This window comes from Rubripirellula tenax (assembly GCF_007860125.1).
Taxonomy (GTDB): domain Bacteria; phylum Planctomycetota; class Planctomycetia; order Pirellulales; family Pirellulaceae; genus Rubripirellula; species Rubripirellula tenax.
Genome location: NZ_SJPW01000008.1, coordinates 57,672 through 115,342 on the forward strand (window position 1 = coordinate 57,672; position 57,671 = coordinate 115,342).

Sequence of the window (57,671 nt, forward strand, 5' to 3'; positions counted from 1 at the left end):
TGAAGCACCAAGAACAATACGAAATCGATCCCGGCCGGATCGTGGTCTTTGGCGATTCCGCGGGTGGACAGATTGCCCAGATGTTGACGTATGCATCGGCCGACGAGTTTCCTGGTGATCAGGAACTTGCTGCCTACGATGTTCGACCCCTTGCCGGAATATCGTGGTACGGCCCGTCGGACTTCACGGATGTCAATCTTTTCAAAACGGATCTCTCGGACAAAACCCCCGATCGTTTCGGCGCTCGGATTGCCGGCGACGAAGCCAGTTACGCAACAGAGCCGCAGGCCTTTGAGGAGATGAGTCCGTATTTTTGGATTGAAAAAGACAGTCCACCTCTGCTGATGTTGCAAGGCGATACGGATGCGACGATCCCCTTGCCACATGCGATCCATTTGAAAGAAAAGGCTGACCGCATCGGTGCCAATGTCGAAATGACGATCGTGAAAAACGCTGGCCACAATTGGCGGAAGGCCGGCGGAGATCCAGATCCGGGTTTGGAATCGATTCAACACATGACAACGGAATATGCACGGCGGCAGGTCAAGAATTTTGGAAAGCACCAATAGCGTGATGAGAAACGTCTTGAACCGAATCGTGAGCTTTCTGTTCGCACTGATGACTGTTTGTGCATGCATTGGCGATGCAACGGCGGATGAATTGCACGCCGCTGATTTCTTTGTGTCGCCTCAAGGGTCGGACGCGTGGTCGGGAACGCTATCGAAACCCGACTCATCGGGAAACGATGGTCCCTTCGCGACTCTCGGGAGGGCACGTGACGCGGTTCGACAATTGGTGAAGCGGCCAATGGCCGACGTGGTCGTACTGGTTCGCGGAGGAACCTACCAATTGACGAAGACGGTCGTGTTTGGAATCCAGGACTCTGGGCAAGGCGACTCGACCATCACCTATGCCGCCTATCCTGGCGAAACCCCGGTATTCAGTTCGGGGCAGGAGATCAAAGGTTGGACGAAGGTGACGGCGAAGTTGGCTGGTCTACCCGACGAAGCACAGGGGAACGTTTGGGAAGCGAACATATCGGATCGATTCCTCACGCTCTACGATGATGAAGGGATGCTGCCTCGGTCGCAGTCCGAACGTTTCGTTCCGTTGAAGAGTAGCACTGCCCGTGAGCTCCATTTTCCAAAGGGCAAGTTAAAGAACTGGTCCAATGTCGAAGATGTTGAGATTTTGGTCCGCCCGACGCGCGACTGGATGATGAATGTCCTGCCGATCGAGTCGGTGGACGAAGAAGCGGGGATCGCTCGCACCTCCGTTGATGCAACGTATGGGATGGTTAAACACGGTTGCTGGGTCGAGAATGTTTTAGAAGAGCTCGACGCACCCGGTGAATGGGCGCTCAATACGAAGGAAGGGAAGGTCTATCTTTGGCGACGAGGGAACTCGGCCGTGGTTGCGCCGAAACTCTTCGAGCTGATTCGCGTCGAAGGCACGATCGACAAACAGGGCCCCAGCGACGTTCCCGTCCGCAACCTCCGGTTTCGTGGCTTCACGTTCAAGCATGGTGAAAGATACACGCTTGCCGAGGATGACGCGGGATTGCAGCACGACTGGGATATGCTGGACAAAGACAACGCGCTCGTTCGACTGCGAGGTGCCGAAAAGTGCGCGATCGAGCAGTGTCACTTTCTTCACAGCGGAAGCGGCGCGATCCGCGTGGATTTGCATGGAATAGAAAACGAAATTTCCGGCAACCATATCGAACACATGGGCGGTGGTGGCATTCTTCTTTGCGGATACGGCCCCGGCACAAAGGACGTGAATAGAAAAAACTTCGTCTACAACAACCACATCCATCATGTCGGACAAATCTATTGGCACTCGCCAGGGATCTTTCTCTGGCAAAGCGGCGCAAATCGTGTCGCCAACAACCTCATCCATCACACCAACTACACGGGACTGATCGTATCGGGTTGCGTCATCCGCTTTTTTGCGATGCCGGATATGCGTGAACAGGTCCGCGCCATCCGGCGACATGAAGTCGGTGAACTGCCGACCGACTTGGGGCCGGGTGATGTGGACGCCTACCTGCACAGCCGCAACAATCTGATCGAAAACAACGAAATCCATCACGCAATGGAAAAGCTGGGTGACGGAAACGGGATCTACATTCGTGGAGCCGGATCCGGCAACGTGATTCGCCGGAACTATGTCCATCACTTGGTTGCCGCGACGCAAAAGCAAGGCGCGATCCGGACCGACGGCGGTCAGATGGATACCCTGATTGCGGAAAACCTGATCTACAAATGCATGTCGCAAGGCATGACGTTGAAGCTGAACAACCGCTTCGAAAACAACATCATCGCCGACGTGATTGCCCCCCGAGGCATCTACCTAAAAATCGTCGAGGGTCCGATGAATGGGGCAAGTAACAAACGAAACATCTTCTACTCGTCGCTGGCCGACTGCACCTTCATCACTGAACCGGGCTCCGGAAAAGGAAAGGTAGGCGAGGATACTCGGGGGCGCGTGACTGCGCGGATGCAAGACATCGATTCGGATCGAAACCTGTATTTTTGCAAAGCAGACCCCAGCCTTGGCGAAGACACGCTGGAGAAACTGCAACGTGACGGCGTCGACATCAACGGCCGGTCGGTCGATCCGATGTTCGTCGATCCGGACAATGGTGACTTTCGATTGAAGCCGGGTTCGCCCGCACTGGAAATCGGGATTGTCCCAATCGACGTTTCCAAAATTGGACTGCGAACTAAACAAACTGTGACTACGAAAGTGAATCCCGTTCCAACGACGGTTCCCGCACTCGATGACAAGTAGACCGTGGAGGGGGCCCCAACGACCTTGATCCGATGAACTTCCGATCAAGGATGGTCGTGCTTGTGCTCGCTAGCCTCCCCGCCGCGCACATCCCACACGCACTGATCCACAAGGACGCGAAAACCCCACATGGGTGCTGACTTTGGAGTAAGAACTCTGTTTCAAGCCTCGGAACTTGGCTCGGATACCGCAACAAGAGCAGTGATGCCCAGCAAAAAGATTGAGATGAAAGACACAGCACACGTTTTAAAAGGCGGCATGGTAAAATGAATGCTCTACGACGAGCGGTCGCATTGGCGATCGCGATCACACTTGTCATTTCGATTTCCAAATTCGCGACTGCAAATGATGACGACAAACCGCATGTGGTTCTTGTTGTCGGCACGTTGCACTATTCGCCGGAATTGACGATGCCTGCCTTCGCCAAGGAATTGGAGCGTTTCGGGTTTCGCACGACCGTGGTGATGGGAGACGGCAATCCAGAGAAGAAGACGGAAAACGTTCTGCCCGGTATCGAAGCTTTGGCCGACGCTGACCTGGCAATCTTTTTCGTGCGTTTTTTGAAGCTGCCCGACAACGAGTGGCAGCCGATTGAAGACTATTTCAAGTCCGGCAAACCCGTCATTGGGCTTCGGACTGCAAGTCATTCGTTCAAGTATCCCAACGGCCATCGACGGTTCTCGTGGAACGACGATTTCGGACGTCGGGTTTTGGGCACTCCCTACATCGTGCATCAGACGAGTGAGACGCGAATCAGCGTCATCGAGGAAGCGTTGCAGCACCCCATCATGACAAACGTCAAAGAAAAGAACTGGGTGTCGCCGGGGACACTCTATCTAACTCGTCTTCAAGACGGCTGCGTCCCCTTGGTGACCGGATCCGGCGACGGCAAAGCACGCACATTGAAGAAAGCGTTTGGGACGATCGAAGTGAAACCACATGAATCGGACGTCGTCGCCTGGGCGTGGGAGAATGAGTGGGGCAGTAAAGTGTTTGGAACGTCGTTCGGGCATCCTGGTGATTTCGGTGAGGAATCTTTTGTGCGAATGTTGGTCAACGCGGTCCATTGGTCCGTCGATCGTCCGCTGCCAAGTGCCGCCGAGAAGGTTTCGACGTGGAAGATTGAACGCGCTGACAAGTAGGAATCCACGAATGAATAACATCTTCCTCAGCACCGCGTTGATCATCGGTTGTCTCACCGCGCCAACGACGATTGCGGATTCGCCAGTCCGGCCTGGTGATCGGATCGCCATCATCGGCAATACCTTCGCCGATCAACTTCGGATTCACGGGTATTTAGAGGCGATGCTCTTGCAGCACTCTCGCGAGAATCCCGTTTCGATTCGCAACCTCGGATGGGGCGGCGATATGTTGGCTGCACGCGATCGACCGACGGGTTTCCCGACCGAAGAATCGACCCTGATGGCACACAAGACGGATGTGATCATCGCCTGCTTCGGAATGGGAGAATCGTTTGCCGGCGAGAAGGGACTCGATGATTTCACAAATCAGCTCAAGACGCTGATCGCCTCGCATGCCGGCAAGACGTACAACGGCAAATCAGAAGTGCGATTGATTTTGGTGTCACCCATTGCGTGCGAAGATATGGGAAAGCTGACGCCGGGACGGGACGAGCGGAATCGAGATTTGGCATCGTACACTCGAGCGATGCAAGATGTAGCGACAGATGCCGATGTCCCCTTTGTCAATCTGCTTGATGTGTCGCGTTATCTGATGGATGAACCGAAGGGACCGCAACTGACCACCAACGGGATTCACCTCAATGCCTTTGGGTACTGGGCGATCAGCCATACGTTCTTCGATCAATTGAGATCCGACGATCGTTTCTCAGGTCGTCAGTCTTGGCTGCTACGAATAGATGCGGCGACGAAGGCGAGTGATGGACGCGGCGTTGACATCTCGGAACTGGCAACCGGGCCGTCGGGTCTCAGCTTTCAGGTCACAGAGAAGTCCGCACCAACACTGCGTCCCCCAATCGACCAACAGTTGCCTCCACAACTTGAATTCGTTCGAGACACGCTGGTCGTCGAAAACCTCAAGCCTGGGAAATACCAGTTGACCGTTGATGGGGAGCTTGTCGCAACGGCCACCGCGGAAGCTTGGGCAGCGGGATTGGCGATTGATGATTCACCCGTTCACAAAGCGGCCGAGGCGTTTCACGCAGTCGTAAACGATAAGAACCTGCAGTTCACCTATAGCTGGAAGGCACTGAACCAGGTTCACATTGTCGGCGAGCGCCGCAAGTCTCCGAGTGGCAAGAATCTGCCTGCGGAGGTGATTGAGTTCAACCGACTTGCAAACGAACTTGACTCTTCGCTTGGTAAACCGATCGAACTTAAGACGCGGCGATGGCGAGTCTCTCTCACTTCGCAGTAAACACGCCGGGAAACGACGTGCATGGCAAGAATCGCATCTTGAAATTGACGATAACACTTATGAATCAAAGACTTCACGCTTTCAATGGGATCGGCTTGTTGCTGATTGGATTCTCGCTTGCGCAAACGACCTCTGCCGATGATGTTGGAGGCATCAAAATAGCGAACCTTCAAGGCGCCGACGTGGCGTTGATGGACAATCACGATCCGGATTCGCAGTTGGAAAATTTCGACCTGCTGCCGGGGTACCAGGCTAACCTTTTCGCCGCCGACCCGATGTTCGCCAACCCGGTTCATATGCACTGGGACTCGGCGGGACGGCTGTGGGTCGCTTGCTCGTGGGCTTACCCACAGCTCAAGCCCGGCGAAGTTGCCAACGACAAGATCGTCATCCTGGAAGACACTGATGATGACGGAGTCGCCGACAAGTCGACTGTTTTCGCGGAGGGTCTCTATCTGCCAACGGGCATCGAACTGGCCAACGGGGGTTGTTATGTCGGGCAATCACCTGACATCTTTTTCCTCAAAGATACCGACGGGGACGACGTTGCGGATGTGAAGGAGCTGGTGCTGACCGGCTTTGGTATCGAGGACAGTCACCATTCCATCAGTGCTTGGCGTCGCGGTCCGGGCGGCTGGCTCTACTTTCAGGAAGGAATCTTTCTGCACGCTCAAGTGGAAACGCAATATGGAGTCTTGCGGAATTTCAACGGTGGCGTTTATCAGTTCAATCCTCGCACGCAGGAACTGCGAATGTTCTGCCGAGGGACGGGTGGCAATCCCTGGGGACACGTGTTCGATCGTTGGGGACAGTCCTTCATGGTGAACAATCCCCGAATCATGTATCTGTCGCCGGCGACCGGGAACAGCGGCGAAGCGGTTCGGGTCAAGCCTCTCATCAGCACCGAGAAACAATGCGGCGGTGACTTGGCGACGGGGACTCATGTGGGAGATGACATTCGTGGACAGTTGCTGACGGGGCGGTTCAAGAGCCGCACGGTCGTTCGCTATGAGTTTATCGAGGACGGTGCCGGCTTCCGCGCCAACGTGCTCGAGCCACTGATTAGTTCCAGACACCCGAACTTTCGTCCGGTCGATGTGAAGACCGGACCGGATGGAGCGGTTTATGTGGCCGACTGGTACAACTCCATCATCAACCATGCGCAACATGACTTCCGCGATCCGCGTCGCGATCACGAGCATGGTAGGATCTGGCGGATCACTCACAAGGAACGACCGCTTGCCAAGAAGCCGCAGCTTGTGGGTGTGTCGATCGACGCACTGATTGAACACCTCAAGAGCCCGGAAGCCTGGACTCGACATCAAGCACGCAAAGAGTTGAGCGAACGGGAACCGGACAGAGTTCTGGCCGCACTTGAAAACTGGGTCGCGTCGCTCGATACCGATGCGCCAGACTACGATCATTATCTCGTCGAAGCGATGTGGGCTTGCCAAAACGTCGAGCGCGTCAGCGAGGACATCCTGACGCGAGTGATGGCGGCAAAGGACGGCCATGCCCGCAGCGCCGGCGCACGAATCATTCGGTATTGGCACGACCAGCTATCCGATCCGGTCGGCATGATCGCTCGAGCGTCTGCCGATCCGTTCCCTCGCACGCGGATGGAAGCCGTCCTTTCCGCGGGATATATCCCGAGTGCGGAATTGTTCGCCGCAGCGCTGCACTCTTTGGATCATCCCGGCGACGCGACGCTAGACCAGGCACTGCCTCAGACGACAAAGGCATTGGAACAGTACTGGCGCCCCGCGCTGGAGGCCGGGACTTTGCAGTTCGCGAAACCGTCTCATCGTGAGTTCGCCGAACAGGGCGCGGGGATCGGCCTGGAACGTCGCCTGGCGGAATTCTTGAAAAAGAAATCGCCAACAGAAATCGACATCGCAACCATCCGAACTCAATTAATTCAAGTCGGCACGGACGCCGAAGTACGGACGATCGTTGCCGCCGTTAGCAAGGGCGAAGGGCTTGAGTCACCGGCGGCCACAATCGCGATGCTTGAGACGCTACAGCAAATGGCTAGACCAGATTCACCGAGGTCTCTTCAACGCAGCTTGAAGGATCTGAAGCAGCTGGTCGGTCATAAGAACGATACGATTGCGGTTCTCGCGGCGAGCAATCTTGGCGTCTGGGGAATGGCTGGGGCCGATGAACTTGCCGCTCTACAGGGCGATTCCGTTGGTGCGGCGGTCAAGCAAGCTCTTGCTGTGGCGCTCGCCACAACTAGCGGCGCAAGCTATGAACAAGCACTCGCAAAACTTGCGGCTCAAGGTGACCTGGAAACTCGCTACGCCGCCGCCGCAGGACTGGCTCAAGCCAATCTGAATCAAGGCGTCAAAGCGGCAGCCAGATTATTGCGCGAAGACCCGCAGGGTTCCGATCCAGTTCCCCTTGTCCAATCTCTTTTGCAGCATCACAAGGGCGGACGACTGCTGGGCGATCAGCTTCACAAAGATCAGATACACCCTGCGGTGATGGTGAGTGTCAGTGGGTTTCATCGCGACACCGGAATGCTTCCCGATTCTCTTGCCGACATGTTCCGACCGTCGATGGCAAATAAGTCTCTGAGTGCCGATTTGTTGGAAGAGGACATCGATGCGCTCTCCACGGATGTTGAGAAGCTTGGAGACCCGGCGCGAGGCGAGATGATCTATCGCCGCAACAGCGTCGCCTGCACACGATGCCATGCGATCGGTCCGGCCGGTCCGGAGATTGGTCCGAATCTGGTAGCGGTTGGAGCCGCGGCGAAGACGAAGTACTTCGTTCAGTCGATCCTTGAACCGAATGCGGCGATCGCAGAACACTACGAGACCCGGACGTTTCTGCTCGCCAGTGGCAAAATCCGTACGGGCATCGTGACGTTTCGAAACGAAAAGGAAGTTCTTGTCAGTGACTCGTCGCAAATCGGAAAAGAGATCAGAATCGATGTGGAGGATATTGAAGCGGAAAAATCTGCAAAGTCACTGATGCCGACGGGACTTGCGGACCAACTGCAAGACCGCGGCGAGTTTCTCGACCTCGTCAAATTCATCTCCGTGTTGGGCAAGCCAGGCGAATACAAGAACGACGAGCGCCCCGTCATTCGCAAATGGCGAGTGATCGCGGCCTCGGAAAGCGACGATGTGCCGGCCGACAGTGCCCAATGGCTGCCCGCCTACAGCAAAGTCAGCGGAGAGTTGCCTCCCGAGAATTTCCCCACCGGCGAATCAGCGTTCGTCCGCGGATTCGTCGATGTACTAGCGGCCGGTATGGCTCGACTGGAGATAAACTCGATCGACGGTTTGACGCTTTGGTTGGATGGCAAACACGTCAATGACGTCGCCGCTCCGATCAGGCTAGAGAAAGGACGCCGCACGTTGACATTCGGCTTCAATCCAGAACAACGGCAAAGGGGACTGCGCGTCGAGCTAAAATCGATGGATGGCGAGGTCAAGTTGCAACCGGAAGGTGGGCTCTAAGAATCTCTTGGCGTCGTTTGCTGCGATGAAAAGAACGCGACGGCAATCGAAAGCTTACCGACGCGGAAAAGCGTTCTATGAAGAAGAAACAGGTTCATCACGAGCGAAACGGAACGAGAACCATGAGACAGAGAATGATCAACGCGTTGCGGCTGGTGTCCGTGATCGCCGGTCTGGCTACTCTCATTCCCGGGATGCTCCATGCGCAGCCGGCCGGGCCGGGCGATTGGTCGAAGGTGCGTCTATTCGGACATGCCTTTCGCAATGACGATTACACACCCGAACAGTACGATTTCATCCGGGATCACTTCGCAATTTTCACGATCGAAAAGCGGCATGCAAAGAACGTTTACGGCGCGACCAGCACTGAAAAGGCAGCGGCCGAAACTGCAAAGAAACTGCTAAAGAAAAACCCCGACATACGCGTGCTATTCTACTGGAGCACCAACACAGCCTACAGTCGGTACTATACCACCGTCCGAGATGTGGTTGCACAGCACCCGGACTGGGTCCAGGAAGTGCGTGACGGAACCGTTCGCTGGACCTATCCCAACGACACCGCCCGAAACTGGTGGGCCAACATGGCCGATCAGTTGGTCATGGACAGCGACTTGAACGGCGTCTTCGGCGACGGCGCGCCGGGAGCCAACGCGCGTGGTCAATTAAAAAGTGTCGAAAGTTGCCTGAAGCGGCTATCCAGTTTCGTCATCTATAATGGCTACCGCGTTCAGTCCTCAACCAAGTGCGCAGCTGGGGCAAGTACACTCGCAAATGCAGACGGCGTTTTCTGCGAAGCCTTCTTTCGATCTTCGGTAGAGACCGCTGATGAAGGCGTAAAGCTGATGGACGAGCTTTTAGCCATTCCCTCTGACAAATACATCCTTTGCCGCGGAGCCGGGGACGGCGACTTTGGAACCACGCACGACTTTACACTCGCGTGCTACTTGATCATCGCCAACGACTATTCGTTTTATAGTTGGGGCGGCGTTAACAACTCCTACGCCGCCGACGATTCACTGATGTACTGGTCCAATGACTTTGATCAAGAGATCGGCAAACCCTTGGGCAAGGCCACCAAAGACGGCTACGCATACCATAGGGAATTCGAGCATTGCCGCGTCGATGTAAACTTGGAAACAAAAACCTCGTCCATCTTTTGGAACCCGGTAGATCGCAAAACCACTCCGTGAAAAGTTGGAATCGAAAAGTACGCTTACCGGGAAAAGCAAACATGAACACGCAGCCTCGATCCTTCTGGTTTTCGCGTATTCTTCAATGGATTCTCACGTTGATGGTTTTTGCCCTGCCGGGCGAAGGTTTTGCTATGGACATCTTTGTGTCCGTCGACGGGCATGCCCAGGCCGATGGCAGTCTGGCGAAACCCTATGGATCGATAGTTGATGCGGTGGAGGCCGTTCGATCTATGCGTCGGGGCGGTTACGATGAACCGGTGGTGATCGCGCTGCGTGAGGGACGTCATCCTTTGAATCAAACCCTGGTTCTTGGCCACGGTGACGGTTCGCCATCGGTGGCGGACGATGCGACGTTACCGCAGCATGGCGCTGGCGACACGACGCGTCCCGCGTTTTTAACCTTCGCTGCGTATCGGGGAGAAAACCCCATTGTCAGTGCGGGTGCGGCGATTTCCGGATGGAAACGTTTGGATGCGGCGCCATCAACTCTCCCAGCGATGGCGAACGGCAAAGTTTGGGTAGCCGACATGCCCCCTGGGATGGACCGGTTCTATACTCTGTACGACAACCATGGTCGCTTAAGGCGGGCCCGAAACTCTGGATTTGCATACGCCAAACCGGGTGATAAACGAACGCTTCATTTCCCAAGCGGTGCTTTGAAGAACTGGGACAACTTAGCGGACGTCGAGATTCACCTGCGGCCAGGTCGAGCGTGGGTGACCAACATGCTTCCGCTTGCCTCCGTCGATGAAGCCGCTGGTGTCGCCAAGACGTCGGTTTCGGCAACGTATGACATGTCACCTTTGCCCGGGTACCTGCACAATCCCGACGATTCAACCGTGTGGATTGAGAATGTTTTGGAAGCCTTGGACGAGCCCGGCGAATGGGTGCTCAACACAAAGACGCGTCAGATCTATTTGTGGCCCTCAGATCCTGCCACAGACGGATCACCACGTGGGATCTTGGCTCCGACGACAACCGAATTGATCCGTGTCGAAGGGATCGTCGACTACGACGGCCCTACCGATACTCCGGTTCAAAGCATTGCTTTTTCGGGGCTAACTTTTTCGCATGCAGACCGTTGGGCTTGGAAAAGTGATCAAGATCGCTTGGGTTGGGGAATGCAGCACGATTGGGACATGTTCGATCGACCCACGGCGCTCGTCCGTTTTCGCGGCGCGGAAGACTGCCGAGTATCGGACTGTCGCTTTCTCCATTCCGGTGGAACAGGATTGCGAATGGACCTGCACGCTCAACGGAACCTCATTGCTGATTGCGAATTTGCACACTTGGGTGAAGCCGGAATCTTGCTGGCGGGATACGGTCCGGGGACGAAAGATGTCAACCATCACAACGAGATTGTGAACAACCACATCCACCATTTCAGTGAAATCACTTGGCACTCACCTGGCTTGTGGGCGTGGCAAAGCGGCCACAATCGAATGGTCCATAACGAACTGCACCACAGTGGCTATGCCGCGGTGCTGATCACCACTCGAGTCACTCCGGATCGAAGTTTGAATGGCGAAGGCGGCAGGACAGTGCGTCTGCACGAGATCAAGCAAGCGGATAAAAACCGAGCACGAGGTGGCTACGAAAGTTGGCGTCGTCGCGAAAAGTACAACCATGCCCGCCACAACCTCTTTGAATCGAACGAGATTTCACATTCCGTTCAATTGCTCTCCGATGGAAATGCCATTTATGTTTCCGGAACGGGCACGGGAAACATCATTCGATACAACTTTATCCACGACAATCTGGCACCTTCGCTTCCGGCAGCCATCCGCTGCGACGACGACCAACATGAGACGCTGATCTATGGAAACGTTCTGTATCACAACGCGGGTTTTGCAGCCGGAATCGCCTCGAAGGGAGTCAACGACATCATCAATAACTTCATCGTGGACCCGGTCGTCGTACCGCGCTGGGGTTACGTCAGCTTCGAGTGGGTGCCGGTTCCGGGATCGAAAGTTCATCACAACATCATCATGTCGCATCCTGACGGCGGACACATCTACGCGGAAAGGCCGCGAGGCGACGGCCCACCGCCCCGACTCGTGGACACGGACATGGACATGAATCTCTACTTTCACCCAACCGACCCGCACTGGGCAGACGATCACCTACAGAAAATGGTTGCGGTCGGCAAAGAGAAAAGCAGCCGCTTTGGCGACCCAATGCTGATAGATCCTGCGGGAGGAAATTTTGGCTTTCGACAAGAAAGCGTTGCTCCAGGCTTGGGGATCGAATCACTGGACGTTTCAAAGATGGGGCGTCAAAAAAGAGAACCTTGACGAACATTGATCGAAGCCGAACTAGATCGACTCCGCGAGAGAAACCGATTCCGCAACTTACCTTCGCGTTGCGATGGGGCCGACATCAACTTTTTGTGGGTCGTTCCCTCAACGGAACACACCCGTGATTTGCTCTGGACTTCGATTGAAGTTGCGTGTTGCAAGCCTCGCGCCGGTGTATGATGGAATGTACGACTGGAAGCACGCGATGCAGTAACGCAATCCATTGCAGTTCTGACGCGATCGATCAGTGAATCGGTTCAAAACGAACCGTCAAAAGCGTGCATCTCAGATCGTCAGCAACGGAAACGGTGCTCAACGCGACAAAAATCGCTGCTTGGCGAATGGCATTCTCGCAGGCGGCGGTCCAAACTGGCTCACGCGATGACCGACTCTAAACAACCACGCGAATCAATCGTTGCATTGTCCCCTGGATTCCCAGAGTGGTTACGTGATTCCTTTGTCGAAGAACTGCCGCTATACGTGATCCTGAAGGACCTGGAAGGAAAATTCACTTACGTCAACAAACAAACAGCTCGATTGTTAGACCTTCCGATCCAAGACATCATTGGCAAGACTGATTTTGATTTGTTTGCGGCAGAGCTGGCCCAGAAGTTTTGGGATGATGACCGCGACGTGATCCGGACAGGTCTCGCCGTCGAGCACATTGAGCACAACTGCACGACTCCGGTCAGTCGACTCGTCAAAGTACGCAAGACGCCGATCCGTACCGAAGACGGCAAGATCATCGGAATCGAAGTCGTGTTTTGGGACGTGACCGCGCATCAAGAAGCCGAAGCCAATCTGGAACAAGAACGCTTCCTGCTTCAATCGCTTTTAAACAACTTGCCCGACTTCATCTATTTCAAGGACTTGCAAAGTCGCTTTCTTCGCGTCAGCCAAGCGCACGCCCAGCGACTCGGATTGTCGGACGCTGCCGAAGCGGTTGGCACAACCGACAGTGACTACTTTCCCGAAGAGTACGCAGAAGCCGCTCGGACGGACGAGTTGCAACTGATCCGGTCGGGTCAGGATGTAATCGGACGTGAGGAACATGCCGTTTGGCCCGACGGCAGCGAAACCTGGGTGGCAACGAGCAAGCTTCCGCTTCGTAATGAAGACGGTCGAATCGTCGGAACGTTCGGTATCTCACGTGATATCACGGAACTCAAGGCAGCGGTCGAGGCGATCGAACGTGCAAAGCAAGTAGCGGAGGCGGCAAGCCGCGCGAAGAGCGAATTCGTCGCCAATTTGAGCCATGAAATTCGCACACCGATGAATGCAATCATCGGAATGGCAGATCTTTTGGTCAACGGTGGTCTTGACCAAGTCCGTTCCGAACAAGCCAAAACCATTCTCGAATCGGGTGAATGTCTGCTTGCCCTGCTCAACGAGATTCTCGATTTCTCGCGTATCGAATCCGGACGCCTGGAACTGGATCCGATACAGGGTGACGTGCGAGAGCTAGTCAACGGCGTGGTTCGTATGCTTGCAGTTCGAGTGAATGAGAAGTCGATTGAAATCACGTCTCACGTCACTCCCGAGACGCCTCGCTATGTCGTAGCAGATTTCGTTCGTTTGCGCCAAATCCTCATCAATCTCGTTGGCAATGCAATCAAGTTCACTGCACAGGGTTCCGTTTCCCTTCGCGTCGAGCTCGTGAAACAGAATGATAGAGACGTCACGCTGCGATTTTCCGTTTCGGATACAGGAATAGGAATTCCGAGCGAGAAGCTGGAAGTGATATTTGAGGAATTCGAGCAAGCAGACAAATCGACGACTCGGCGTTACGGCGGGACCGGACTTGGACTTGCCATCTCCTCGCGCCTTGTCAAATTGATGGGTGGAACGGTCCAGGTTGAAAGCCAAGCGGGGCAAGGCAGTACGTTCTCCTTCTCGCTATCGTTTCCTGTCGCCGACGATGCAGAAGTGAAGGACGCCGATGCAGAAACGCGGGCGGCCGCCGATTCGTCGCATGCCCCACTGCGTATCCTGGTGGCCGAAGACGGTGCCACCAATCAATTGGTCGCGAAGATGATGCTTACCCGTCGCGGTCACACGGTCGTGATCGCAAACGATGGCCGTGAAGCACTGGACCTCTCCGCCGATTCGGAATTCGACGCGATTTTGATGGATCTCGAGATGCCTGAGATGGATGGGCTAGAGGCGACCCGACAGATTCGCGATCGCGAACGCGGCACCGGTTTACACATTCCGATTATCGCCATGACCGCGCACGCAATGGAAACCGACGTGCAACGTTGTCTCGATGCCGGCATGGACGCCTACATCGCAAAACCCATTCGACAGAACACGGTGATCGACACGATCGAGCGTCTGGTTGACCCGTGAGAAACACAAAGACGTTACGTCCTGTTCACAACACGGCTTCGTTGAAACCCATTTCGAGTATGAATTTGAATATGCAAAAATACGTCCTTGGACTCGTTCTATCCCTCGGGCTCTCTTCCGCTTGCGCTGCCGATCAACCGAATATTGTCTACATACTTGCCGACGACCTCGGTTACGGCGATGTGCAGTGCCTAAATCCAGAGCGAGGCAAAATCGAGACGCCAAGAATGGATCGATTGGCCGCGCAGGGAATGGTGTTCACCGATGCCCATTCCAGTTCAGCGGTCTGCACGCCGACCCGCTATGGCATCCTAACCGGGCGCTACAATTGGCGGACGCACCTGCAAACTTTTGTGCTCTTGGGCTATAGCAAGCCGTTGATTGACAGACGTCGCGTCACAATCGCGGATTATTTGAAATCGCAGGGCTATAACACGGCCGCAATCGGGAAGTGGCATCTGGGATTGGACCTGCCCACCAGCGATGGAATGCCTGCGGAGGCGAGCGGATCGAATGTCGATTGGAATGGCATCATTGCCGACAGCCCGATCCATCATGGCTTCGACTACTTTTACGGTATCTCGGCATCGCTGGACATGCCGCCGTATATCTACATTGAAAATGACCGCTTTGTCGGTGAGTGTACGGTTCAGAAGAGCTTTTGGAAAAACCGAATGGGGTTCGCCCACGCGGACTTCGAGGCCGTAGATGTGTTGCCGGAAATTGGGCGAAAGACAACTGATTATATTGCGCGGCAAAAAGCCGACAATCCGTTCTTTGTTTATGTTCCGCTCACGTCGCCTCACTCACCCATTTCGGTTGCCGCCCAGTGGCAGGGGAAAAGTGGGATGGGGGAATATGGTGACTTCGTCATGCAGACCGACCATGTGATCGGTGAAATTGCTGATGCAATCGATGCCGCCGGGCTTGCTAAGAACACCATCTTTGTAGTCACGAGTGATAACGGATGTTCGGCGAATCCCTCGGGAGCAGATGCCCTTCAAGCGAAGGGGCACTTTTCCAGCGCCCAGTATCGGGGTTTTAAATCTGACCTTTGGGAAGGCGGACACCGCGTACCGTTTATCGTTCGCTGGCCGAACGTGGTTGAACCAGGAACGCAGAGCGATCAGACGATCTGCCTGACCGACCTGATGGCGACCTGTTCGGATATCGTTGGCGTTGACTATCCACAAACCGAGGGCGTAGACAGCGTCAGTTTTCTACCGGCCTTGAAAGGAATGTCGATCTCATCCACTCGAAATGGCGTTGTTCACCATTCGATCAGTGGACATTTCTCTTATCGTCAGGGGAAGTGGAAGCTTTTGCTCGCGAAGGCATCCGGGGGCTGGAGTTCTCCGAGAGAGAATCAAGCGGCTAAACTGGACGCGCCGGTCGCCCAGTTGTACGACATGGAAAACGATCCCGAAGAAACGAACAACCTGTATGCGAGCCGTCCGGAAGTTGGGGCGCGTTTGCTTGAGCTACTGGAGGCTGACGTTGCGCGAGGGCGCAGCACCGAGGGAGCATCTGAGAGCAACGACGTGGATCAGATCAAGCTTTGGAAATCGGGAGCGAAGTAGCGACCGAGCATTAGGTGACGCAGCCGGTATTGCCGAGGCCATTATCCAAAGCGTCAGTTGATGATCCATCGGTATTTATTGATCGGCGTACCGGATCTGCAACTGCTTGATAACGACTTCGCCGAAGGACTCGGCTTTGTCGCCCTTCTTTTCACTGGATTGAGTGTAACAACCCGCCTTGAAGTAACAGCCGTCCGTGGAATGTTTCCAGTTCATCGCCTGTTTGCCGTTGTACCAGACGCTAATGTTCCCTTGGCCGGCCTGGATCTTTAGATCGAACATCGTTCCGAGCTTGTATTTGCGATCAAGCATGACTTCTTCCGACTTGTTCCGCTCGACAAAAAGCTTCTCACCCTCCAGGCGAACCATCAACACGTCGTCTTCCGCGTCGTGAATCTGTGCGCACACCACGTGCTTCTTGACGGGTGGCGTTTTCGTGATCTTTAGCTTGAGTGTCATTTCGTGAGTTCCCGCATCGCCGGAACTCCACTCCGCCCGTTCGCCTTCGCCGTTCTTCATTTCTCGCAATTCGCAGCGTGGATAGCTGGATCCCTTGGTCGTCGCACCTCCGCATGTCGCCCGAAATACGACGCCGTCGCCGTCTGGATCAACGAAGAATAGCCGATCATTCACATAGGTTTGCAGTTCCTCCCCATCGATTTCATCTGCCTTGCCACTCTTCTGCTGGTCGGTCGGCAAAGTCAATTTGAAATGCGATAGATCCAAAACGCTGGCCGGAACCTGCGCGTAGAGATCGGTATGCGACAAACCTTGAAACGAAAGGAATGATAGTGTTAGCAACAGGAAAAATCGCATGCTGAGAGACTTTCGTTGAAGTTGTTTTGAGTGCGTTATGGGGCATTGTGGGACTGATCTTTTCAAACTCTCTGTTTGACGGAAACAGAAACGTCACGCTTGTGAACTCATCGCTCTTTCGCTTCTGTTCGCGGCTCTTTCGACTGCACCAGAACCGTTCCGTTCGCCGTTAGGTTCGTGGCTTCGCGAACCGCGAACTTTGAAATCTCTGCACCTTCCTTACGAATCCAAGCAAACGTGGCGTCGGTTTCAAAATCTTGAAAAATCGCTGGAGCGTTCGTAGGTTGCACCAGGAACGTGTCGGTCGTGTTTCCGTCCTGAACGGTTACCACCATCTGAACGCCGTTCTTGACGGATGAAACCTGCGGACCGCTGGCTCCTTTCGCCGATGGAACGAGCACTTGAAGAAAGACTTGTTGCGTTCCAGTTCCCGTCGTCTTGGTATACGGGAACTCAGCGTAGTCACCCTTCAGATACGTGAGTTCGCCCATGTCGTTTTCGATCTGGAAGTCTTCAGCCGAACCATAGGTCCACGCATGCAGACGCGAGGCCGGACCATACGTATCGTCTTGATAGTTCCAGACTCGATAGTTTCCGTCACCTTCCAATTGACCGCGACCGCCATGCAGCAATGCGGCAGCTTCGGCCGCGACCGGCGAACTGACGATGTCAGCGACAACAAAATACGACTCGCCGGGAAACGCAATCGCGCGACGCAACTTGCCGCCCGACGCGTAGGGTGCCTCTTTCTCTTCAAAGTCGAAGAACGAAGTGTCGATACGGTAGCGCGAAACCGGGGTAACGTTTTCAACAACGTCGACTGGCGGTTTGCCTTTGAGTGTGACCACGTTGTGGGCGACCGCTTGGTTGTACCAATCGGTGCGGGCGCCGTCGGAGTAACTGCCGCGGCTGTAGCCGGCATCCGAGGCCATCATCTGATTTTCGGCGGTGATGCTAAAGCTGAGGTGTTCGTAATGATGATGGTTGTCGGCCTCGGCGACACCCTGGAATAGCAGATACCGTCCGGCCGGATCGCTGGTGGTCCAAGTGTTACGAAACATGCTTTGCCCGCCATCAAGGAAAACCGTGGGCGATACATCTGGCGGTGTGGATTTGATCGATGGATCGTAAGTCAGATACTCGTCGAGCTCGAGCGAGTAGTCCCAACTGGCGCCCGTCCAATTGAAACCGGTCTCTTTCAAGCTGATGTCGAACGGCTTCATGTCGGTCGTATTCCAGGCCCACATCATGACTTCGGCAAGCGGTGCCGAGCTGTGCAGGAACGTGGAGCTGTCTTTGTACATCGACGCCGCCATGTGCGCCGGGAACGGCCGAATGTAGGCGTCTTCGACGTTTGGCAACCAGCCCATGTTGTTGCGGACCGCCACGCCCCATTCCATCAGCGGCTGGAACTCTTTGAATTGGTTGACGCCCGAGACGTTGTTGTAGTGGACCATGAAGGGCAGAAAGTTGGTCCAGCTGAAGATCATGTAGTGAGAGCCTTCGCGGTAGATGCCGTCGCCGCTGAAGAAATAGCGTGTGTTGTCGTTGCTTGCCGCCAACGCGACGCCAAGCCAATTGTGCGCGTCCTTTTCTTCACAGAGAGTGAGCGCCCCGGTGCCGAGACCCCAGGCCGGTTTGGACAAGTGATTGTGCGGGCGATCTGCCCATTCGTAGATATTCTCACCCATCCAACTGGCTTGCTTGATCAACCGATCGCGGATCGCTTGATCTTGCTGCGCGCTCAGGAACGGCTGCACCCAGTCGTACGCAGACGCGTAGTTCTGCAACCACGATCCGAGATAGATTTCGTCGGTCGGTCCACTCTTTACCTTCGGATCCAGCATGTAGATTGGACCGTCGTAGGCGCGCTCAAGTGTGGCGACGGTGCGATCGATCCATTTCTGTTTCTGGGTTTCACCCTCGGTCATCCAGATCATGAAGCCGGCGTACTTGGCGATCTGAGACATGAATCCATAGTACTGGTGGATCGTATTCTTCTCGTCATCCGCCGACGGTTCCGGTTGAAGTTCCATCGTCAGGTATTCGCTCTGCGCGACCTGTTTCCAGAGTCGCGCGGCCTGTTCGTCCTGATCCTTCTTAGCTCGCATTGCCCCCACATCTTCGGCGCGGAACCAAAGCGACGGATGCGTCTCTTTGGCCGGCAGCTTGGGAACCGAATCGCAAGTGAAACCATTGTAGGTTTGATAGTTTGCTTTTTCTTCGGCGTGTGCCGTGACGACCGTTAGCAAGCAGGCGACAAATATGAGCGTCTTCATTCGCAGGTGACTCTTAGGTTAGTTTTAGAAGTCGATCTCGAAACAAATTCATCAAACAACTTGGCCGGAGTGGCCTTGCTGCGAGCAAAGCGTCGTTGGAAGTTCAGACGACGCTAAATGCGATCATCGCATCAGCGGAAACACCAAGTTTTCGCGTCGAACGTCCCGTTGATCCTGAGGCAGTGTTTCCATCATTTGCCGATAGCCTCGGCCGGGGTAAGCTCGGTCGCCCATCAAAAGGACGGGAAATAAGTCCATCCGGTCGGCTTCGTCAATTGACGGATACGGCCACAACACGCTGGGATCGGCATAAGGGACCAAGAAGTCGAGGCCAAGCCGCAATCGCGAATCACTGGCATTCCAAACGTCGACGCCGACCTCTTGGGCAAGATTCGCAACGACGAACAAGGCATGCAGGTTGTAATTGCTGTAGAACAGCGGACGTGTGCGGGCCAGCTCTTCCGGCATGGAACCGTCGGGCTTGATTTGCGGAAGAATGCGATTTTGAACGACTGCATTCGCAATCTTCTTGGCTCCATCCCGATTGCCACAATACAGGGCAAAGTACATGGCCTGCGCATCGTAAAACGTGCCGTGATTGTTCTCCGAGGCTGCCTCGGCCAGCGCCAACTCATCGGTCGTCAACCAGTGAAAGTAATCACCAGCCCAAGTTTTCAACCCGTCCCGCTCATCATCGCTTAGCGCCGACGAGCCAGCAATCAGATGTGATCCTTCCAAGGCTCGAGCCATCATGCGACCATCCAGGACGCCGGACTTGCTGCCGCCAGCATGTCCGGGTCGCCACTGGGCATAATCCATGTTGGGATTCATGCGGGTTTCTGGATCCAGGAACCAAACGCGAAGCAACTCGGCTGCTTTCTCTGCGTATGCTTGTTTGCCAGTCAAGAAATAGGCCAGTCCTAGCGTCTCGGTGTGCATGCCCAAGGCTTCGATTCTAGGTCGGTCGGACTCCGCAGGACTCTGGCTATCCGGATTGGTTTCGCCGTCGCGTTGGATATAGGGCAACCCGTCCGCTTTTTTGGGATCCGGCCACCAGTATCGGCCGTAGCTGGCATAGTCGTGAGGGTCGCCGCTGGGTGGAATCTTTCGTTTGTCGGTCACTGAATAGGGACCACCCTTCAGTGCTTTGTCCGCTTCCGCAATCAGTACATCCAACGCCGATTTCAGTTCCGGATCACCTTTCTCGATTCGCAGTTTTGTTTTCGCCAGCATCTCGCCATCCATCAGGACGGGCGTCACAATGCCGTCGTCGCCAGTTGCCGTCGAACCATTGGCGGCAAGAGCAAATCCCGCGACGCAAAAGGCAACCAGCGTTGTCTGATACCAAAGACCGACATTTTTGAATGACCTCATGCGCAATAAACTCCACCGTTGATGTCGAGCGTTGATCCGGTAACAAAACCGTCGAATTGCTCGGCCAAGAAGACTGCTGCATGAGCGACGTCGTTGGCCGTTCCCGCCCGCCCGAGCGGAATTTGCGCGATAGTGGCGTCGGCTGATGCCTTCGTCGTATGGGTGTTATGAAAACTGGTGTCCAGAATCAGTCCCGGTGCCAGCGCGTTGACGCGGACGCCGCTGGGGCCAAGTTCGCCCGACAATGCGCGAGTCATCGTGAGTACCGCGCCTTTGGCGGTCGAGTAGATCAGCGACCCGGAATGCCCACCCTTGCGACCCGCCAGCGAAGCGAGATTGACGACGCTCGCGCCGTTCGCTTTTCGCAATGCAGGTGCGGCGAACCTTGTGACATTCATCATCGATGTCACGTTCACGTCAATGACCGTCTGCCAGAAGTCCATGTCGACTTCGTCAAGCAATCGGCGCTCCACTAGCGAGCCGGCGTTATTGACAAGAATCTCGAGTCCGCCCATTGCGTCGACTGCCTGATCAACCATCTGCTTGGCTTGAGCTGGATCGGTCAGGTCGGCTTGAAAAGCCTTTACCCGTTCGCCGAATTCCGCTTTAAGCCCGTTCGCGGCTTCGGCTGACGAAAAGTAATGCACCGCGACGATGCAACCTTCGGCCAACAGTGCGCGACTGATCGCCATTCCGATTCCCTGAACGCCAGCGGTAACCAGCGCACGTTTTCCGTCTAGCTTGTTGCTCATGTTGAAACTTTCTTTATACGGTTGTGCTATTTCATGAATCGTTCTTGGACTTCGATGCTCGGTAGAGCAGGAAGCCAACGCCGCCGATCAGGCCGCCGCAAAACAGGAAGGCGATACGCCCACTTGGCAGATTCGGCACCAACGCCATCAGTCCGACAAAGCCGCCATAGATGAAGCAGAGAACCGCTAACGTCCTCGATTGAACTTCATCCTTGGCTTCGCCAACTTCTTTTTGAAAGTCGATCGGCGTGCGCATCGCGACGAAGAACTTGTCCACGCGTTCAACGTGTTCCCGACTGGACGTTTTGTTGAACAGCGATGTGAACAAAAACCAACCGCTGCATATCACGGCGTTGGCGAAGATGCCGAAGAAGTAATAGTAGTCATTCAGCTCTCGTGAACTCATTTCGCTGTCAAAGCTGCACATCTCACCGAACCAGACCGGGTCGATGAAGTTCTTGATTGCCAACGACACGGTCAATCCGATCACCACGGTACTCCAGCCTGACCAAGGCGGCGTGTTCTTGATGATCATGCCCCACACCAGCGGAATGACATAGGGAATCGCAATCAGACCGCTGAACAGCAGCATCGCGTTGAACAGGTCCAAGTCTTCGAGTTTGCTGATGTAGATCGCAATGAAGATGATCATTACACCAAACAGTCCCGAAACGATCTGTCCAACGACCATCAGTTGTTTTGATGAAGTGTTGGGTCGGACGCGCTGGTAAAAACATCGGACGAAGATGCCTGCGTTGCGATTGAGCCCGCTGTCCATGGACGAAATGGTCGCCGCGAACAAACCGCACACGAGCAGCCCCATCATTCCAACGGGCAGCACCTTCATCGCCGCAAAGATGTACGATGCTTCGGCAGGGTTCTTCAACGTCGGGAAATCGACCGACAAATCAGGGCTAAGTACGCGTGCGGCCATCGGCGGAATGAACCAAATCAGCGGCCCGACAAGCATCAGCACCGATGCAAGCAGTGCTGCTTTACGCGCCTGGTTTTCATTCTTGACGCCGAGGTATCGGTACGAGTCTTGCATATTATTGAGGATCAAGAATTGCTTCAGGAACGTAGCGATGATCCAAAACCAGATGATCTGGGGTCGGGCGGCTTGCGTCCAATGGAAGTGATGGCTCGGCACCTTCTCAATCAATCCCGAAACGCCACCGATATCAGCATGACCCAGCACCATGACTGCGGTGACGATGGACACGGCCATCAAAATCAACAACTGCACGAAGTCGCCTGCGACGATGGCCCAAGAACCGCCCGCCACCGACAACACAATGACCACGATCCCAACCACCCAAATCGTTTGCGTCATATCAAACCCGAACACGGCAGCCGCAAAAACGGCCAACCCGTTCAACCAGATGGCCGCGTAGACCAGGCTCATCGGAATCTGCAACCACGTAAAGACTTGCTCGTTCACCGGTCCGAAACGCTCGCGAACCGACTCGATCGGCGAAACGATTCGCATGCGGCGGAACCGCGGCGCGAACCAAACATAGTTGATGAAAAAACCGACTGCATTGGCGAAGAAAATCAACGCAACCAGCGCCCCGTCCTCATAGGCTTTGCTGGCGGCACCGGTAAAGGTCCACGCGCTAAACTGAGTCATGAAGGCTGATCCACCGACCATCCACCAAAGCATCTGTCCGCCGCCACGGAAGTAGTCGCTGTCGTCCTTGCTGTAATGTTTGAAGATCGGTCCAAGCGCCAACATGAACAGAAAGAAGAACGCGATTACCACATAGTCATAGACGGTCAGCATGAGCGTTTCCTAACGTGTTGATCGCACAGGCGGTTGAGCCAGCAAGAAGGTCCATTCATCGTCGCGAGTCGTCGCGGACGGAATCCAATCCCACTGGGCGGCCGCACCCGGCAACAGCCAGGTTTCACCGGCAGCAATCGGTTCACCATTGAGTTGCCCCGACCCCGCCAGCATGATCAATACCATCGGTTCATCGCCTCCGAAATCGGCTGGACCGTTGCCGGAAAGACGCCGTAGTCGGAAAAACTCTTGGTGCTTTGAATCAATGATCCGTTCGTCGGTGAACGCATCGGATGTCTTCAAAACATGCGGCGATTGGATGAACGAGTCCCCGAGAGATTCGAGCGGATGTTCGCTGTAGTCGAAAACCGAAAGCACATCTTCCAGTTCCAGGCCCATGAATCGTGCGTTGTGTTCTAGCACGTGTCCGCCTGCACTGAACTCACATCGTACGACCCAGTCGGTCGGCTCCTGCAGTTCGATCATGAAGATTCCTTCACCGATCGCGTGCGGCGTGCCCGATGGCACCATCAGACAGTCGCCCGGCTTCACCGGAATTCTCTCAAAGCAGGCGCGCATGCCGCCAAGATCTTGGTCGCGCACCATCTGGGCCCACTTCTGCTGAGTCGGCGGATATTGGAACCCAATGTATACGTAGGCGTCTTGTTCGCGAACCGACAAAATGTACCAGCACTCGGTCTTACCCGCGTTGCCGCCGAAACGTTGCTTCACATATTCGCGATTGGGGTGTGCCTGCAAATGCAATCGGACTCCGGCATCGAGCAGTTTGATCAAAACGCCGATCTGTCCAGGCTCGTCGACCGGCGGCACCTGTTTTCCCCAGAACCATTCCGGTTGCCCCGCGATCAGATCGGTCAGCGCGATGTCGCGTCCATCCACGATCAGGTGCGAAATACCCTCGTCAGCGCGCTGTTGGTTGTCGCCGTTTCGCGCCCGAGAAGTGGACGCGAGCCAGTCCTCGGGGAAATGGTCGTCGACGGCGGGTGATTCGTTGCGGAAAGCGCGCAAACGGGATCCACCCAGGTAGCTGCGCCACGCGTAATTCGAAGTCAGCCGAAGCGGTGAATGGATCAACGGCCACCTCCCACATCAACCCGTCGCACGACCTCGACACGTTTTCGAACTTGCAACAGCCGATCCAAACCGAATCCCGGTAGAGCAAACGTCGGCTGCGGAATCTTGAAATTCATTTTGCGATTTCGCCAAGGACCATGAACGACACAGCAACGCCAAAGACCGGGAAAACAAATCGGCGGCCAGGACTAGACGAGTAATAAATATTACATCATCCTGGTAAAGAGCACGGTTTGCAAGTGGATGTCGTCGACATTCTTGGAAAACGACCTTCGAGCCACGTACCGGTACGGTTTTCGTTTTCCGATGACACGGATGTCGCTATGAAATTGAGCATTATGAGTGATTGCCGAAACTCTTGACGGATTCCGGTGCCCCCACCATAACAGCGGAGCCCTGCAGAAACTCGGCTCGTGACGATGTTTCCACCTCCGCCCCGCTGGTTCATTTTTATAGAAAACTTGACCAGAACTCGCCCGCAACAGCATGAGATGACGATCGATGAAACTCAACCCTGCCATCAAGCCTAGTGATCTGAAGCCGAGCCTCGAACGGTTCTGGAAGGTCTCTGCCCAGAAAATTGAGCTGATCAACAGCGAGTACGACACATCGCAGGGATCGCCGGTCTTCACGGTCGAGGGCAAATACGTCACTCGTGGCTGGACCGAATGGACACAGGGCTTTCAATACGGGTCCGAGATCCTGCAATTCGATGCGACCGGCGATAAAAAATTCCTTGAAATGGGGAAACGAAACACCGTCGAAAAGATGGCACCGCACATCACTCACTTCGGCGTGCATGACCACGGATTCAACAACGTTAGCACTTACGGCAACCTGCTGCGATTGATGAACGAAGGGCGGATTCCCGAAGACGAATGGGAACGAAATTTCTATGTGATGGCGTTGCAGGCCTCTAGCGCCGTGCAAGCCAAACGTTGGACTTCGCTGCCCGGTGGCGGATACATCCACTCCTTCAACGGTCCGCACTCGCTGTTCGCCGACACGATGCGTTCGCTGCGCATCCTGGCGGTCGGGCACCAATTGGGGCATTCGCTGATGGGTGAGAACGACAAGAAGACCAGCCTGCTTGAGCGACTGGTCCAACATGCCAAAACGACGGCCGACTATGCGGTTTTCTATGGCGAGGGCCGCGACTTCTATGACGTCTGGGGCCGCACGGCTCACGAAAGCATCTTTAACGTCAACGACGGGAACTATCGCTGTCCCAATACGCTGCAGGGTTTTTCGCCGTTCACGACTTGGACGCGCGGCCTTTCTTGGGTCATGACCGGTGCACCGGAACAGTTGGAGTTTTTAAAAACCGTCGACGATGCCGAGCTTGAACCTCTGGGTGGGCGCGAGGTGATTGAGGGGTTCTTTTTGAAGATGGCCAAAGCAACTTGCGACTTCTTCATTGACAACACCGCAACCGACGGCATCCCTTACTGGGACACGGGGGCGTTGGACATGCACAAACTTGGCCCGGACGTTTACCAACGTGAATCCGAGCCGTTCAATGATGCCGAGCCGGTGGATTCATCTGCCGCGGCCATCGGTGCACAGGGCCTGTTGCGACTGGGGCGTTACTTGAACGATTCCAAATACACCACTGCCGGGCTGACCGTGATGCAGACCCTGCTGAGTGATAAGTACCTCAGCCTCGACCCGTCTCATCAAGGTCTGATCCTGCACTCGATCTATCATCGCCCCAACGGTTGGGATCACATCCCAGAAGGCCAGACCGTGCCGTGCGGCGAATCGAGCATGTGGGGCGATTACCACGCACGCGAAACAGCGCTCTATGTCCAGCGACTCGCCAACGACGAGCCGTATTACAAGTTTTATCTGTAACCCACTGCGGGCATGAAACATGATCATTGGCGATCTGAAAGAAATCAGCGGTCGAACTTACCCAGCTCGGCGGCTGACCCAGAACCTTGTCGGCGGCGCATCGCCGGTACAGTGCGAAAACTTTGCGATGGGCTTCGTGACTCTTGAACCCAATGGCGGCCAAGTTCCTTGGCACAACCAGGATCAGGAAGAGGTCTACTTTGTCGTTTCGGGAAGAACCGAAATGTGTTTGGGCGAGGAACGTCGCGAGATGGAAGCGGGACAAATTGTTCACATCCCGTCGGGTGTTTTTCACCAGATGACCAACATCGGCGATGAACCAGCAACTTTCGTTTACTGCTACGGTCCGGCGGGCGACGTCGCTCACTGGAAACAGGAATTGGCCGGAAACCTTCCGAAAGCCGGCGTCGATGTTCCCAAGCTGCCCGAGGGTGCGCGTCCGCAGTGTACCGACATGCCCGAAGGCGGACCCATCATCATTTGAGAGACGGTATTTGCGGAACGGCACACCGCCAAGAACAAACGATCAACCTTCAACAACCAAGCAAGAGACGCAACCGTGGAAACGAAACGAATCGGAATCATCATGAATGGTGTGACCGGACGCATGGGCACAAACCAGCACCTCGCCCGTTCCATCACCGCCATCATCAAACAGGACGGCATCAAGGTCAGCAACGACTTGACCATCATGCCCGACCCGATTTTGACCGGGCGTCGTGACCACGCGTTGAAGTCCTTGGCCGAAAAGTACGGCAAGGAAGCTCGCGGCGAGGCCTATAAGTACACCACCGATTTACAGGGCGCGCTTGATGGCAAGTTTGGCGACTACGAAATCTTCTTTGACGCATCCGGGACGCTGCAGCGCGCCGGTTTCATCGAAATGGCGGTAAAGGCGGGCAAGGCGATCTACTGTGAAAAGCCGACCGCCGTTGAAACCAAGGAAGCCGTTCGTCTGGCCAAATTGGTTGAGAAGGCGGGGCTGAAAAACGGCGTCGTTCAAGACAAGTTGTGGCTACCCGGATTCCGCAAAATCAAGATGCTGAAGGAACTCGGTTTCTTCGGGAAAATTCTGTCCGTCAAAGGCGACTTTGGCTATTGGGTTTTCAGCGGTATGGATTACGACCAGCCGACGCAGCGTCCATCGTGGAACTACCGCGCCGAAGACGGCGGCGGCATGATGATCGACATGTTCTGTCACTGGCGATACGTCATCGACCATGTGTTCGGACCGGTGAAGAGTCTGGTGGCCTACGGCTCGATCGACCTAGACGAGCGCCGCGCCGAAGACGGCACAACATTCAAGTGCACCGCCGACGACTCTGCTTATGCGATGTTCGTGCTCGAAGACGGAACAATGGTCCAGTTCAACAGTTCGTGGTGCACGCGCGTCCGCCGCGACGACCTGCTGACCGTTCACGTTGACGGGATCAAGGGTTCGGCCGTTGCCGGTCTGCGCGAGGTGAAGACTCAATCGGCGGCCAACACGCCCAAACCGATCTGGAACCCTGACATCCCACAGCCGATCGATCTGTTGGCCGGCTGGGAAGATGTGCCGAACAATATCGAGTACGACAACGCCTTCAAGATCCAGTGGGAAATGTTCATCCGTCACGTCGTCCTCGGCGAATCATGGACCTACTCGCTGATGGAAGGCGCCAAGGGCGTTCAGTTGGCCGAGCTAGGTATGCAGAGCTGGAAAGAACGCAAATGGATCGACGTTCCTGAACTCGTGTAAGTAACGCCGACAGAGCGCTTGCCCACACAATCAGGCGAAACCGACAAACCGTTGACGACTTCCGCCACATAAAACTTATTCAGGGATCTTTTGGTGAACAAGAAAGTAGCACTCGTGACCGGCGGCGGCCGGGGCATTGGTTTTGGGATTTGCGAAAAACTAGCCGCGGACGGCTTCAACTTGGTTCTGAGCGGACGCTCGGATGCGTCGAAAGTCGCGGACGCTGTCGAGAAGCTCGAAGGTCTGGGAGCGGAGGTGCTTTATTGTGCTGGCGATGTGGCATCGGCCGAAGACCGTGCGGCCATGCTGGCGGAAGTCAAAGAGCGATTCGGGCGGCTGGATGTATTGGTAAATAACGCCGGGGTTGCGCCGAGAGTTCGAGCGGACATCCTAGAAGCGACCGAAGACAGCTTTGAGTGGATCATGAGGATCAATTTGCAGGGGCCGTACTTCTTATCGCAGGCCTGCGCCAACTGGATGATCCAACAGAAGCGTGCCGACGATTCTTTCACGGGCTGCATTATCAATGTCGGTTCCATTTCCGCGACAGTCGTTTCACCGAACCGCGGTGACTACTGCATTTCAAAAGCGGGCTTAGGCATGATGAACTCGCTGTTTGCCGCTCGCTTGGGCGAGTTTGCCATTCCGGTCTATGAGATTCGTCCGGGGCTGATCAAAACCGATATGACGGCGGGCGTGACGGAAAAGTACGACAATCTGATCTACAACACCGAACGGCTGGTCGAGAAACGTTGGGGAATGCCCGAAGACATCGGCAAGCTAGCCGCCGCGATGGCGCGCGGCGACATGCCGTACGCATCCGGACAAGTGATTTATGTGGATGGCGGACTGACGATGAACCGGCTGTAACGTAGCGGAATGCGATTCCGCTTCTTGCCCGTTTTCAGCGGACTGCAGGAAGCAGTCCTTCTCGCTTGAATTGTTCGATCATCTTCTCGCGGACCTTCATTTTCCAGTCAGGAAATTCACTGGAAAACCCGTGTCCGCCCTGTGGAACGGTAATCAGTTCGCACGCATTGCCGGTTGAAGTCAACTTGTGATAGAGGGTAACCGCCGTGCTGTATTGAACCAGTTTATCGTTCGCGGCATGAAACATTACGACCGGCGGCATCTTTTCAGAAAGCTGATGCACCGGAGAAAGCGAGATGGCATCATCGCCGAACCGCGACGGAGTGTAACCGGTGTCTGGTGATGTGTCGGTGACGGCCGAACTGAGGAATACGGCGGCAGGTTTTACATTCGACTGCGTCGCCGGTTCGGAGCCCGGAGGTGATTTGTCGATGGCAGTCCACATTGCGACGTGCCCGCCAGCGGACGTACCGCCGACGGCAATGCGCGTCGGGTCGATGCCGAGTTCGTCCGCATGCTCGACCGCCCAGGCAAATGCGGCGCGGCCGTCGGCGACCGAAGCCAGGGGGCTGGTGCCGAAGCGGTTCTTGGTACGGTAATCAGGCGCGATGCCGACCATGCCGTTTTCCGCGGCCCAGGCAGCTACGGAGGCAGATCTCAGTGGCGTACCGCTGGTCCAACCGCCGCCGAAGAAATAGATGAACGCAGAACGCTTGTCGTCGGCCTGCCATCCGTCGGGCTTGAAGACGAACAGGTTCATCGCGTTATCGCCCTCGCGATACGCCTTGGTTTCGGCGCCGGGCATACTCGCTGGAGTAACCTCTTCCGCCTCGGAAACAGCTTTCGGTTTCGGAGCGGCCACTTGCGATTGGCCCAACGGGTCCTCCATGTGCAAATTGTCGATCAAAAAGTCGGACACCTTGGTCGAAGCGGAACTGAATCCGACACGACCAACCGCTGTGTCCCCTTTCGTGATCTCTCGATTCATCGGGCATCCGGAGGGCGGCAATTCGTCGATCAGCGAATTGTTGACCCAGACGACGACCGAATCCGGATCCAGCAGCGACGTGTCGCCGGTATCGGGACGCTTGTACGACAACGTGTTCGTGTCGTTATCGTTCACCCAGATTTTGACGTTCAACCCGGTCGCAGGATCGTAGTGCATGGATGCAGTGGTTTTGTCGCCAACTCGCAGCTTCAGGTACTTCTGCTGGTACATTTCGAACCCGAAGGCCCGCGTCGACTTCGCATGCAGCACCAGGCCTTTGCCCGTGTCCCAAGTGCCGACTCCGAAAATCATCGAAGATGAACCATCGCCCTTCAACGGCGCATGATTCAGGGCGTCAAATTCCAAGTACAGCCTGCCCGGACCGGACGCGCCCACGTTGTACTCCATCGCTCCGCTGAGCTTAGTGTCGGAATCGTCAAAGTGCGCTACGTTTCCCGATCCAACTTGCCCTTGCCCTTCGACGACATTCACCAGCTCGGCGCGCCGAAGCGTCGGAGTCTGTGGCACACTGCCAGCCGCATAGCTGTCGAATGTCTCATGCAGGAAGACCGTACCGCCGAGTCCTTGTGCCGTGGTCGACGCCGATTGAGCGGCCAAGTTACTGACTTGAAGAATCCATGAAAACAGAATGCATAACGCAATGGTTGATCGGGTGATCATCAAACGCACCAAAGTTGTGAATACGGCTTGCGATATAATGTTGAATCGAAACCCAGCGTGCGACTCAGGACTTTGGTTGCGGATTCGATACCGTTCGCTTGCGATTCCGATAATAAAAAGCAAACGCACCGGCTGTGAGCAGTAATACGGATGTCGGTTCGGGTACCGCGATCACTCCCGCGGTCAGTCGGCTGGTTCCGTAATTCACGTCCCAAGCGAGGCCTTCCGAGAGCGTAGGAAGAAACAGATCGTCAAACGAATCGTTCAGAGTTGAATACGCTGCCAGTTCAAAGCTGTCGCCGATACGTAGCATTTGGCCGGGCGCGATCAGCAACTCGTAGTCACCGTCGAGGAGCGCATCGGAGCCAAAGAAAATACTGGCATTCGAAGCCGCATACGCAGACAACAGGCCGCCATTCATCCTGAATCCCGAGTTGAATTCGACATCGCCAGCGCCCAGCTTCATCAGGTGATGCCCATCCAGGTCGAAGCCTGATTCGAATCCAATTTTCGCGCCGGGAAGAACCTGCAAGACAGCATCATCCATCAACTCGGTATTTACCGAAACAAGGTGGCTGCCCACACGCACATCGATCAAAGCGTCTGCCACAGAACTTGGATCCCCCACTTCCAACGTACCGGCGCCCACCAGGTTGTACTGATGCTCGCTGAAGAACGTTAATCCAGTGACCGCTTGCGTGCTATCGATCGTGATGTTGCTGTCTTGCTCGATCGCGTTTCCGAAGTAAGCGTGTCGATTGTTTTCGACCAGCGAGTGATTGAGCCAACTGGTGTTGTCGTTCCAGTTGCCACCGCCTTCTGCATTCCATTCGCGAGCCGCCGCTTCGGGGTGAACCTCCTGCAAACGGACGTTATCCAGATACACCGGACTGTTGCTGCCGTTTTGAACGCCGTCATAGCGAATGACTGGCCGCACATATCGCGTGCCCGCAGGGGCCACGAAACGCCCGCTGACGTAGGTGCGATAGACGCTGTCGTTGGGGTCACTCCCGATGACACTGCTTTCGCTACCGGCGGCTTTCACGGCGAACGCCGGGTCGATTTCTGTCTCGTAAGCATCCAGTGCAACCGACGCAAGTGTCGCGTCATCGGCTCCGTAAAACTCCAACGCCAAAAACGTGTCCGCGTCGTAATTGTTACCACCCTGGTTTCGGAACTGCACATCCAACGACAACTGGTAACCGATGCCCGTCAAATCAGTGTCGGTGTCGCCGATGCCGGTTTGAAAGATCTTTCCGGTGTTGCCGGCCTCGTTGCTAAGCAACAGCCCCGATCCGGTTCCGTCGCCGCTGTTGTCACGCCCACTATCGAACACCGCGGAACCTTCAGAGTTCCAGCGAGTGATCTCCGAAGAACCATGGCGGAAGCCACTGATGTCAAAATTGGGGTTGTCGATCAGGTTGGGTCGGTGGTGGATGACCAGCGTGGTGATGGCATTACCCTCGGCGTCAAAGCTGACGTTGTTGCCGCCGATGACCGTTGCCGGCCCCAGCGACTGGTATGCGTTGGTCAAGCTGGCGTTGTTTTCGTCGGTTGTACGGATCAGACGAGTGGACACCACTTGGCGGTCCTGCAGGTCGAAGCTGTAGTTCTGCGAAGTGCCGTCGGCCCCGTCGTTGGTGACCACCAATGCGGTGGTGCCGGTCCGTGGGTCGTAGGCTGCGGTGATGTTGTCTTGACCTTCGAGTTCAAGGATTTCCGCTCCCGGCCGGATGTGCGCCGAGAACTGCTTCAACCCAAAATACTGGTCCTGAACGTCGAAACGCGGATTCGTCCCGTTAAAGTTTTGGATCGCCAAGCCCCAGCCGCTGCCGTTGTTGTCTTCAACCGCTTGCCAGTAAGTCCAACCGGCCGCGTCGAGGTGGCGGATGTCTAGGTTGATCTGAGTTGCTAGCCGGACCGCTCCTTGCCCCGTCCCATATTCCGTCGCGTAGATCTTTTTGCCATCGGCACTGACCATGTCAAAGAGACGCTGCGAATCCGAGGCGGTGCTGCCGCCGTTGAAGGGATAGGTGTGCGTGTTGACCTGATCGATATGTGACTTGGTGGTGTCGCTGTAAACCAGCCAAGTGTCGCCGCTCTGGTCCGTCGATGTTTCTTCGGGGCCGACAAGGTGCATTCGCGAGTTGCGGGCATCCAATGCCTCACCAAACGTCGTGATCAGGCTGCGCTGTCGGATCGAGGTAATGTTCATGCCCTCCTGGCCGCTGCCGCCCGTCCAAAAACCCGAGCCCGGTTCATTCACGGGAGTGATGGTGTTGAACTGGATGCCGAGATTCTGTTCAAAGTGGTCGGCCACTTCGAGCATGTAGTGGGCAAAAACGCCCTGGTTGGCGGTCGAAAGATTGTTGCTGTCGGTTGATGAACCCGATGAGCTGAGCGAGTTGGTCATCCACCAGGGTGCGGAGTTCGCGAAGGCTTCGACTTGAGTGACACCCCGAGCAATGGCCATATCCAGCACCGACCGCTGCGTCGCGTCGGCGTTCCAATTCCAATCCCACGTGTTGGTATTGGAAACACTCGTCGGTGCGTCCGGAACCCAACCCTCCATCTTCGCACCCGGCCGCGTGATGTTCTGTACGGAAGTATCTGGATTCGACCCGGCACCGATGTTGTAGCGAACAAAGTTCAGCCCCAGACCGTTGTTTTGGTCGAACAGGATATCCATCAGGTCTTCGCGGCCCTGGGCGTTGGACTGACCACCGATCTCGTTACCCATCCAGGCGAGCGATGTTCCCCATGCTTCGAACCGGTGGTTGCGCGCGCTCGTGTCGACACTGATGTTCTGAGCCGAGGCCTCGCGAGATTCGTTGATCACGAGAGCATGCAGTAAAACCAGAAATGCGATGCGACGGACTGTCATGATTTCCTCAATGACGCGGACGTTAGAGAACTGTTTTGGTGGACAAAGAGAGTCCTCCGCGGGAACTAAGTTTCAAAGGCTATCCCAAGCACGACTTCGAAGAAACACAAAAAGTGATACTTATGAATGCTTTTGCACGTTTTCTTCCCGCGATTCCCTGGCTACTCGCCAGCGGAGAACAGGTTGGGACCATTGGATGCCGCGAACATCTGCTCGAACATCTCGGCATCCTTCGGGTTCCCGGTCGCACGTTTGAGTTTGCCAAGGAAATAGAGCGTGTCCCGCGATGGCTTGCCCAACTTCAGCGACTGCAACAGGCTGGTTTCGGCCGTCACGGTGTCGCCAAGCCTTAGCTGGACCCATCCGAGCGTCGCCCATCCGTCAGCCGATTTCGGAGCATTGCGAACTGTACTTTCGGCGATCTGCAGTGCTCGGGCCCGCATGGCTTCGTTCTCTTCCTCGACCAGAATCGCGGCTAAGTGATTGGCTGCGTCGATCGACTCGGGGTGATCACGATGGATCTTGGAAAACAACAATCGGGCGTCTTCCCTGCGACCCTGCATCCGCGCCAGAACGGCTTGCAAAATGATTCGATCGTTCTGCTGATCGGTTGAATCCGATTCCGCCAAAAGTGGCTCGGCTTTCTGGGGTTCGTTGTTATAAAGCAGGAAGCTCGCATACGCCAATTTCGCATTCGCATCTGCATCAACGCCGACCTCGGAAAGGTTCAGTTGATAAGTTTGATCGGCTTGATCGATCATGCCATTTTGTGCGTACATTTGCGCCAAAAGCTGGCGAGGCGGACTGAGCCTGGGATCATGCTCGTGCAATATCGCCAGCGCGGCGAAGGCGGCTTCCCCGTCGCCCAGTTGAACACAAGCACGGGCCAATCCGACCAAAACCTCCCGGCGCGACGAATCACTGTCGTTGCCAATGTCGGCGACCAACGATTCATATGCACCGCGAGCGCCGCTCCAGTCCGATCGCCCTTCGTTGCAAACGGCCAACAGAAACGTCAATCGACGTTTGACTCGACGCGTCAAAGCGTCGGACCAGTGTTCAGGCGCCTTGATGCGCGAGCCCGTTTGCGACAGATTCCAACCATCGAACCACCGTTTTTGACGAACGGCGATTTCACAAAATGAAAGATAGATGGCCATCCGCTTTGGGTTCCGTGCAGTTGCCTGTTCAAGCCATTGCAGTCCCTCGCGTTGACGCCCCGCCGCGAAAAACATATCCGCCATGACAACGTCGACGTCGGAAACTTCCGGATTGGTTGCCAGAGGTTTTAATTGTTCGATTGCGGCGTCAACGTTGCCCGCGGCGATCGATTGTGATGCCTGTCTTAGCAGTTCGGCCAGCGTCGAATCGGGCGTGTCGGGAGTCGCGCCAAGAGACCCGCCGGATTCGATTTCCGTAACGACGTCGCACCAACCGGGATCACTGCAACAACAAATCCCCATCAGCATGACGGCAACGGAAGCCGCTCTTAGAAACGCCGCTGCATTGAGGTCGCTCAATTTCGTCCTAGTCATGTGCTAATCTGCCGCTCGTTGGTATTAGGCTGCCACTTGGTTGTCGACTTTCGAAACGCGTCAAAAGCATCGACTTGAACCGACCAGTTCAATGCCGAAGTTTTGACGACTTTCGCTGCGATTTCCATCCCGGAAAACGAACCGTCGTAGACTGTGTCGTGTATCTCAAAACGCTCATTTTTCTTGGACAACCGAGTCTAATCCGTGCGCGGAATTTTAACACCACAACTCGTTGTGTCAGATGGTTGTCGCAGCGTCGCATCACTGCCCGGCCGACACGAAACGGATTCGCAAACTCGCTGAATTCGTAGTCGCCATCACACCGTCGACACCGCTCATCGAACCCGCTTGTCTGGCATTGGCAGTCCAGAAACAAACCGGCTCGATCATGAACCGTAATGAACGAACCCGCAATCATACTTATGAAGTTTCCAAGCAGGAAAAATCATAAATAACCGGTGCGGCAACGTGGTTTGGACGGGGCAAGCGCCGGGCGGGCGGCAAAAATGGTGGCAGCGTGTCATGCGGTGGGTGTAATCAGGGCTTCGCTCGGCAACGGCACGTCGCTATCCGAATCCTGGGCTATCCAGATACTGGACCGCTTGTTTCGCCAGCAAAAAACTCCGATGGGATCACAAGATCGACGAAAATACGGTTCTCGCCCGGTTCGTCGGTTTTGCAAAGCAGCTTGGCCGCCTCTTCGCCAATCACCTCCGGATTGCTGCCGGCGCTGGTCAGATACGGATGAATTTCGGTACAGATCCGGGTCCGGTCCACCGCCACGATGCTGACATCCGTCGGAATACGGATGCCGCGTTGCAACGCGAATTGGTAGGCCCCGCGCGCCATCAGCCCGTTGTGACAAACCCATGCGGTCGGCGCGTCGGAGCAATCGTCGCCCAACCGAGTGATCAACTGTTCGGCGCAATCGAGACCTTCCTGGCGATCTCCCTTTTCAACGCTGACGACGAAACGGTCGTCCAACTCCAATTCGTGGGTCTTCAAACACTCACGCAACGCGCCCAGGCGTGCATGGTGGCGTCCGAGTTGGGAATTTCCGCCCAACCACGCGAACCGTTTGTGTCCCAATTTTACCAGATGTTCCACCAACTGATCGAGCGACTGCTTTTCATTGGGGGCGACCGAATGGCAAAGCCCCGGGGTGCTGGCATAAACGCTCAGCAGCGTCACTCGCAGAGCCCCGAGCGCCCGCAGGAACGGCTCGCTGACTTCCCCGAAAACGACGATCCCTTGTAGCGGATCGCGCTGGCCAAGCAGTTCGAACAGCTTTGTCTCGTCCAGATCTCGTTCGCCACCCAGAAATGTGGTGCTGATGCGCGACTTTTGCAGCACCTTGAAAAGCCCTTGCTGTACGTGGCTAAACGTGTTGCTGGGTCGATCGAGTTTCAAGCCGCTGCGAAGCACGATCCCCACATAGCTGCGGCGTGCCTCCGGCGCGTGTACGGGCTGCATTCCGCGCGGCACGTACCCGTTGGCCACGGCCACTCGCCAGATCTTGCTATACGATTCGTCGGAAATGCCATCGCGACGCCCGTTTAGAACCAGCGACACCAAGGATTGAGATACGCCCAATTCCTTCGCAATCTGGGTCTGAGAAATACGTTTCGCCATGGTTAACAATCCTGGTTGCCGCTAGAACACCCTTGTTTCATAATCAAGACTATAGATTTCATAGAATTATCGGCAAGTCGATTGTGTTGATCAAACAACCAGGATACGCTTAATAAACATGAACATGAAATCGCGTTCCCATCCGCCTGTTCTGGTCGTCATGACCCAACAGGAGAAGCATGAATTCATGCCGCCGGACCTGGAGGCTCGGTTGCGCGCGTTGTTCCCCGAACTCGTTTGGGCCGACGCCCCGTTGCGGGATGACCAGTGGCGTGAACTGTTGAGTGAGCAGCGACCGGAAATCATTCTCTGTGCTTGGGAAACGCCTTCGCTGCCCCCCGAAGCCGCCGAGCATTTGAAATATCTCTGTTTCCTGTGTGGCTCGATCCGCTCGCTTGTTCCCCGTGAATTGATCGAAAGCGGTTTGAAGGTCACCAACTGGGGATCGAGTGTCAGCAACACGGTGGCCGAGTGCACACTGCTGCTGATCCTGGCGGCGCTGCGGCGCGTCGGCAATTGGAGCGTCGCGATGCGAACCAAGGGCGAATGGAAAAAGGGCCGTCACCCCGACACGCTTAGCCTGTTTGGTCGGCGTGTCGGCCTGCACGGTCTTGGCGCAATCAGCTGCGAATTGGTCCGACTGCTTGAACCGTTTCGCGTTCAGATCTCGGCCTATTCCCCCAGCGTTCCCGACGAAACTTACAAGACGCTCAACGTCCGTCGCGCCGAATCGCTCGAGGATCTATTTTCGACCTCGGATGTTCTGGTCGAGCTTGCGCCTGGCAAACCTGACAACTATCACATCGTGGGCGATGATCTGATCAATCTGCTACCTGAAAACGCCGTCTTTGTGAATGTCGGTCGTGGTATGGTGGTCGACGAACAGGCTTTGGTCCGCGCCAGTCGCGAACGCGGACTGCACATCGCGCTGGATGTCTACGAAGTCGAACCGCTTCCCGTCGACTCGCCGCTGCGAAGCTTGGACAACATCACCCTGCTGCCCCACCTCGGTGGTCCGACGCCGGATCGTCGTCGCGACTGTGGCAAACTTGCTCTCCAGAACCTTGAAAACTATGTCAGCGACAAACCACTGATCAACCTCATCGACTTGAATACCTATGACCGTGCTACCTGATATCAAGTGGGGCATCTCCACGCTGGGATGCCACGAACTGGATCTGCCCGAGACTTGTAAGCTTGCCGAACAACACGGAATCCATCACTTGGAGATCCGCAGTTTGGCCGACTGCCTGGACCTGCCCGAGTATCTGGACAAAACCTATCCCGGTGATCCCGCCGCGGTCGCTCGGATCCTTGAACAGCATCGCCAGTCCGTCATCGCGCTCAACAGCGGTTTCAAACTGATCGGTGCAGACGACGACGCTCGCGAGGAACTGTCGGCGTTCGCTCGCTGGGCCGATCTGCTTGAGATTCCTTTGATCCGAATTTTTGGCGGCGGCAGCATGAGCGAGCCACTTTCAAAGGATGACTTGGCTACCGCTGTCGAGAACTTGCGATGGTGGAAACAACAGCGCGAAGAAAACCAGTGGAAGACCCACGTGGCTTTGGAAACTCACGACGGATTCAGCAGTTCCCAGCGCTGTCTGCAGCTTCAAGATGCGTTCGGCGGCCACGTGGATGTGATCTGGGATACGCATCACACCTGGAAAATGGGCGACGAGAGTGCGTTGCAGACTTGGGAAAAGATGTCGTCAATGATCCAGCACGTTCACATCAAAGACAGCGTTTCGATCCCTTCCGCCCGTCACCCTTACACCTATGTGTTGCCCGGCAGAGGCGAATTCCCAGCCGGCGATGTTTACAGCGTGCTGCGCGACAACAACTACAGCGGCATCATCAGTCTTGAATGGGAACGCAAGTGGCACCCCTATTTGCCCGATCTTGGCACCGCACTAACCGCGCTAACCGAAAGCGGATGGCGAGCGGGCACACCCGCTTGCATCGCCCCCTAGGCCCGACGTTTTCTTCCGCATAGCGATCGATGCGCTTGTTGCATCCACTGCGAAACAACGACTGCGACTCCCGAAGTTTCTTGCTGCACGTTGGGAACAACCGCAGGGGGAACAACCGCAGGGTAGGCCGTCCAGGTTTCAGCTTGCAGCGACGGCGTTGCCGGACTTTTGCTCCGTTTCGTCCGACTTATAGTGATGCCGTGAAATCCAAACGCTACACGGGGCATGACGTAGGACGTAATTCGATGTGCTGCCGAGAATCAATTCGCCAAGCAGACTGTGACCAGTATCGCCGACGATTACCAAGTCGGCATTTTTTCCCTCAGCAGCGTGAACAATAGCCTCGCCGATGTGGTCGGCGACCGGGATGTGCGCGTCGGTATGGGGAAACATTTCGGAGATTTGGCTAGCCATCCTTTCGGCTGTCTCTTTCACTGATGTGATAAGTTCAGGCTGCAATGTAACGGGCGCGGGAATGTATCCTTCGCCAACATAGATGTATGGATTTTGAACAACGCTGACGACGTCGACACTTGTTTCGCGATTGAGTTTCCATTCCATCAACTCCGCTGCCGCTTCGCGCGATGCGATCGACTTGTCGTATCCCAGCACGATTTTTCGTGGCTGATGCGTTTCGTTCTTGGTTGGTCGAACGACGACGACCGAGCACTCTGCTCGGGTCGCAATGCTGTCGGATACACTGCCCAGAAGAACGCGGTGGATTGCCGAATGCCCCTTTGCACCGAGCACGATCAGGTCCACCTTGTCCTTTTTTGCCCGGCCCAAGATGCACGGAACGACGGCCCCCGTTTCTTGGGCAATCGTCACCTTATCGCAATTTGCATCCAGGACTTGCTTCGCCTTCGCGAGGATGCTTCCCGTACGAACTTTTTCTTGTTCGGTCCATTCCGGCACCCAAGGCTGAAACGAATACTCAGTCGGCTTGTAGTAAGCGATCAAGATCGTGACATCCACTGAGTTTTCCATCGCCAACGAACGAACAAACTCGACCGCTTCGTTCGCGGCATCAGAACCATCAATCGGCAGCAAAATCTTCATCGAAGTGACTCCAGTTTGGATATCGATTTGGGAAGCGGAATACCTAGGTGGTATCGCAGATGTCGTACCATCAACCATTCGCCCAACTCGCATGCCCATTTCGTGCGTTTCGGCACAATCAGTCGCTCACGCGTGCGGATCGGAGCAAATGTGGAGCATCGAGTTAGCAAACTTGGGTTTCAACCCGTCGTATAGAAACACCCCAATGAGGGAGCCGCCCAACGTTCTCGATCTTCATCGTCGAGAGTGCTGTTGGTAGCTAACTTTCCGCCCCGTCACGATTTCATCACTGGGATGAAGGATCAACCGATCATCGAGCTTGATTCCAGACTGAATTTCCGTTTCGCGTCCGTCGGAACGACCGACTTCGACGTCCAGAAGTTCGGCCTGTTCGTTGACGATGCGATACGCGTGCCATTTATCACCATCGCGGAAAAGAACGCCGGTTGGAATCTTGATGGAGTCGTTGGGAGTCTGGTCGACGACGATCCTGGCTTCGATCCGGAAGCCGTCACCAAGATTTGCGCGGACTTCAAACGGGTCGACGAGGTCCGCGATCACGTTGACTCGTTTTTCCTCGACGCCCAATGCGGAAATTTTTAGAAATGCGGATGGCTCGACGACTCGCACGGTGGCTTTCAATGGTATCTCGCCGCCCCAATGCTCAACGAAAACTCGGTCGCCAATGCTGACTTTCACCGCATCGGACGACAGAACGTCGACAACCAGTTCCAGGTCGGACGGGTCGCCGATGCAAGCGATCGGGGTTCCGGGTTCAACGACACCCGAGTCTTCGCGATAGACCGAAAGCAATTTTCCAGTGATGGGAGAGATCAGCGTAAAGAAGTTTTCGTCGTTGGGATCAAACGTCGTTTTGATGTACCGAACAGTTGCTTCGGCTTGGTCAATTTCGTATTGAGCGACACGTTGGGCAGACTCGGCCGAGCGAACATCGGCAAGTGCAAGCCGCAATAGGTTTTCGGCCGCGTCGTAGTCAGCCTGGGACGTTGCTTGGTTTCTGATTAGCTTCTTTGCACGTTCAAAGTCCTTCTCGGCCAATTTCAATGCTTCACGGGCCCGGTCCACCGTGCTGGATGCCTGAGCATACGCAGCGACGGCGACTCTCACGCGCGCCTGCGATTCCGCTCTCGTGCGAGCATCCAGCAGTGACGGATCGGATGGCTGAATCCGTGCGATCTCGGTTTCGTTGGCTGTCACTGAGTCGCCAGCGTGCATTTCGAGTCGCAGCAACTTTCCACCGACGGGAGCCGAGAGGACGTACTTCTCCCTGATCCGTGTTTCACCGTCGTCGTCGATTGTTATGGCAAGGGAACCGACGCTGGCCATCGTGGTTTCAACATCAATCGGTTGTGGCATGAGCCCGTAAATCAGAAATCCGGAAAGAACCGTGATGACAATGATCCAGATGAGCTTGCTGACGTGACGACGCATCATTCCTTCACTTTCAAGACAGCGACCAAATCAAGAGACGAAAGCATTCGCCGTACGTAAATCGCAGATAGACTGGCGGCTCCCAAGACAACAATAGCTGCATAGGCATAGGTGAAACGTTGAATGACGAGCGGGAAGCGGTGGGTTTCCGTATCGAGAGCAATCGTTGTCAGATAAGCAAACGCGTAGCCAATGGGTAGGCCTACGGGAATCGACAGGACTGTGATGATGGCCAGTTCCCCGAACAAAACCATCGACACCTCGATGCGTCGAAAACCCATCACACGGAGCGTGGCGAGATCACGAGCACGTTCGGCCAGGATGATGACGGCGCAGTTGTAGATCACGCCAAACGCGATCACGAGCGAGAATGCTGCATTGACGATTCGCATCAGCGAAGTGCTCTCGCTGATCGTTTCATTGAAGCTGGCTTCGGCTGCATGCTTGTCCAGAACGCCCGCGATCGAAGGTGTTTTCTTGACTTCGTCGTAAAGCGAAGCAATGGAATCGGCGTCGACCGATAAGAAAGCTCCGGAAAGCTGCTCGACTTCTCGCAAGACTTTGTGAAGCGATTGACGATTCATGTATGCCGAGGGTTCGGTGTAGTTGGGGAAGACCCTCGCGACTGGCAATCGTATCGTTCGCTGCTCTCGATCGAGAATTTCAACCGTCAGCAACTCGCCAGCCTTCACGTCCATTACCTCGGCTAGCTTATCCGAAATGGTCAATCCATCGATTGGCGGTAGCGTGACCTGTTGCTGAGCATCATCCAGGATTCGGTAGAGGCTGGGATTCTCGCTCATGCCCATCAACGACAAACGATGGGTGCGGTTGCCGTTGCGCATTCTTACTGGCACGCTACGAAATGGTTCGACTCGTGTTACGCCCGGTAAGTGGGCGACGTCGTGTATCGATGCGGCCGACAGCGTTTCTGCAAAGGTCAGCATGACATCTTGGCGTTGCGTCTTTTTGAACTGCAAATCCATCACATAGTCGATCGTGTCTTGAAAGAACGAACCAAGAACTAGGATCGCGACCGCTAGCGACATGCCCAGTACCGATAAAGTCGTGGCCATCCGGTTGGTTTCCAAGCGACGAACGATCATGCGTCCGACCGGAGATAGCAATTTTGAGAACCCCGTTCGCTCGGCGATCAGTCCGCGATAGTCTCGGGGCGCAGCGGGACGCATGGCTTCGGCGGGTTGCAACGACATCGCTTTGCGAATCGAGGCGAGCGTACCCAAGATTGCGGCAGCTGCTCCGATGGCGATCGCCAAAATCGCGTGGTGTGTGGCAAATTCGTACTCCATCGTTGGAAAACGAAAGAACCGCAAATACTGTGACGTCATCCACCATGACAGTCGCAATCCGCCCAAGCATCCCATCGCAGATCCTAGGATCACCCAAAACAGAACCATCTTGACGTAATGCCAGCCGATCTCACGCGAGCGATAGCCAAATGCTCGCAACGTCGCGATCTGTTCGGCCTGACCATTCACCAATCGTGTGAACACGATATTGAAAAGGAATGCAGACACGGCAAGGAAAATCGACGGCATGACCAGAGCCATCGTCCTTTGCTGAGACATTTCGTCCGCGACTCGGTGGTGCGAAACTTGGTCCCCGCGGTCGTAAGCGCCGGTGCCGCCATAGGGGCGTGTTAGCTGATCGACTTGGGCAATCACGGCGGCAATACTGGCGTGCGGTTGCATCGCAATCGACAAACTATTGAAAGCTCCTTCCATGTTGAATGCGGCTTCCATTTGTCGCCTAGGCATCCAAACCACGCCGTAGCGGCGATTGTCGGTCACCATCAAACCGGGCTGAACGACATAGACGTATTCCGGCGACAATCCGATGCCGACGATGCGCAATCGTTGTTTGCGTCCCCCAATGATGCAATCCAGTTCGCCACCCGGTTGTAAACCGTGAGCCTCTGCGAAGAGTTCGCTGATGACCGTCTCGCAACGTTGATCGTCGTTTGGAAACCGACCCTGCGTCAAATGAATCGCGTTCATCGGAAAAGGATCTTCCACATTGATGGAAACCAGCAAACACGAAGCAGGCTCGGCCATTTCAGGTAGATCCACCAACACGCTGCGGACGATGCGAGACTGAACACGGCTGACACCGTCGACCTCCGCAACGCGATCGGCAATTCCATTGGGAGCGCGGACAAGCGTCGCAAACACGTCCCCAAAACGGTACTGGCTGTAGTACGACTCTCTCGCTTCTTCCAGCGATACCATGCTGCTGTTCGCCATCACGAACAGTGCGATGCCACAGCCAAGCAACGTGCTAATGGCGACGCCTTGTCGCCACATGCGTTTCAGGTCCGAAAGCAACAGTCGGTTCACCAGACCAATTCCTCCGCTGCTTTGCGCTGCTTGTTCACACGGATGTCAGAGATCGACCCATCCGAGAGTGAAATGACTCGGTCTGCCATTTCCCCGATCGCGGCGTTGTGCGTGATGATGGCCGTCAGCGTTCCCAGGTCACGATTGATTCGCGCGATCGCCTCGAGCACGATGATGCCTGTTTTGACGTCCAGTGCCCCGGTGGGTTCATCGCACAACAGAACATCGGGTCGTTTGCCGATCGCCCTTGCTATCGCAACGCGTTGCTGTTCGCCACCGGAAAGCTGTGACGGATAGTGGTCACGTCGATCGTAGAGGCCCACCAGACGCAACGCCTCGGCGGGCTGAAGTGGATCGCGAGCAATATCCGCGACCAGGGCCACGTTCTCCTTCGCGGTTAAACTGGAAATCAGATTGTAGAATTGAAACACGAACCCAACATGTTCACGTCGATATTCAGTCAATTCGTCTTCATCCGCGCCAGTCAATCTTTGCTCACGAAAGAACACCTGGCCGTCGGTCGGCACATCGAGTCCACCGAGGATGTTCAGGAGTGTCGATTTTCCGCTGCCAGACGCTCCCAAGATGACAACAAACTCGCCTGCGTACATCTCGACATCAACACCGCGCAGTGCATGCACGTCGACTTCACCCATTCGGTAAACCTTGGTTACCGATCGGGCGATGAAGACCGGCCTTCCGGATTCGTCGGCGATCATGTTCACGACACTATTCCAATGCTGTTCTTTCTTCGAGCTTGCGACTGCATCCGCCATACCGCTGCGAAATTCGAGTCGGGCGTCAAGGATTCGGAATGCCAGCGTGCGTTGATGCACGTTTGCGAGCGTGAACGCCCACCTTTAGATCGCCCGTATTCTCGTTTCCACGCGTCGGAACCGAAAGGAAAATCAATAAGTAAGGTGACTGCCGTTGAAGCTAGCGACTCGCTTTCGTCGTCCGCAGTAGGAGCGTCGAATTGGATCGGCCCCCGAAACAATGTTCCGATGGTGATTGGGACGCAAATCGTTAGCATCGGAGCCTCCCACGGATGGGTGAATGGCTTACCGACGAAACTTTGTTATCGTATTGACGGCGTCAGATCGCATCCGGCGTGCCGCCTAAAACTCTCGCAAAGCACCTTTCGGCGGTAAACCAACACTATGGCTGACGAGTTCGAGATACTGCTCGTCGAGGACGACCCCGATACGCAAGCCAATCTGGCCGACATCCTGGCGATGGATGGATACCGCATTCGCGTAGCCGGCACTTTTTCCGAAGTGCTTGATGCTGGGCCACAAGCAATGACGGGCTTGGTTATTTTGGACCGAAAACTTCCCGATGGTGAAGCGGAGGACTATTTGCCAAGGTTAAAAAAACTGCTTCCCAACGCCGAGTTTATCGTCGCGACCGGACATGCCGACTTAGAGCACACCATTACGGCGTTCAAGCTCGGCATCGTCGACTACATCATCAAGCCAGTGCATCCCGAGGTGATCCGTTCCAGCGCGGCCCGGATCGCGCGTCAGCAACAAATCGAGCGAGAGTTACACCAAGAACAACAGTTCGCGAACAAGGTGCTTTCGACCGCCGAGGCAATCATCCTTGTGCTTGACCTAGCGGGAAAAGTGGTGCGATTCAATTCGTACTTCACGTCGATCACTGGATGGCAATTGGATGATCTCCGTGGACGGGACTGGTTTGATCATTGCATTCCGGAGCGAAACCGTGAAAAAACACGCGAGGTTTTCTATCGTACGGCACACGACGGACAAACTTCTGGCATCCTCAACTCAATCCTTACCACAAAAGGCCGCGAACGTGAAATACGTTGGTCAAACACGACGCTAAAGGACGATGTGGGCGACACAGGCTTTGTGCTCGCCGTAGGAGTTGACGTCACCGACTTGATCGCTGCGCAAGAAGCAACCATGCAGTCCCAGCGACTGGCTGCGATCGGCCAAACGGTTGCGGGACTGGCGCACGAAAGCCGTAACGCATTGCATCGGATTCAAACGAACGTTGAGATTCTGCAATTAGATATCTTGCCTGGTGCCGATTTGCGGGATGAAGTCGACTCAATCCACAGGGCGGCATTGGAATTGACGAACACACTGGAAGAAGTCCGGCAATACGCAGCCCCCATTCAGCTTCAACGCGAGTCGGTCATGTTGTCGGAAGTTTGGCAGCGCGTGTGGGGTTACCTGAAATCGTCACGCGATGGTCGCGATGCCTTGCTCGTTGAATCCAACGGTGGTTGTGATTGCCCGGTTGATGTGGACGTGATCCGAATGGAACAGGTCTTTCGCAACCTGTTTGAAAATTCGCTAGCCGCTTGCCAGGATCCAATCCGCATTCACCTGCACTGCCGTTGCGACAGTCCGGGGGCGATTCTATTGGACATCGAAGACAACGGTCCCGGATTGAATTTTGAGCAACGCGAGAAATTGTTTGAACCCTTTTACACTACGAAGACTCGCGGTACGGGTTTGGGATTGTCGATTGTTCAGCGAATCGTCGAGGCGCACGGTGGACAAATTCAAATCGCGGAGCCGAGCAGCTGCGGTGCTCGATTCTTGATTCGATTGGACAAGCACGAATCCGCTTTTGGCAATTCTTGCGAGGACAAAGGAGTGATAGGCAGCGATGCTTGAACACGAGCAACTGGCGATCTTGGCATCCGTCTTGGAAACCGCCGTTGACGCGATCGTCATCATTGATGACGTCGGCACGATCGTTTCCGTGAATCCGTCAACCGAACGATTGTTCGGTTATTCCGCCGACGAGATGTTGAAACAAAACGTGAAGATGTTGATGCCGTCGCCGTACCATGGGGAACACGATGGATACCTCAAACGCTATCACGAAACGCATGAACCTCGCATCATCGGGATTGGCCGCGAAGTCGTCGGAAAGCGAAAAGATGATACGACATTTCCGCTTCATTTGGCGGTCAGTGAGACCAAGACGGTCGGCCGAAGACTGTTCACGGGCATCATGCGTGATATCAGCGAATTGAAGGCCGCCGAAGTCGAACTAAAACAGCTCAACGCGTCGCTCGACCAGCGAGTCCAACTGCAAGCCGATGCGATTTTGCAAACACAGGCAGAATTGGTTGAGAAGGAGAAGTTCGCGGCACTCGGTCGTATCAGCGGCGGAATCTCGCATGAAATCCGCAATCCACTCAATGCCATCAAGACGTCGGCCTACTACCTGCTCCATGCCCAATCGCCTACCGAAGAAAAAACTCGGGAACACCTGACGCGAATTGATCGCCAAGTTGCAATCATCGACAGCGTCGTTACGGCGCTGACCGATCTGGCTCGATTGCCCGCACCCAAGATGGATCGTTTCAACATCGAAATGGTGCTACGGGACATTGTTCAGAGGAAGGGTCTATCAAGCAATGTGTCGGTCCAGTTCGAGTTTGCACCGGATGCTCCCGATGTGATCGCGGACGAGCGACAAATTCCGATCGTGTTCGCAAACCTCATTCGCAATGCACGCGATGCCATGCCCGATGGTGGAACGTTGACCTTATCCGGTCGAATCGACGACGAGCAAATGATCGTTCGCGTCAGCGATACTGGTACAGGGATCACGCCTGAAGTATTAACAAGAATGAACGAGCCGTTTTTTTCCACGAAGGCACATGGGATGGGACTGGGGATGGCCATCACCAAATCAATCGTGGAGAAGAATCGCGGCACGATTCGAGTCGAGACGAAGTTGGGCGAGGGAACGACGTTCTTCGTGTCGCTTCCCAGTAGTGCAGCCAAGCAGAACCGAGTCGACCCATGACCGGTAAACGCGTGTTGATTGTGGACGACGACCATGACATTTGCGTTAATTTGAAGGACATTCTTGACGATCTCGGATACGTTGCGGACACCGCTTGCGACAGCACATCTGCACTCCGACTCGTTTCAGCCGGCACCTATGACGTAGCTTTGCTGGACTACCATATCCCTGGAATGAACGGCGTAGATCTGCATCAGGAAATCGTCAAGAACCTCCCACAGATCGCCTCCATCATGATGACGGCATACGCCCACGATTTCGGTTGCGAACACGCCAAGGATGGCGGCATCCGCCAAGTGCTTCGCAAGCCCGTCGATATCGTAGAGCTGTTGTCGCTAGTCAAGAAGTTCTCCAACTGACTGCCGCAGGCGTGCCGAGTACTGGCGGTGCGGTTTATCCACAGGGTTGAACCGCGGTCCGCTCGGGTCTGGTTGTCGGCAACTGTGGATAAGACTGGCAAAATCGCTGGCGAACGCTTCAATTGCAGGCCAGTCGGTGTAGTCGTAGTCTCGGTCTGTGTCTGTATCGCTGCCGGACTTCTTCGCGATCCAGTGCATCAAGTGCTTGGTGACACTTCCGTACTGAGAGTATCGGAGAGCACCAGCAAAACACGCTTTCCTTGACGGCGTGAAATCCTCCTGTCGCAGAAACTCGTCGGCCAGCCAAGCGGCCTCGCGTCGATCCTTGTGGTTTTTGCTGATGATTCCAAGACTAACCGAGAAGAACGCGGAAGGCGCATCGCGCAGCCATGACCGGTAGTTGCGAATGCACCAAGCGATGCGTGAGTCGTGCTCCGCAAAGTGAAGCGAGGATCCAAACACAACGGCTTGATAAGAATCAACCGCCAATCCGGTAACGTCATGCTTGGTCACATCGAAGGTGTCGGTGGGCACGCCATGTTCGGCCATGGTCTTAGCAATCCGATCCGCAATTCTTTGTGTCTGCCCCTCTCAGGTTGCATAAACGACAATCGCACGCATTTCATTTTCCCCGGCGTGTGTTTTGAGATGTCAGTTGACCGTCAGTTCGTTCTTGATTTTCATCCCAATCGCAATCGGTCGAATCGTTTCTTGCGCCAATTGCTTGATGTAGTAGGTCGCGACATTGCCTCGAAGCACAACCGTGCCGTCTTCCACGAGCACGTGAACGTGAGTCAACTCGCGATAACCGCTCGTTTTGAGATGGTCTTCAAAGGCGATCGCTTTTTCATTTCTAGTGATCCCGGCCGAAGTCCGGATCGCAGCCTGGAATTGCTTTGCATCGAAAATTTCGGAGATCGAGGCGGTCGACATTGGGTTGCCCTTAGCGATTTGATATGGAACGTGTCGCGATCCGTGCAATCGCTACAACGCAATCTGCGGGCCAGAGTTGCTTGAAACTCGGCATGCTCCTGATTGGCACTTGAATTGCGGCGTACGAGAAAAAATACAAGAACGGGGCGGATTGGTAGAAACGACGAACTTTCGCAAATGACGCCATGCAGATACCGGACATCCCTTTACGACGAAATCGACTTGCCAATCTGCTGATGGAAGCTTCCCCAGTGGCAATCATCGTGACTGATCTCGGCGGTACGATTCAGCTCGTCAATCATGTTGCTGAGTCCTGGTTCGGATACAAAGAATCGGAACTTCTTGGAAAACCAAGTTCGGTTTTATTTCAGCGAAATCCGACCGGTGACGATGTGTCACACGATTCGTGCGTTCTGTCACGAGCGGGCGACAACGGCCAGGGTGACGCTTTGGATCGCTACGGTCGCCCGAGAAAGGGGGTGCCGTTCGCAGTGAAGGTGACATTGCATCCGCTATCGTTGACAACGGGCGAGATGGTCCTGGCCAACGTTGTGAACTTGTCCCAGAACGAGCCGGAATATGAAAAGCGAATTCAGGGGGAACGACTTGCCGCTGTCTTGGAGATGGTTTCCGGATTGGCTCACGAAAGCCGCAACGCACTTCAGCGTGCGCAGTCGTGCCTCGACCTGCTGGAGCTTGAAATTACGGACCAGTCGGATTTATTGCATCTGACCGATCGGATTCGCGGTGCCCTGACCGATTTGCATCAAAACTATGAGGAAGTAAAACGATACGCCGCTCCCATCATCCTCAAGATCACTGCGGTCGATTTTAGGCGGTTATGTGAGAAATCTTTCGCTGCCTTGGTCTTGGATTCCTCCAACGCTACACCACGTTTGCGGATCGACGAATGTCGCGGATGCTCTCGCCTCCAAGTCGATCAGCTTCAAATGGCGGAAGTGCTTCGCAACGTATTCGAAAACGCAATCCAAGCGAGTCTATCGGATAGCGAGATTGACTGCAGTTGTCGAATGCTTGAACACGAGTGGGTTGAAATTTGCATTCGCGACCACGGTGTTGGATTGACCGAGGAAGTGTCCCGTCGGATGTTCGAGCCGTTCTTCACAACCAAACAAAAAGGTACCGGCCTGGGACTGGCCGTATGCCAACGAATCATCGCGGCCCATCAAGGCCAAATGAGCGCTCGCAATCATCCCGATGGCGGAGTCGAAGTACGCATTTTGTTGCCGATGGCTAAGTCCACATCCAGCGGCAAATGATTGGACGCAATCCTGGCTTGTGTCGTGTCCATGCCCCGCGTACCAGTTCGGATGCGTACTGAGCACGTGAATCGGTACGCCCGCTCAGTCAACCTCAACCTCAATCGCACCGCGTCGGTCGCCAAGTCATGAGCAAATCGTGTGATCGTTGGGCACCATTTTCGACGAGTGCAAGTCGTCAGAGAAACATCGTAGTCCATTGTTTCTGTCCCTCCCGAAGCCGTCCGAAAATGCGGGCGATATCGCACGAGCGCGCGGATGAGCACGCATGATAGAAGGTCAATTGTGCCCGCAGCGATCGCGAATCACCGCATTCATCCTGGAAATTCTTGTTTGCGGTGATTCAGAGAGCCAACCACGGCAAAGGAACAAGCTTCGCAGTAACCGATGCAATGAGACGAATCAACGACGAACCGTAATTCCGGATAACGCAAGATGACCGAAACGCCCATCAGATTGCTGTTGGTTGACGACGAAGAAGACTCCCGTCGATCCTGTGCGAAGTGGATGACGCGCAAAGGTCACGAAGTGATGGACGTTGAGAGTGCGGCGGAAGCGCTGGGTCTGCTGGAGCGTGAATCGTTCGACGTTGGAGTATTCGACATGAACATGCCAGGCATGTCGGGATTGGAGCTCCTGCAACGAGTTCACCAAGACAACATTGATATCGAAGTTATCATGTTGACGGGACAGGGAACTGTCGAAACGGCTGTTTCAGCGATGAAAATGGGTGCTTGCGACTTTCTGAGCAAGCCTTGCTCGCTTGGCGACTTGGAGCATCACTGTTACCGGGCAAGCGAGCGCCGCGAACTCAAGAAAGAGAACAAGCAACTCAAGGCAGTCATTTCTCGCAGTCGGCCTGCGGCAAAATTGATCGGCCAGTCGAAGTCACTGCGCGACGTCGCAAATATGATTGGAAAAGTTGCGCCGACAAACAAACCCGTCTTGATCCAGGGCGAGAGTGGGACTGGCAAAGAAGTGGTTGCTCAAGCGATCCAACAGGCCAGCCGGGTCGCGGACAAGCCGTTCGTGACCGTTAACTGTGCCGCCCTGCCCGAAAACTTGGTGGAGAGTGAATTATTCGGTCATCAAAAAGGATCATTCACCGGCGCAACGGCGGAAAAGCCAGGACTGTTCGAAATTGCTGATGGAGGCACGTTGTTCATTGACGAGATTGGCGAATTGCCACTCGCACTGCAACCTAAGCTGCTACGCGTTTTGGAAGATGGCTCGTTGCGTAGGGTCGGTTGCCATCGCGAACGGAAGGTAAAGGTTCGGATCATCGCGGCGACGAATCGTGATCTACAAACCGAAGTGAACGCCGGTAATTTCCGCGAAGACCTATTCTACCGAATCAATGTACTCTCCGTCCAACTTCCCCCGTTACGCGAACGAGAGGGAGACATTGACTGTTTGATCGACCATTTTTTGCCAAAGTCGTACCACGTTGATGACTGCGTGCGAGAAAAACTGATTCGCTATCCGTGGCCAGGAAACATCCGACAACTGATCAACGTGATCGAACGAGCCACCATTCTGGCCGATGAGTTCGAAATCACACTTGATGACTTACCGGCTGAAATAGCGGACTTCGGACACGCGACTCAAAAGTCTTCCGGGAATACCGTCGAACCAGCGATGCGGGGCGAGCAGCCGAAAGCTCACCCCGACATGCTTGGCGATACCAATTACAAGCTCGATGATGTCGCACGTGTTCATGTGATGGAAGTTCTGAGTAAGGAAAACGGGAACAAGGCCAGCGCAGCTAGGAAGCTAGGAATTCATCGGCGGAAACTATACCGACTGCTTGAACGTTTCAACGTGCGATCGAAAGACGCTTCCACTGATTTGGAATCCATCTGCGATTCGGTCCTTTGAAAGGATCGGTAAGACGGTGAATTTGCAAAAACCCAAGTCGCCGCTGACTCGAATCGCCAGGGGCGGCATGTTGTTGTTGGCGGTTTTTGTGGCTGCGGTCATCGGCTATCGGGTGTTCGGTGACTATGGCTGGCTCGAATCCGTGTGGATGGTCGTTGTCACGATCTCTACGGTTGGATACAGCGAGTCAAGCACGCTGTCGCCTGGGCTGCAGGTGCTAACGATCATTGTCATCCTTGTGGGCATGTCGGCCGCTGCGTACACGTTTGGCGGGCTGATTCAATTACTTCTAGAGGGCGAAATTGATCGCCTGATCGGGCTACGACGAATGACCGCAGAAATCGCCAACATGAAGGACCACGTCATCATCTGCGGCTACGGGCGGATGGGCCAATGCTTGGCGTCGGAACTAAAATCACAAGATCGTCAAATCGTGATCATCGAGAACGACCCCGATCGGCTTCGTGAAGCAAGTACGTTGGATTTAGCTTGCTTGACCGGTGACGCCACGGAAGAGGCCACGTTGCAGTCGGTCGGTATCGACCGAGCAAAGACGTTAGTGGCTGCCTTATCCGACGATGCCAAGAATGTCTTTTTGACGCTGACGGCTCGCAACTTGAACGAGCATATCCAGATCGTCGCCCGGGCGGATCAAGTCAGCACCGAAAAGAAGCTGCGTCAGGCTGGCGCGAACCGAGTTGTCATGCCAACGGTCGTTGGTTCACGACAGATGGCTCGCGTGATCACACGCCCGACCACCGCGGATTTGATCGAACTACTTTCGCAACAAGAGTTTGCGGACCTGGAGTTGGAGGAGGTGCTGATCGGTTCGGGAAGCCAACTTGAGGGCATGTCGGTTGGGTCGACGTATGCGCACCGCGACCATGATCTTCTGTTTGTTGCGATTCAATCCGTGGAAGGCACGCTCCGATTCAACCCCAGCGCGGGCCAAGTGTTTCAGAAGGGCGAAGTCCTGATCTTGATGGGCCACCGTAGCGACATCAGAGCCTTCCGATCGAAATTCGGCGATTCGGATACGGTCGCAAAATCTAAAGGGAGAAGCCCCGATGGTTGTTCTTAAATCTTCTGACCCAATCCATGCAGCTGCGGAAGTCGACGGTTTACAAGAGAACAAGACAACCGCTCGTCTTCTCAAAGAGATCGCTGTTTTGCAAGAACAGCAGCAAGCAAACGCGTTCCGTGTCAAAGCCTATCGCGCGGCGGTGAAAACAATCGAAGAATTGCCGACGTCGATACGCGACCTTCTACAGCACGACGGAATCGACGGATTGATAGCGTTGCCGACGATCGGAAAGTCGATTGCCAACTTGATCGACTCCAACATTCGATTGGGTCGGCTGCCGCTACTTGATCGCTTGCGCGGAGAGTCAAACGCTGAGACCTACTTCACCAAGCTGCCGGGAATTGGGCCTGAGCTTTCGCGGCGGATCTATGACCACTTGCACATCGAGACGTTGCCCGAATTGTACGCCGCCGCGCAACAGGGCCGACTTGCTGAAGTGCCGGGATTGGGACGCAAACGCGTGCGTGCCATTCAGGAGAGTCTGGAGACTCGGATCGGAAATACAAGCGATGTCAGCGCATTCCTGGAAACAGACCGCTCGATCCCTGTAGACGACCTGTTGGCGATCGACGAATAGTACCGCAACGGGTCGAAACATGGAAAGCTTCCCAGAATCGCTCCAACCAAGTTCAATCCAGGGAAGGTTGCTTGGCTTCCCGTCTTGCACACGCATCGTGACAACCAGCACTACACGGTGATGTTCTCGAACACGGCGAGGGCGCACGAGCAAAACACTACTGACGATTGGACGGCCATCTATCGTGACGACAATCATTCGCACGGTCGCTGGACGGTCATCACGTCTCAATTCGGTAGACTTAAGGGCCACCGAATCGTCCGCGGCCGAGAAGACGAGTGCCGGTGCTACTATCGGCTCGGCGAAGCCGTGGTGACTCGCGATTCCGCCCACCCACCACATGCCGAACATGCGGATCGCTGGGACGACGACGCTGGGCGATGTGGTGTATGTGGTTGAATCGACGGTATGCTGTTTTCGTTGCTACCTTTGCCGTTGCATTGCAGTGACGATCTGATCAATGACTGCTTGCTCTTTCTTCGAAACTTTGCCAAACCCTAGATGACCGCCGGAAGCTTTTGCGATCGAAGTCATCTGACGCTGTGTCAGCTCGATGATTCGTTTCTGAGCAACGTCTGACATGTCTGCAAAGATGCTATGGACGTAGCGTCGCCATGCATCCACCCCTAAACCCGGTGGTCGCCGATCGAGCCATTGGTCCAGCAGAATCCACGCCGCCGATCCATCGGTGATACCAAGCTGAATGGCTTCCGCCATGACCGCCTGGCGTTCGCGAACGTCGGCGGATCCTTCGGCCCAAGCGACCAGCGCAAGAGGAAACACTCGCAGCGCCAAAATTCCGTCGGAGGTGATGCCGAGACGCCCAAGTTCTTCGATCAACTTCTGGTCGCGGATTCCGGTATCTCGCAATAGGACATCGCGACCTTCCTGGCTGCCTGCTTCCGCCTTCAGCCTTCGAACGATCTGCCCTTCCAGCTCCGCAAAGAAGTGTCCCTCGTCGAGCTGCCGAGGCTTTGATTTTGCTTTGTCGTTGGGCATCCTCGCGTAGTCCCCTTGAGTGACGGATTGGCTGTTCCGCCAAGGTTGCAAACAAGGGGCCAACGAAAAAATCCGGCATGCATGCGACATTCACATACACCAGGAGGTTCGAAATAGCGCGCCTGCGCGATGCTGCACACCTTACGGAGCAAAAATCCCGTCCATCACGGTTGGCACTGCGAATGCATGAGGTGCTTCAACATCAAGGGAGACGCTGATGAAAAAGATATTGATAGCCACTGACGGTTCACAATCGGCTGATGACGCGGTCAAGTTCCTGTCGCACCTGCCTCACGATGAAACGATCGAACTAACCGTCTTGACCGTTTTGCACGTGCCTGGACAGGGCAAGGCGTACCTAGTCGGTGACTGGATGGAGTCTTGTTTGGCCCAAGAACGCATGGTCGCGAGCGAATCGTTCGCAAGTGTAGAATCTGCTTTCGCGGGCGCCAACGTTCGGCTTAGCCACGTGACCCGCGAAGGGCATCCCGGCGAGACGATTGTCGCCATCGCAAATGAGCTTCAACCAGATCTGCTAGTTGTCGGTGCGACAGGTCGATCCGCAGTCGCCCGAGTATTGCTGGGAAGCATCAGCGACTACGTGGCCACTCACGCACCGTGCAGCGTGCTTATCGTGCGGTCGACGGGTGCGCTCGAGAAAAAGCGTCCGCTGCGAGTCGTTATCTGTTACCAACCCACCGGACCCTCCCAGGCAGCGGTTGAAGAGTTTGCCGAGTTTGACTGGGGATCGAAGACCGAAGTGGATTTGGTGACGGTCCATTCCGGACAAGGGTTTTACCAAGAACCAGACGCTGACAAGTCACTCCAGAACGCGCGTGCGGCGGCCGAACAACTTCACAATGTCGCTCCTCGCGCAAACGGACGGGTCATCGACAGCGAACACTTCGGCGAGTCACTGGTACGGTTCATCGAGGCTAACGACACCGATCTGGTTGTCCTTGGGGAAACGCCGAGGACGCGACTCAGCCGAATCCTGATGGGCAGCATGACACGGTTCGTACTGCGCCAAGCGCCTTGCAGCGTCTGGATCACTCGCAATCGAATGATTCATGGAACCGCAAAGGCAGACAGTTCAAAAACCGGTTCAGTCACAGCGTGAGAGGACTCCAGCGTGCCCCGCTTCCGGCTGATCAAAAACGAACGTTGTTGGCCCTTAAGCCAGACGCATTCACTACTTCCGTTCAGTTTGCAAATGCAATAGATGCGAACGTAAACGCACTACCTCTCTAACGCTCGAAGGAGCCCTCGGATGAAACGTATTGTTTGCTTGTCGGTTGTGGTATGCCTAACGTCCATAAATTGGCTACTTGCCACCGAGCCACAAGAAAATTCGCCAACAAACGTCACTCCGTTGATGCGAATGAAGCTCGATAAGTCAAAAGCTATCTTGGAAGGACTGACGCTGGAGGACTATGACACGATAAAGTCGAATGCCCGATCCTTGAAATTGCTCAGCACGGAAGCGGGATGGAACGTGATTCAATCGAAAGAATACGCCGCCCAAAGCAGTGACTTTCGCCGCGCCGCCGATATGGTTGTCCAAGCCGCCGAGGACAAAGACATCCACCGTGCGGCGCTCGGTTACGTCGCGCTGACCGTACGTTGCATCGAATGCCATTCTTACATGCGAAAGCACCGTGTGGAATTGATGAACTTGGATGTCGAGTAATCGCGAAAATCGATCGTTGCTCCTCCATCTAGGAACCGAGCTATGTCAACCCAAGCGACTGAGTCCATCTCCGTCGAAGAACTGATCGATGGATTGTCTGATCCAGACGCCTACCCCCATCCTGTTGATGGAGGCGTGGTCGTTCATGAAACGCATATCTCGGTCGTCTTCTTGGCCGGCGAGTTCGCGTACAAGGTCAAGAAGCCGATAAAGACCGACTTTCTGGACTACAGTACAAGGGCGCTGAGAAAGCATTTTTGTGCGGAGGAATTGCGTCTGGATAGTCGATACGCAGGCCAGCTCTACATCGGCGTTGTACCGATCGTCGACGATGATGGGCGACTTCGTCTCGACGCGCCTGGCAAGCCAATTGAGCACGCCGTCAAGATGAAGCGTTTTCCCGAACGCGCACTGTTGAGCGAACGAATTGTTGACGAAGATTTTTCAATTCGCGAAGTGCTTCAACTGGCCGACACCATTGCCAACTTTCATCAACAAGCAGTTGCTTGTGATCCGCAGTTTGCCGCCGGATGGCCTGACTATCTGGTCAAAAACATGCATCAAATCGTTCGCCAAGTCGAGAAGCACGTCGATATCGAGACGGCATCGACTTTAGAATTCCTTCATCGATGGTCGGACGAATTCTTCAGCGGACACCTGGCGGTATTTTCCCAGCGTGTGGACGATGGATTTATTCGCGAATGTCATGGCGACTTGCACTTAGGGAACGTGGTTCTTTGGAATGGCTCGTTCGTGCCCTTTGATGGCATTGAATTCAACGAGCGTCTGCGCTGGATCGACGTGCTCAGCGATGCTGCGTTCTTGGCGATGGATTTCGCGGCCTGCGGGCACCAGGATTTGTCGCGTTCGTTTATCAATGCCTACTTGGAGCGAACCGGCGACTACGACTCGCTGATCCTGCTGCGATGGTTCTTGGTCTATCGATCGCTCGTGCGGGCACTCGCCGCGTCCATGCGTAGTGACTCAAGCCATCTGACGAGCACGCAGCGAGAAGAAGCGATTTCGGATGCCCGCCAACACGTCAGTCTCGCGTACCGTTTTACGCAGAAAGAATCGCCTCGCCTGTGGATCACTCATGGAGTCAGCGGAAGCGGGAAAACGACCATCAGCGAGGCGATCGTTCAGCGTAACCAGGCATTCCGACTGCGAAGCGATATCGAACGTAAACGCTTATTTGGCTTGTCGCCAACTCAGCGTCCCGACACAGAAATGCAAGCGAAAATGTATAGCGAAACATCTAACCAAGAAACATACGATCGACTTTTGAAATTGGCAGGCAAGATTTTGTGTGCGGGTTACAGCGTGATCGTGGACGCGACGTTCCTGAAGCAATCGGATCGAAATCGGTTCCGCGAACTTGCGATGGGCGAGGGTGTTCCTTTCGCCATTCTTGCCTGCCACTGCGACGAACAGTCACTTCGCGATCGCGTAGCCAAGCGAGCCGCCACAAATACTGACGCGTCCGACGCGAACCTGAAAGTTTTAGAACATCAACTTGCGACTCGCCAACCGCTTTCAAAGGTTGAGCGAAGTCACATCGTTGATGCTCCCGAAATCACTGAACCGACCGACCATGCGTAGTCGACCATTCTGTTTTCCAATCTGGGTATCCTTATGCAACTTCAATTAAAGACAAGCTTTGGTGGTCTTTCCCTCGCCTCGCCGGTGATCGTTGGTGCTTGTCCGATGTCTTTGAACGAGCAGGCCAGATTGTCGATGCAGAACGCCGGCGCGGGGGCGATCGTGCTACCGTCGCTTTTCGAAGAACAGGTCATCCAGTGGAGTCGCAAGACCGGTCGCGTGATTCCCGCAAGGGAAGCCAACATACTCGCACGTGCCCAGCGAACT

Annotated in this window: 43 protein-coding genes and 1 pseudogene (2 of these 44 cut by a window edge); 27 read left to right on the forward strand and 17 right to left on the reverse strand. The window is 55.1% G+C overall.

The window, feature by feature from the left end; translation table 11 throughout:
- The 9 genes from Poly51_RS26305 to Poly51_RS26345 all read left to right on the forward strand — a co-directional run.
- Positions 1–569: the 3' portion of an alpha/beta hydrolase gene (locus Poly51_RS26305; RefSeq protein ID WP_146461774.1), read on the forward strand. 403 nt of this gene lie to the left of the window's left edge; 569 of the gene's 972 nt are visible here — the last part of the coding sequence; the start codon falls outside the window, past its left edge; it ends in the stop codon at positions 567–569.
- A 4-nt stretch (positions 570–573) separates the two neighbouring features.
- Complete coding sequence (locus Poly51_RS26310; protein ID WP_146461776.1) at positions 574–2,796, forward strand: right-handed parallel beta-helix repeat-containing protein; 2,223 nt, start codon at positions 574–576, stop codon at positions 2,794–2,796.
- 266 nt (positions 2,797–3,062) lie between these two features.
- Positions 3,063–3,938 (forward strand): ThuA domain-containing protein, encoded by an 876-nt coding sequence (locus tag Poly51_RS26315; protein ID WP_146461778.1) that lies wholly within the window; start codon positions 3,063–3,065, stop codon positions 3,936–3,938.
- Positions 3,939–3,948: 10 nt separating this feature from the next.
- Entirely contained in the window at positions 3,949–5,193 is a 1,245-nt protein-coding gene (locus tag Poly51_RS26320) for an SGNH/GDSL hydrolase family protein (RefSeq protein WP_146461780.1), read from the forward strand.
- Between the two features lie 59 nt (positions 5,194–5,252).
- Positions 5,253–8,663: a PVC-type heme-binding CxxCH protein gene (locus tag Poly51_RS26325; protein WP_146461783.1), complete on the forward strand. Its 3,411-nt coding sequence runs from the start codon at positions 5,253–5,255 to the stop codon at positions 8,661–8,663.
- 122 nt (positions 8,664–8,785) lie between these two features.
- Positions 8,786–9,853: a putative glycoside hydrolase gene (locus Poly51_RS26330; protein WP_186775826.1), complete on the forward strand. Its 1,068-nt coding sequence runs from the start codon at positions 8,786–8,788 to the stop codon at positions 9,851–9,853.
- A gap of 41 nt (positions 9,854–9,894) precedes the next feature.
- Positions 9,895–12,150 (forward strand): right-handed parallel beta-helix repeat-containing protein, encoded by a 2,256-nt coding sequence (locus Poly51_RS26335; protein WP_246114792.1) that lies wholly within the window; start codon positions 9,895–9,897, stop codon positions 12,148–12,150.
- Positions 12,151–12,534: 384 nt separating this feature from the next.
- Positions 12,535–14,502 (forward strand): hybrid sensor histidine kinase/response regulator, encoded by a 1,968-nt coding sequence (locus Poly51_RS26340; protein WP_146461787.1) that lies wholly within the window; start codon positions 12,535–12,537, stop codon positions 14,500–14,502.
- Between the two features lie 71 nt (positions 14,503–14,573).
- A complete protein-coding gene (locus tag Poly51_RS26345; protein WP_186775827.1) occupies positions 14,574–16,082 on the forward strand; it encodes a sulfatase family protein in 1,509 nt (502 codons plus the stop codon).
- A 75-nt stretch (positions 16,083–16,157) separates the two neighbouring features.
- Here Poly51_RS26345 and Poly51_RS26350 read toward each other — a convergent pair whose 3' ends face one another.
- From Poly51_RS26350 to Poly51_RS26375, 6 genes are all read right to left on the reverse strand, one after another.
- Complete coding sequence (locus tag Poly51_RS26350; RefSeq protein WP_146461791.1) at positions 16,158–16,898, reverse strand: polysaccharide lyase family 7 protein; 741 nt, start codon at positions 16,896–16,898, stop codon at positions 16,158–16,160.
- A gap of 107 nt (positions 16,899–17,005) precedes the next feature.
- Entirely contained in the window at positions 17,006–19,177 is a 2,172-nt protein-coding gene (locus Poly51_RS26355; RefSeq protein ID WP_146461793.1) for a heparinase II/III domain-containing protein, read from the reverse strand.
- A 123-nt stretch (positions 19,178–19,300) separates the two neighbouring features.
- Positions 19,301–20,551, reverse strand: a complete 1,251-nt coding sequence (locus Poly51_RS26360; protein WP_146461795.1) for an alginate lyase family protein — start codon at positions 20,549–20,551, stop codon at positions 19,301–19,303.
- The gene (locus Poly51_RS26365) at positions 20,548–21,303 is read right to left on the reverse strand and encodes an SDR family NAD(P)-dependent oxidoreductase (protein WP_186775828.1); all 756 of its coding nucleotides are present in this window, start codon (positions 21,301–21,303) and stop codon (positions 20,548–20,550) included. Before Poly51_RS26365 ends, Poly51_RS26360 begins: the two co-directional genes overlap by 4 nt.
- Positions 21,304–21,334: 31 nt before the next feature.
- Complete coding sequence (locus Poly51_RS26370) at positions 21,335–23,086, reverse strand: sodium:solute symporter family transporter (protein WP_146461797.1); 1,752 nt, start codon at positions 23,084–23,086, stop codon at positions 21,335–21,337.
- Between the two features lie 9 nt (positions 23,087–23,095).
- A complete protein-coding gene (locus Poly51_RS26375) occupies positions 23,096–24,181 on the reverse strand; it encodes a class I mannose-6-phosphate isomerase (RefSeq protein ID WP_146461799.1) in 1,086 nt (361 codons plus the stop codon).
- Positions 24,182–24,682: 501 nt separating this feature from the next.
- Between Poly51_RS26375 and Poly51_RS26380 the strand changes: the two genes are divergently transcribed.
- The 4 genes from Poly51_RS26380 to Poly51_RS26395 all read left to right on the forward strand — a co-directional run bounded on the left by Poly51_RS26380 (position 24,683) and on the right by Poly51_RS26395 (position 28,643).
- Positions 24,683–26,035: a glycoside hydrolase family 88 protein gene (locus Poly51_RS26380; protein ID WP_146461801.1), complete on the forward strand. Its 1,353-nt coding sequence runs from the start codon at positions 24,683–24,685 to the stop codon at positions 26,033–26,035.
- 19 nt (positions 26,036–26,054) lie between these two features.
- Entirely contained in the window at positions 26,055–26,519 is a 465-nt protein-coding gene (locus Poly51_RS26385) for a cupin domain-containing protein (RefSeq protein ID WP_146461803.1), read from the forward strand.
- Between the two features lie 75 nt (positions 26,520–26,594).
- Positions 26,595–27,773 carry a Gfo/Idh/MocA family protein gene (locus tag Poly51_RS26390; protein WP_186775829.1) on the forward strand — a complete coding sequence of 393 codons (1,179 nt, stop codon included), beginning with the start codon at positions 26,595–26,597 and terminating at the stop codon, positions 27,771–27,773.
- A 93-nt stretch (positions 27,774–27,866) separates the two neighbouring features.
- Positions 27,867–28,643, forward strand: coding sequence for a 3-ketoacyl-ACP reductase (locus Poly51_RS26395; protein ID WP_146461805.1), 777 nt, complete (start codon positions 27,867–27,869; stop codon positions 28,641–28,643).
- Between the two features lie 34 nt (positions 28,644–28,677).
- Here the strand turns inward: Poly51_RS26395 and Poly51_RS26400 are convergent, their stop codons facing one another.
- The 4 genes from Poly51_RS26400 to Poly51_RS26415 all read right to left on the reverse strand — a co-directional run bounded on the left by Poly51_RS26400 (position 28,678) and on the right by Poly51_RS26415 (position 36,363).
- A complete protein-coding gene (locus Poly51_RS26400; protein ID WP_146461807.1) occupies positions 28,678–30,312 on the reverse strand; it encodes an alpha/beta hydrolase in 1,635 nt (544 codons plus the stop codon).
- A 64-nt stretch (positions 30,313–30,376) separates the two neighbouring features.
- Entirely contained in the window at positions 30,377–33,196 is a 2,820-nt protein-coding gene (locus Poly51_RS26405) for a glycoside hydrolase (protein WP_146462201.1), read from the reverse strand.
- Positions 33,197–33,357: 161 nt separating this feature from the next.
- Positions 33,358–34,731, reverse strand: coding sequence for a tetratricopeptide repeat protein (locus Poly51_RS26410; RefSeq protein WP_146461809.1), 1,374 nt, complete (start codon positions 34,729–34,731; stop codon positions 33,358–33,360).
- A 582-nt stretch (positions 34,732–35,313) separates the two neighbouring features.
- Entirely contained in the window at positions 35,314–36,363 is a 1,050-nt protein-coding gene (locus Poly51_RS26415) for a LacI family DNA-binding transcriptional regulator (RefSeq protein ID WP_146461811.1), read from the reverse strand.
- Between the two features lie 124 nt (positions 36,364–36,487).
- On the opposite strand from Poly51_RS26415, the gene Poly51_RS26420 reads away from it, so the two are divergent.
- Both Poly51_RS26420 and Poly51_RS26425 read left to right on the forward strand, forming a co-directional pair.
- Positions 36,488–37,498, forward strand: a complete 1,011-nt coding sequence (locus Poly51_RS26420) for a hydroxyacid dehydrogenase (RefSeq protein ID WP_186775830.1) — start codon at positions 36,488–36,490, stop codon at positions 37,496–37,498.
- The gene (locus Poly51_RS26425) at positions 37,482–38,336 is read left to right on the forward strand and encodes a sugar phosphate isomerase/epimerase family protein (RefSeq protein ID WP_146461814.1); all 855 of its coding nucleotides are present in this window, start codon (positions 37,482–37,484) and stop codon (positions 38,334–38,336) included. The genes Poly51_RS26420 and Poly51_RS26425 overlap by 17 nt, the downstream gene beginning before the upstream one ends.
- A 138-nt stretch (positions 38,337–38,474) precedes the next feature.
- On the opposite strand, the gene Poly51_RS26430 is transcribed toward Poly51_RS26425, so the two are convergent.
- The 4 genes from Poly51_RS26430 to Poly51_RS26445 form a co-directional block, all read right to left on the reverse strand.
- A complete protein-coding gene (locus Poly51_RS26430) occupies positions 38,475–39,395 on the reverse strand; it encodes a universal stress protein (RefSeq protein WP_146461817.1) in 921 nt (306 codons plus the stop codon).
- A gap of 234 nt (positions 39,396–39,629) precedes the next feature.
- Complete coding sequence (locus Poly51_RS26435) at positions 39,630–40,850, reverse strand: efflux RND transporter periplasmic adaptor subunit (RefSeq protein WP_146461819.1); 1,221 nt, start codon at positions 40,848–40,850, stop codon at positions 39,630–39,632.
- Positions 40,847–43,204 carry an ABC transporter permease gene (locus Poly51_RS26440; protein ID WP_146461821.1) on the reverse strand — a complete coding sequence of 786 codons (2,358 nt, stop codon included), beginning with the start codon at positions 43,202–43,204 and terminating at the stop codon, positions 40,847–40,849. The genes Poly51_RS26435 and Poly51_RS26440 overlap by 4 nt, the downstream gene beginning before the upstream one ends.
- Positions 43,201–44,040, reverse strand: coding sequence for an ABC transporter ATP-binding protein (locus Poly51_RS26445; RefSeq protein ID WP_246114793.1), 840 nt, complete (start codon positions 44,038–44,040; stop codon positions 43,201–43,203). Before Poly51_RS26445 ends, Poly51_RS26440 begins: the two co-directional genes overlap by 4 nt.
- Positions 44,041–44,364: 324 nt before the next feature.
- Here Poly51_RS26445 and Poly51_RS26450 point away from each other — a divergent pair, with 324 nt between their 5' ends.
- From Poly51_RS26450 to Poly51_RS26460, 3 genes are read left to right on the forward strand one after another with little or no spacing between them, the layout of a single operon-like run.
- Positions 44,365–45,855 carry an ATP-binding protein gene (locus Poly51_RS26450; RefSeq protein WP_146461823.1) on the forward strand — a complete coding sequence of 497 codons (1,491 nt, stop codon included), beginning with the start codon at positions 44,365–44,367 and terminating at the stop codon, positions 45,853–45,855.
- A complete protein-coding gene (locus tag Poly51_RS26455; RefSeq protein WP_146461825.1) occupies positions 45,848–47,002 on the forward strand; it encodes a two-component system sensor histidine kinase NtrB in 1,155 nt (384 codons plus the stop codon). The genes Poly51_RS26450 and Poly51_RS26455 overlap by 8 nt, the downstream gene beginning before the upstream one ends.
- The gene (locus Poly51_RS26460) at positions 46,999–47,361 is read left to right on the forward strand and encodes a response regulator (RefSeq protein WP_146461827.1); all 363 of its coding nucleotides are present in this window, start codon (positions 46,999–47,001) and stop codon (positions 47,359–47,361) included. Before Poly51_RS26455 ends, Poly51_RS26460 begins: the two co-directional genes overlap by 4 nt.
- On the opposite strand, the pseudogene Poly51_RS26465 reads toward Poly51_RS26460, so the two are convergent.
- Together Poly51_RS26465 and Poly51_RS26470 are read right to left on the reverse strand one after the other, a co-directional pair.
- Positions 47,338–47,940: pseudogene (locus Poly51_RS26465) on the reverse strand (flavodoxin domain-containing protein); the annotation flags it as partial. The gene Poly51_RS26460 and the pseudogene Poly51_RS26465 sit on opposite strands and share 24 nt — an antisense overlap.
- A gap of 72 nt (positions 47,941–48,012) precedes the next feature.
- Positions 48,013–48,294 (reverse strand): BON domain-containing protein, encoded by a 282-nt coding sequence (locus Poly51_RS26470; RefSeq protein WP_146461831.1) that lies wholly within the window; start codon positions 48,292–48,294, stop codon positions 48,013–48,015.
- A gap of 236 nt (positions 48,295–48,530) precedes the next feature.
- On the opposite strand from Poly51_RS26470, the gene Poly51_RS26475 reads away from it, so the two are divergent.
- The 5 genes from Poly51_RS26475 (at position 48,531) to Poly51_RS31480 (ending at position 53,512) form a co-directional block, all read left to right on the forward strand.
- Positions 48,531–49,574, forward strand: coding sequence for a two-component system sensor histidine kinase NtrB (locus Poly51_RS26475; RefSeq protein ID WP_186775831.1), 1,044 nt, complete (start codon positions 48,531–48,533; stop codon positions 49,572–49,574).
- A 435-nt stretch (positions 49,575–50,009) separates the two neighbouring features.
- The gene (locus tag Poly51_RS26480) at positions 50,010–51,452 is read left to right on the forward strand and encodes a sigma-54-dependent transcriptional regulator (RefSeq protein WP_146461834.1); all 1,443 of its coding nucleotides are present in this window, start codon (positions 50,010–50,012) and stop codon (positions 51,450–51,452) included.
- 16 nt (positions 51,453–51,468) lie between these two features.
- On the forward strand, positions 51,469–52,533 hold the full coding sequence (locus tag Poly51_RS26485) for a potassium channel family protein (RefSeq protein WP_246114794.1): 1,065 nt from the start codon (positions 51,469–51,471) through the stop codon (positions 52,531–52,533).
- Positions 52,520–53,113, forward strand: a complete 594-nt coding sequence (locus Poly51_RS31475) for a helix-hairpin-helix domain-containing protein (RefSeq protein WP_246114795.1) — start codon at positions 52,520–52,522, stop codon at positions 53,111–53,113. Before Poly51_RS26485 ends, Poly51_RS31475 begins: the two co-directional genes overlap by 14 nt.
- A gap of 84 nt (positions 53,114–53,197) precedes the next feature.
- On the forward strand, positions 53,198–53,512 hold the full coding sequence (locus Poly51_RS31480; RefSeq protein WP_246114796.1) for a hypothetical protein: 315 nt from the start codon (positions 53,198–53,200) through the stop codon (positions 53,510–53,512).
- 24 nt (positions 53,513–53,536) lie between these two features.
- On the opposite strand, the gene Poly51_RS26495 is transcribed toward Poly51_RS31480, so the two are convergent.
- Positions 53,537–54,112: a hypothetical protein gene (locus Poly51_RS26495; RefSeq protein ID WP_146461835.1), complete on the reverse strand. Its 576-nt coding sequence runs from the start codon at positions 54,110–54,112 to the stop codon at positions 53,537–53,539.
- Between the two features lie 217 nt (positions 54,113–54,329).
- Here Poly51_RS26495 and Poly51_RS26500 point away from each other — a divergent pair, with 217 nt between their 5' ends.
- The 4 genes from Poly51_RS26500 to Poly51_RS26515 form a co-directional block, all read left to right on the forward strand.
- Positions 54,330–55,232 carry a universal stress protein gene (locus Poly51_RS26500; RefSeq protein ID WP_146461837.1) on the forward strand — a complete coding sequence of 301 codons (903 nt, stop codon included), beginning with the start codon at positions 54,330–54,332 and terminating at the stop codon, positions 55,230–55,232.
- Between the two features lie 150 nt (positions 55,233–55,382).
- The gene (locus Poly51_RS26505) at positions 55,383–55,802 is read left to right on the forward strand and encodes a hypothetical protein (RefSeq protein ID WP_146461840.1); all 420 of its coding nucleotides are present in this window, start codon (positions 55,383–55,385) and stop codon (positions 55,800–55,802) included.
- Positions 55,803–55,844: 42 nt separating this feature from the next.
- Entirely contained in the window at positions 55,845–57,404 is a 1,560-nt protein-coding gene (locus Poly51_RS26510; RefSeq protein WP_146461841.1) for a bifunctional aminoglycoside phosphotransferase/ATP-binding protein, read from the forward strand.
- A 33-nt stretch (positions 57,405–57,437) separates the two neighbouring features.
- On the forward strand, positions 57,438–57,671 hold the 5' portion of the coding sequence (locus Poly51_RS26515; RefSeq protein ID WP_146461844.1) for a dihydroorotate dehydrogenase-like protein. 774 nt of this gene lie beyond the right edge of the window; only the first 234 of its 1,008 coding nucleotides appear in the window; it begins with the start codon at positions 57,438–57,440; its stop codon lies beyond the right edge, outside the window.

Excerpts from the sequence above, each read along its gene's own strand:
- Poly51_RS31475 (WP_246114795.1), top strand. The coding sequence starts at position 52,520 with ATGGTTGTTCTTAAATCTTCTGACCCAATCCATGCAGCTGCGGAAGTC.
- Poly51_RS26385 (WP_146461803.1), top strand. The coding sequence starts at position 26,055 with ATGATCATTGGCGATCTGAAAGAAATCAGCGGTCGAACTTACCCAGCT.
- Poly51_RS26430 (WP_146461817.1), bottom strand. The coding sequence starts at position 39,395 with ATGAAGATTTTGCTGCCGATTGATGGTTCTGATGCCGCGAACGAAGCG.
- Poly51_RS26410 (WP_146461809.1), bottom strand. The coding sequence starts at position 34,731 with ATGACTAGGACGAAATTGAGCGACCTCAATGCAGCGGCGTTTCTAAGA.
- Poly51_RS26310 (WP_146461776.1), top strand. The coding sequence starts at position 574 with ATGAGAAACGTCTTGAACCGAATCGTGAGCTTTCTGTTCGCACTGATG.
- Poly51_RS26350 (WP_146461791.1), bottom strand. The coding sequence starts at position 16,898 with ATGCGATTTTTCCTGTTGCTAACACTATCATTCCTTTCGTTTCAAGGT.
- Poly51_RS26370 (WP_146461797.1), bottom strand. The coding sequence starts at position 23,086 with ATGCTGACCGTCTATGACTATGTGGTAATCGCGTTCTTCTTTCTGTTC.
- Poly51_RS26505 (WP_146461840.1), top strand. The coding sequence starts at position 55,383 with ATGAAACGTATTGTTTGCTTGTCGGTTGTGGTATGCCTAACGTCCATA.
- Poly51_RS26510 (WP_146461841.1), top strand. The coding sequence starts at position 55,845 with ATGTCAACCCAAGCGACTGAGTCCATCTCCGTCGAAGAACTGATCGAT.
- Poly51_RS26435 (WP_146461819.1), bottom strand. The coding sequence starts at position 40,850 with ATGATGCGTCGTCACGTCAGCAAGCTCATCTGGATCATTGTCATCACG.
- Poly51_RS26425 (WP_146461814.1), top strand. The coding sequence starts at position 37,482 with ATGACCGTGCTACCTGATATCAAGTGGGGCATCTCCACGCTGGGATGC.
- Poly51_RS26475 (WP_186775831.1), top strand. The coding sequence starts at position 48,531 with ATGGAAGCTTCCCCAGTGGCAATCATCGTGACTGATCTCGGCGGTACG.
- Poly51_RS26455 (WP_146461825.1), top strand. The coding sequence starts at position 45,848 with ATGCTTGAACACGAGCAACTGGCGATCTTGGCATCCGTCTTGGAAACC.
- Poly51_RS26450 (WP_146461823.1), top strand. The coding sequence starts at position 44,365 with ATGGCTGACGAGTTCGAGATACTGCTCGTCGAGGACGACCCCGATACG.
- Poly51_RS26335 (WP_246114792.1), top strand. The coding sequence starts at position 9,895 with ATGAACACGCAGCCTCGATCCTTCTGGTTTTCGCGTATTCTTCAATGG.
- Poly51_RS26470 (WP_146461831.1), bottom strand. The coding sequence starts at position 48,294 with ATGTCGACCGCCTCGATCTCCGAAATTTTCGATGCAAAGCAATTCCAG.
- Poly51_RS26400 (WP_146461807.1), bottom strand. The coding sequence starts at position 30,312 with ATGATCACCCGATCAACCATTGCGTTATGCATTCTGTTTTCATGGATT.
- Poly51_RS26325 (WP_146461783.1), top strand. The coding sequence starts at position 5,253 with ATGAATCAAAGACTTCACGCTTTCAATGGGATCGGCTTGTTGCTGATT.
- Poly51_RS26340 (WP_146461787.1), top strand. The coding sequence starts at position 12,535 with ATGACCGACTCTAAACAACCACGCGAATCAATCGTTGCATTGTCCCCT.
- Poly51_RS26345 (WP_186775827.1), top strand. The coding sequence starts at position 14,574 with ATGCAAAAATACGTCCTTGGACTCGTTCTATCCCTCGGGCTCTCTTCC.
- Poly51_RS26320 (WP_146461780.1), top strand. The coding sequence starts at position 3,949 with ATGAATAACATCTTCCTCAGCACCGCGTTGATCATCGGTTGTCTCACC.
- Poly51_RS26380 (WP_146461801.1), top strand. The coding sequence starts at position 24,683 with ATGAAACTCAACCCTGCCATCAAGCCTAGTGATCTGAAGCCGAGCCTC.
- Poly51_RS26405 (WP_146462201.1), bottom strand. The coding sequence starts at position 33,196 with ATGACAGTCCGTCGCATCGCATTTCTGGTTTTACTGCATGCTCTCGTG.
- Poly51_RS26415 (WP_146461811.1), bottom strand. The coding sequence starts at position 36,363 with ATGGCGAAACGTATTTCTCAGACCCAGATTGCGAAGGAATTGGGCGTA.
- Poly51_RS26480 (WP_146461834.1), top strand. The coding sequence starts at position 50,010 with ATGACCGAAACGCCCATCAGATTGCTGTTGGTTGACGACGAAGAAGAC.
- Poly51_RS26330 (WP_186775826.1), top strand. The coding sequence starts at position 8,786 with ATGAGACAGAGAATGATCAACGCGTTGCGGCTGGTGTCCGTGATCGCC.
- Poly51_RS26355 (WP_146461793.1), bottom strand. The coding sequence starts at position 19,177 with ATGAAGACGCTCATATTTGTCGCCTGCTTGCTAACGGTCGTCACGGCA.
- Poly51_RS26315 (WP_146461778.1), top strand. The coding sequence starts at position 3,063 with ATGAATGCTCTACGACGAGCGGTCGCATTGGCGATCGCGATCACACTT.
- Poly51_RS26495 (WP_146461835.1), bottom strand. The coding sequence starts at position 54,112 with ATGCCCAACGACAAAGCAAAATCAAAGCCTCGGCAGCTCGACGAGGGA.
- Poly51_RS26460 (WP_146461827.1), top strand. The coding sequence starts at position 46,999 with ATGACCGGTAAACGCGTGTTGATTGTGGACGACGACCATGACATTTGC.
- Poly51_RS26360 (WP_146461795.1), bottom strand. The coding sequence starts at position 20,551 with ATGAGGTCATTCAAAAATGTCGGTCTTTGGTATCAGACAACGCTGGTT.
- Poly51_RS26365 (WP_186775828.1), bottom strand. The coding sequence starts at position 21,303 with ATGAGCAACAAGCTAGACGGAAAACGTGCGCTGGTTACCGCTGGCGTT.
- Poly51_RS26500 (WP_146461837.1), top strand. The coding sequence starts at position 54,330 with ATGAAAAAGATATTGATAGCCACTGACGGTTCACAATCGGCTGATGAC.
- Poly51_RS26420 (WP_186775830.1), top strand. The coding sequence starts at position 36,488 with ATGAAATCGCGTTCCCATCCGCCTGTTCTGGTCGTCATGACCCAACAG.